Annotated in this window: 32 protein-coding genes and 3 pseudogenes (2 of these 35 running past the window's edge); 26 read left to right on the top strand and 9 right to left on the bottom strand. The window is 72.9% G+C overall.

From position 1 onward, the window contains the following. From AB0B50_RS37605 to AB0B50_RS37590, 4 genes are all read left to right on the top strand, one after another. Positions 1 to 21,089, top strand: the 3' portion of a protein-coding gene (locus AB0B50_RS37605; RefSeq protein ID WP_362340393.1) for an amino acid adenylation domain-containing protein. Its footprint begins 1,123 nt before the window's first position; 21,089 of the gene's 22,212 nt are visible here — the last part of the coding sequence; its start codon lies off the left edge, out of view; it ends in the stop codon at positions 21,087 to 21,089. Between the two features lie 26 nt (positions 21,090 to 21,115). After that, on the top strand, positions 21,116 to 24,340 hold the full coding sequence (gene fabD, locus AB0B50_RS37600; RefSeq protein WP_362340391.1) for an ACP S-malonyltransferase: 3,225 nt from the start codon (positions 21,116 to 21,118) through the stop codon (positions 24,338 to 24,340). Positions 24,341 to 24,511: 171 nt separating this feature from the next. Beyond that, positions 24,512 to 25,735: a cytochrome P450 gene (locus tag AB0B50_RS37595; RefSeq protein WP_362340389.1), complete on the top strand. Its 1,224-nt coding sequence runs from the start codon at positions 24,512 to 24,514 to the stop codon at positions 25,733 to 25,735. Between the two features lie 39 nt (positions 25,736 to 25,774). Next, positions 25,775 to 26,962 carry a cytochrome P450 gene (locus AB0B50_RS37590; protein WP_362340388.1) on the top strand — a complete coding sequence of 396 codons (1,188 nt, stop codon included), beginning with the start codon at positions 25,775 to 25,777 and terminating at the stop codon, positions 26,960 to 26,962. A gap of 53 nt (positions 26,963 to 27,015) precedes the next feature. On the opposite strand, the gene AB0B50_RS37585 is transcribed toward AB0B50_RS37590, so the two are convergent. Beyond that, positions 27,016 to 28,152: a glutamate--cysteine ligase gene (locus AB0B50_RS37585; protein WP_362340386.1), complete on the bottom strand. Its 1,137-nt coding sequence runs from the start codon at positions 28,150 to 28,152 to the stop codon at positions 27,016 to 27,018. Between the two features lie 158 nt (positions 28,153 to 28,310). Here AB0B50_RS37585 and AB0B50_RS37580 point away from each other — a divergent pair, with 158 nt between their 5' ends. Continuing rightward, a complete protein-coding gene (locus AB0B50_RS37580; protein ID WP_362340385.1) occupies positions 28,311 to 29,489 on the top strand; it encodes a 4-hydroxybenzoate 3-monooxygenase in 1,179 nt (392 codons plus the stop codon). A gap of 36 nt (positions 29,490 to 29,525) precedes the next feature. On the opposite strand, the gene AB0B50_RS37575 is transcribed toward AB0B50_RS37580, so the two are convergent. From AB0B50_RS37575 to AB0B50_RS37565, 3 genes are all read right to left on the bottom strand, one after another. After that, the gene (locus tag AB0B50_RS37575; protein ID WP_362340383.1) at positions 29,526 to 30,047 is read right to left on the bottom strand and encodes a DUF6328 family protein; all 522 of its coding nucleotides are present in this window, start codon (positions 30,045 to 30,047) and stop codon (positions 29,526 to 29,528) included. 5 nt (positions 30,048 to 30,052) lie between these two features. Next, positions 30,053 to 31,450 carry an NADP-dependent succinic semialdehyde dehydrogenase gene (locus tag AB0B50_RS37570; protein ID WP_362340382.1) on the bottom strand — a complete coding sequence of 466 codons (1,398 nt, stop codon included), beginning with the start codon at positions 31,448 to 31,450 and terminating at the stop codon, positions 30,053 to 30,055. A gap of 248 nt (positions 31,451 to 31,698) precedes the next feature. Further along, positions 31,699 to 32,172: a nuclear transport factor 2 family protein gene (locus AB0B50_RS37565; protein ID WP_362340380.1), complete on the bottom strand. Its 474-nt coding sequence runs from the start codon at positions 32,170 to 32,172 to the stop codon at positions 31,699 to 31,701. A 204-nt stretch (positions 32,173 to 32,376) separates the two neighbouring features. On the opposite strand from AB0B50_RS37565, the gene AB0B50_RS37560 reads away from it, so the two are divergent. Both AB0B50_RS37560 and AB0B50_RS37555 read left to right on the top strand, forming a co-directional pair. Next, the gene (locus AB0B50_RS37560; protein ID WP_362340378.1) at positions 32,377 to 32,928 is read left to right on the top strand and encodes a TetR/AcrR family transcriptional regulator; all 552 of its coding nucleotides are present in this window, start codon (positions 32,377 to 32,379) and stop codon (positions 32,926 to 32,928) included. 62 nt (positions 32,929 to 32,990) lie between these two features. Further along, positions 32,991 to 33,428, top strand: a complete 438-nt coding sequence (locus AB0B50_RS37555) for a nitroreductase/quinone reductase family protein (RefSeq protein WP_362340376.1) — start codon at positions 32,991 to 32,993, stop codon at positions 33,426 to 33,428. Between the two features lie 56 nt (positions 33,429 to 33,484). Here AB0B50_RS37555 and AB0B50_RS37550 read toward each other — a convergent pair whose 3' ends face one another. Further along, complete coding sequence (locus tag AB0B50_RS37550) at positions 33,485 to 34,375, bottom strand: glycoside hydrolase family 19 protein (RefSeq protein ID WP_362340374.1); 891 nt, start codon at positions 34,373 to 34,375, stop codon at positions 33,485 to 33,487. 351 nt (positions 34,376 to 34,726) lie between these two features. On the opposite strand from AB0B50_RS37550, the gene AB0B50_RS37545 reads away from it, so the two are divergent. The 5 genes from AB0B50_RS37545 (at position 34,727) to AB0B50_RS37525 (ending at position 41,253) form a co-directional block, all read left to right on the top strand. Next, entirely contained in the window at positions 34,727 to 35,452 is a 726-nt protein-coding gene (locus tag AB0B50_RS37545) for a FadR/GntR family transcriptional regulator (protein WP_362340372.1), read from the top strand. A gap of 331 nt (positions 35,453 to 35,783) precedes the next feature. Next, positions 35,784 to 36,971: an MFS transporter gene (locus tag AB0B50_RS37540; RefSeq protein WP_362340371.1), complete on the top strand. Its 1,188-nt coding sequence runs from the start codon at positions 35,784 to 35,786 to the stop codon at positions 36,969 to 36,971. A 71-nt stretch (positions 36,972 to 37,042) separates the two neighbouring features. Next, a complete protein-coding gene (locus AB0B50_RS37535; protein ID WP_362340369.1) occupies positions 37,043 to 37,900 on the top strand; it encodes a GNAT family N-acetyltransferase in 858 nt (285 codons plus the stop codon). A gap of 113 nt (positions 37,901 to 38,013) precedes the next feature. Further along, positions 38,014 to 39,933 (top strand): ABC transporter ATP-binding protein, encoded by a 1,920-nt coding sequence (locus tag AB0B50_RS37530; protein ID WP_362340367.1) that lies wholly within the window; start codon positions 38,014 to 38,016, stop codon positions 39,931 to 39,933. A 96-nt stretch (positions 39,934 to 40,029) separates the two neighbouring features. Beyond that, positions 40,030 to 41,253, top strand: a complete 1,224-nt coding sequence (locus AB0B50_RS37525; protein WP_362340366.1) for a metallophosphoesterase — start codon at positions 40,030 to 40,032, stop codon at positions 41,251 to 41,253. 12 nt (positions 41,254 to 41,265) lie between these two features. On the opposite strand, the gene gap is transcribed toward AB0B50_RS37525, so the two are convergent. Continuing rightward, complete coding sequence (gene gap / locus AB0B50_RS37520; RefSeq protein WP_362340365.1) at positions 41,266 to 42,270, bottom strand: type I glyceraldehyde-3-phosphate dehydrogenase; 1,005 nt, start codon at positions 42,268 to 42,270, stop codon at positions 41,266 to 41,268. Between the two features lie 164 nt (positions 42,271 to 42,434). On the opposite strand from gap, the gene panD reads away from it, so the two are divergent. The 6 genes and pseudogenes from panD (at position 42,435) to AB0B50_RS37490 (ending at position 46,652) form a co-directional block, all read left to right on the top strand. Next, the gene (gene panD / locus AB0B50_RS37515; protein WP_362340363.1) at positions 42,435 to 42,851 is read left to right on the top strand and encodes an aspartate 1-decarboxylase; all 417 of its coding nucleotides are present in this window, start codon (positions 42,435 to 42,437) and stop codon (positions 42,849 to 42,851) included. 126 nt (positions 42,852 to 42,977) lie between these two features. Continuing rightward, positions 42,978 to 43,127: pseudogene (locus tag AB0B50_RS37510) on the top strand (N-acetyltransferase); the annotation flags it as partial. After that, the gene (locus tag AB0B50_RS37505; protein ID WP_362340361.1) at positions 43,121 to 43,795 is read left to right on the top strand and encodes an aspartate/glutamate racemase family protein; all 675 of its coding nucleotides are present in this window, start codon (positions 43,121 to 43,123) and stop codon (positions 43,793 to 43,795) included. The pseudogene AB0B50_RS37510 and the gene AB0B50_RS37505, both read left to right, overlap by 7 nt. A gap of 139 nt (positions 43,796 to 43,934) precedes the next feature. Further along, positions 43,935 to 44,120, top strand: coding sequence for a hypothetical protein (locus AB0B50_RS37500; protein ID WP_362340359.1), 186 nt, complete (start codon positions 43,935 to 43,937; stop codon positions 44,118 to 44,120). 151 nt (positions 44,121 to 44,271) lie between these two features. Then, positions 44,272 to 45,252 (top strand): acetylxylan esterase, encoded by a 981-nt coding sequence (locus AB0B50_RS37495; protein ID WP_362340357.1) that lies wholly within the window; start codon positions 44,272 to 44,274, stop codon positions 45,250 to 45,252. A gap of 122 nt (positions 45,253 to 45,374) precedes the next feature. Continuing rightward, the gene (locus AB0B50_RS37490; protein ID WP_362340355.1) at positions 45,375 to 46,652 is read left to right on the top strand and encodes a transglycosylase family protein; all 1,278 of its coding nucleotides are present in this window, start codon (positions 45,375 to 45,377) and stop codon (positions 46,650 to 46,652) included. An 81-nt stretch (positions 46,653 to 46,733) separates the two neighbouring features. On the opposite strand, the gene AB0B50_RS37485 is transcribed toward AB0B50_RS37490, so the two are convergent. Continuing rightward, entirely contained in the window at positions 46,734 to 47,747 is a 1,014-nt protein-coding gene (locus tag AB0B50_RS37485; RefSeq protein ID WP_362340353.1) for a DMT family transporter, read from the bottom strand. Between the two features lie 246 nt (positions 47,748 to 47,993). Here AB0B50_RS37485 and AB0B50_RS37480 point away from each other — a divergent pair, with 246 nt between their 5' ends. The 3 genes from AB0B50_RS37480 to glgC are packed head-to-tail and all read left to right on the top strand — an operon-like array spanning position 47,994 to position 51,183. After that, positions 47,994 to 48,728, top strand: a complete 735-nt coding sequence (locus AB0B50_RS37480) for an IucA/IucC family C-terminal-domain containing protein (protein WP_362340351.1) — start codon at positions 47,994 to 47,996, stop codon at positions 48,726 to 48,728. A 47-nt stretch (positions 48,729 to 48,775) separates the two neighbouring features. Further along, on the top strand, positions 48,776 to 49,942 hold the full coding sequence (glgA, locus tag AB0B50_RS37475; protein WP_362340349.1) for a glycogen synthase: 1,167 nt from the start codon (positions 48,776 to 48,778) through the stop codon (positions 49,940 to 49,942). A gap of 20 nt (positions 49,943 to 49,962) precedes the next feature. Next, positions 49,963 to 51,183: a glucose-1-phosphate adenylyltransferase gene (gene glgC / locus AB0B50_RS37470; RefSeq protein WP_362340347.1), complete on the top strand. Its 1,221-nt coding sequence runs from the start codon at positions 49,963 to 49,965 to the stop codon at positions 51,181 to 51,183. Between the two features lie 36 nt (positions 51,184 to 51,219). Here the strand turns inward: glgC and AB0B50_RS37465 are convergent. Next, positions 51,220 to 52,043, bottom strand: a pseudogene (locus AB0B50_RS37465) (ABC transporter permease); the annotation flags it as partial. Position 52,044: 1 nt separating this feature from the next. On the opposite strand from AB0B50_RS37465, the pseudogene AB0B50_RS37460 reads away from it, so the two are divergent. The 3 genes and pseudogenes from AB0B50_RS37460 to AB0B50_RS37450 all read left to right on the top strand — a co-directional run. Further along, positions 52,045 to 52,467, top strand: a pseudogene (locus AB0B50_RS37460) (glycoside hydrolase family 2); the annotation flags it as partial. Positions 52,468 to 52,687: 220 nt separating this feature from the next. Next, on the top strand, positions 52,688 to 54,058 hold the full coding sequence (locus AB0B50_RS37455; protein WP_362340345.1) for a wax ester/triacylglycerol synthase family O-acyltransferase: 1,371 nt from the start codon (positions 52,688 to 52,690) through the stop codon (positions 54,056 to 54,058). Between the two features lie 70 nt (positions 54,059 to 54,128). Continuing rightward, the gene (locus tag AB0B50_RS37450) at positions 54,129 to 55,625 is read left to right on the top strand and encodes an SDR family NAD(P)-dependent oxidoreductase (protein ID WP_362340344.1); all 1,497 of its coding nucleotides are present in this window, start codon (positions 54,129 to 54,131) and stop codon (positions 55,623 to 55,625) included. A 60-nt stretch (positions 55,626 to 55,685) separates the two neighbouring features. Here the strand turns inward: AB0B50_RS37450 and AB0B50_RS37445 are convergent, their stop codons facing one another. Next, entirely contained in the window at positions 55,686 to 56,564 is an 879-nt protein-coding gene (locus tag AB0B50_RS37445) for an SDR family oxidoreductase (RefSeq protein ID WP_362340342.1), read from the bottom strand. Positions 56,565 to 56,780: 216 nt separating this feature from the next. Here AB0B50_RS37445 and AB0B50_RS37440 point away from each other — a divergent pair, with 216 nt between their 5' ends. Both AB0B50_RS37440 and AB0B50_RS37435 read left to right on the top strand, forming a co-directional pair. Next, entirely contained in the window at positions 56,781 to 56,954 is a 174-nt protein-coding gene (locus tag AB0B50_RS37440) for a hypothetical protein (protein ID WP_167355632.1), read from the top strand. A gap of 300 nt (positions 56,955 to 57,254) precedes the next feature. Further along, positions 57,255 to 57,671: the start of a family 20 glycosylhydrolase gene (locus AB0B50_RS37435; protein ID WP_362340340.1), read on the top strand. It continues 1,473 nt past the right edge of the window; 417 of the gene's 1,890 nt are visible here — the first part of the coding sequence; its start codon is at positions 57,255 to 57,257; its stop codon lies beyond the right edge, outside the window.

Genomic DNA, 57,671 nt, shown 5'->3' with positions numbered 1-57,671 from the left:
CGTTGAAGTCGAACATCGGTCATGCGCAGGCGGCTGCCGGTGTGGCCGGTGTGATCAAGACGGTGCTCGCGCTGCGGCACGGTGTGCTGCCGCGGACGCTGCACGTGGAGCGTCCCTCGCGGCACGTGGACTGGTCGTCGGGCGCGGTGGAGCTGCTGACCGAGCAGCGGGAGTGGCCGGAGACCGGCCGTCCCCGCCGGGCCGGTGTCTCGGCGTTCGGAGCCAGCGGCACCAACGCGCACGTGATCATCGAGCAGGCGCCCGTGGAAGAGACGGCGGCGCACGGTCCCGTGGAAGAGACGACGGCGCAGAGTCCCGCGGAAGAGACGACGGCGCAGCGTGCTGAGGACGGCGCCGCGCCCGAGGCCCGTACCCCGGCCGTGGTCCCGGTGGCCGTGTCGGGCAGCTCCGAAGCCGCGCTGCGCCGCCAGGCCGGCCGGCTGCGGGAGTGGCTTGAGGCCCGCCCCGGACTGAGCCCGGCCGACGTCGGGTTCTCCACCGTGACGACCCGTGCCGCGCTGAACCACCGCGGAGTCGTCGTCGCCGCGGACCGCACCGAACTCCTGGACGGGCTAGGCGCCTTGGCCGCCGGCGAATCGGCACCCGGAGTCGTGGAGGGCACCCTCGCCCCCGAGTCCGGCGTGGTGTGGGTCTTCCCCGGCCAGGGGTCCCAGTGGGCCGGGATGGCCCGCGGCCTGCGCGAGTCGTCCCCGGTGTTCGCCGCGCGGATGGACGCGTGCGAGCAGGCCCTGAGCGGCCTGGTCGACTGGTCGCTGCGGGACGTCCTCGACGACGCTTCGGCGCTGGAACGCGTCGACGTGGTGCAACCCGCGCTGTGGGCCGTCATGGTCTCGCTGGCCGAGGTCTGGCGCGCGGCAGGACTCGTGCCGTCCGCCGTCGTGGGCCACTCCCAGGGCGAGATCGCCGCCGCCTGCGCGGCCGGAGCCCTCTCGCTGGAGGACGGTGCCCGCGTGGTCGCCCTGCGCTCCCGTGCCCTCCTGGAGATCGCGGGCGAGGGCGGCATGGTGTCCCTCGCCCTGTCGCTGGACGCGACCCGCGCCCTGCTGGAGCCCTGGGACGGACGGGTCTTCGTCGCCGCCGTCAACGGAGCGCGCTCCACGGTGGTTTCGGGCGACGCCGCCGCCCTGGACGAGCTGCTCGCGCACTGCGCCGCCGAGGAGATACGGGCCCGTCGCGTCCCGGTCGACTACGCCTCGCACTCCGCGCACGTCGAGCGGCTCCGCGACCGGATCTTCGACGACCTGGCGGGCATCGGCCCGCGCCGGGGCGACGTCCCCTTCCACTCCACCGTCACCGGACAGGTCCTGGACACCGCGGGTCTCGACGCCGCGTACTGGTACGAGAACCTGCGCACCACCGTCCGCTTCGCCCCCGTCGTCGAGGACCTCCTCGCCGAGGGGCACCGCACGTTCGTCGAGTGCAGCCCGCACCCGGTCCTGGCGCTCGGCGTCGAGGAGACCGCGCAGGACGCCGACTGCCCGGCCCTGGTGGTCGGTTCGCTGCGCCGCGACGAGGACTCCACCCGGCAGATCCACCTGTCCCTGGCCCGTCTGCACGCCCACGGAGTGCCCGTGGACTGGCAACCCTCCTTCGAGGGCACCGGCGCCCGCGCCGTGGACCTGCCCACCTACGCCTTCGAGTCCACTTCCTACTGGCTGCAGCCGCCGCGGCCGCTCCTGGGCGGCCCCGTCGAGCTCGCGGACGGCGGCCAGACGGTCCTGACCGGCCGCCTCTCCCTGCGCACCCACCCGTGGCTGGCCGACCACCGCGTGCGGGGCCAGGTGGTCGTACCCGGCACCGCACTCCTCGAGATGGCGCTGCACGCCGGGGGAGCGGTGGACGAACTCACCTTCCAGGCGCCCCTGTTGATACCCGAGCGGGGCGAGGTCGAGGTCCAGGTCGTCGCGGGCCCGGCCGACGGCGGCATCCGGCCGCTGCGCCTGCACGCCCGCACCCCCGAGTCCGACTGGCAGCTGCACGCCACCGGTTCGCTTCTCGACGTCGAGCCGCGGGTCGGCGGCGCTGAGGACCCGGTGCCGTGGCCGCCTGTCGGCGCCGAGCGCGTGGACCTCTCCACCTGGTACGCCGACCTGGCCGAGCAAGGACTGGAGTACGGGCCCGGATTCCGGGGCCTGCGGTCCCTGTGGCGGCACGGCGACGAGCTGTACGCCGAGGTCTCCCTGCCCGAGCCGGTGCGGCCCGCCCTGCTGGACGCCGCCCTGCACTCCCTGGACCTCAAGACCACGCCCGCCATGCCGTTCTCCTTCACCGGCGTCCGCTGGCTCGACACGGACGCGGCGGCCGAACTGTCCGGCCTGCGGGCACGGATCACGCCCCTGGAGGGCGGCGCCGTCGCCCTGCGGATCTCCGATGGGACGGGCCGCGGCGTCCTGACGGCGGACTCCCTCACGCTGCGTCCGCTCGACGGCATGAGCCTCGACGCGGGCCGGAGCGCGCTGTTCGGCGTCGACTGGGTGCCCGTGCGCCTGGACGCCTCCCGCACGGGCGACGCCGCGCGGGCCACCGTGCTGCGCTGCCCCGCCGTCGACGGTGAACAGCCCGACAGAGTAAGGGAGATGACCTCCGCGGTCCTCGCCGAGCTGCAGGCCTGGCTCGCCGACGAGGACGGCGGCGAAGGCCGCCTGGTCGTGGTGACCCGCTCCGCCGTGGTGACCGGCACCGCAACCGCGGAGGAGCCGGACCCCGCCGCTGCCGCCGTGTGGGGCCTGGTGCGCTCGGCGCAGACCGAGAACCCGGACCGGATCGTGTTGGTAGACATCGACATCGACGAGGCGGGCGGCACGGCAGGCGCCGATGGTCTCTCCGGCCATCTCCCGGCCCTGCTGGCCACGGACGAGCCCCAACTCGCCCTGCGCGGCGGCGAGATGCTCGCCCCGAGGATGGTGCGCGCGAAGCAGGCCGGCAGTGCTGCCGCACCGGCGCTCCCCGCCGAAGGCACCGTACTGATCACCGGCGCGTCGGGCACCCTGGGCGGCCTCGTGGCACGCCACCTGGTCGCCGAACACGGCGTACGCCACCTGCTGCTCGTCAGCCGTCAGGGCGCCCCCGAGCTCGCCGGGGAACTGACCGCGCTCGGCGCGGAGGCGACGTCGGCGGCGTGCGACATCGGCGACCGCGACGCACTCGCCGAACTCCTCGCGGCCATCCCGCAGGACCGCCCGCTGCGGGTCGTCGTGCACGCCGCCGGCGCACTCGACGACGGAGTGATCGGCTCGCTGACGCCCGAGCGCCTGGACTCCGTCCTCGCGGCGAAGGCCGACGGCGCCTGGCACCTGCACGAGCTGACCCGCGGCCTGGAGCTCACCGCCTTCGTGCTGTTCTCCTCGGTCGCCGCCACCCTGGGCACCGCGGGACAGGGCAACTACGCCGCCGCCAACGCCTTCCTCGACGCGCTCGCGCAGCACCGCCGCGCCCAGGGCCTGCCCGCGCTCTCCCTCGGCTGGGGCCTGTGGGCGGAGCGCAGCGCCCTCACCGGCCGCCTCGACGAGGCCGACCTGGCGCGGCTCGGCGACGCCGGTGTCCTGCCGCTGGCCACCGACGAGGGCCTCGCCCTGTTCGACGCCGCGCTCGGCGCCGACCGGGCCCACCTCGTCCCCGTCCGCCTCGACCGCACGGCGGCGCGCTCCGCCGAGGGCACGCTGCCGCCGCTGCTGCGCGCACCGGCCCCGGCTCCGCGCCGCCCCCGGCCCACCGCGGGCGCACCGGCCGAGACCGCCACCGCGGGTGAGGGCGACGGGCTGCGGGCGGTCCCTGCGGCCGAGCGTGAGGACGTCGTCGCCGAGCTGGTGCGGCGCGAGGTCGCCGCCGCGCTCAAGTACGGATCGGCCGAAGAGATCGACCCCGACGCCGAGTTGCTGCGCCTGGGCTTCACCTCGCTGACCGCCCTGGAGCTGCGGAACAAGCTCAGCGCCCGCACCGGGCTGCGGCTGCCCGCGACCATGGTCTTCGAGCACCGCACGACCCGCGCCCTCGCCAAGTTCCTCACCGGCAAGCTGTCCGACGGCGAGGCCGCGCCCGCCGTCACCACAGGTGAGCCCGAGCCCGACGAGCGCGCGGACGACCGCATCGCCGTCGTCGGTGTCGCGGGGCGCTACCCGCTGGCCGGAACGGTCGGCGAGCTGTGGGACAACCTCGCCGCGGCCCGTCACTGCATCCGCGAGGTGCCCGCCGAACGCTGGGACGCGAGCGCCCACTTCGACCCCTCGGGGGCGACGGCCGCGTACAGCAAGTGGGCCGGATTCATCGACGACGTCGACGCGTTCGACCCGCTGTTCTTCCAGATCTCGCCTGCCGACGCCGAGGCGATGGACCCCCAGGAACGCCTGTTCCTGCAGACCGCGGCCGCGACCCTGGACGACGCCGGATACCCGGCCGCCACGCTCGCCGCCCGGGGCCCCGTCGGCGTGTTCGTCGGCGTGATGGGCAGCGACTACGAGTGGATGAGCGGCGCGGCGAACGCGCTCGGCGTGCCGACCGAGGCGCACTCCCGGCACTGGTCGATCGCCAACCGGGTCTCCCACTCCTTCGACTTCACAGGACCGAGCATGGCCGTGGACACGGCGTGCTCGTCGTCCCTGACCGCGCTCCACCTGGCCTGCCAGTCCATCGCCACAGGGGAGTGCTCCGCCGCCATCGCGGGCGGCGTCAACCTGATCCTGCACCCCAAGCACCTGCGCGGCCTCGCGCAGGCCGGGATGCTCTCCCACGACGACCGGCTCAAGGCGTTCGGCGCGGGCGCGGACGGCTTCGTCGACGGTGAGGGTGTGGGCGCCGTCCTGCTCAAGCCGCTGGCCGCGGCGGTCGCCGACGGGGACCGCGTCCTCGGCGTGATCCGCGGCTCCGCCGTCAACGCGGTCGGCGACGCGGGCGGTTACACCGTGCCGAGCGCCACCGCCCAGGCCGCCGTGGTCCGAGCGGCGCTGGACCGCGCGGGAGTGGCCGCCGACACCGTCGGCTACGTCGAGGCCCACGGCACCGGCACGCTGCTCGGCGACCCGATCGAGATCGCCGGACTCGTCGACGTCTTCGGCGGGCGGACCGACCCGGCGCGAGGCACGGACAGGGCAGCCGTCGCGGTCGGTTCGGTGAAGACCAACATCGGCCACCTGGAGGCGGCGGCCGGTATCGCGGGGCTGACGAAGGTCCTGCTCCAGCTGCGGCACCGTACCCTGGTGCCGTCGCTGCACTCCGCGGAGCGCAACCCGGAGATCGACTTCGACACCACGCCGTTCCAGGTGCAGCAGACCCGCGAGCCCTGGGAGCGGCGGGAGCGGCCCGGAGCGGACGGTTCGCCCCGCGAGCTGCCGCTGCGCGCCGTCATCAGCTCCTTCGGCGCGGGCGGCTCCAACGCCTGCGTGGTCGTGGAGGAGCACCTGCCGAGCGGCACGGGCGACGTACCGGAGCCCGTGCCGGACGACGGACAGGAGCAGTTGCTCCTCCTCTCCGCGAAGAACGAGGAGCGGCTGCGGGCGTACGCGGCCGACCTCGCCGCCTTCCTGACCGGCGGGGCCCCGCGAGTGCCGCTGGGGACGGCCGAGGCGCTGGGGACGGCCGAGGCGCTGGGGACGGCCGAGGCGCTGGGGACGGCCGAGGCGCTGGAGCCGCAGGAGGCGGTGGCGGCCGCCGGCCGCATCGGCCTGCGTCTCGCCGCCGATCTCGCCGGGGTGGCCGAGGGCACGTTCGACCTCGCGACCGACCTCGTGGACTGTGGCTTCGGAGTGACCGAACGCGCCCGCTACCATGCGCTGCTCGCCGAGGAGTTGGGCGTCGACCAGCTGCCCGAGGCGGCCGTGACGGCGGACACGATCGGGGCGGTCGCCGACGCGGTGGCCGATCTCGTGCCGAGCTCGGCGGTCGCCGTGGACACCGTTGCGGCAGATGCCGTCGCGGCGGGCCTCCGGCTCGCCGATGTCGCCCACACCCTCCAATCGGGCCGCACCGCCCACGAGTTCCGGCTCGCGCTGCCCGCGGCATCGGTCGCCGAGGCGGCCCGGCTGCTCGCCGCGTACGCGGCCGGCGAGGGCGCCGCGGACACCGTCACGACCGGCCGGGCCGCCCGTGCCGCGACGCGGCTCTCCGAGGACGAGGCCGCCGCGCTGCAACAGGCGCTGACGCGGCGCGACTTGTCGGCGGTAGCGGTGCGCTGGGTGGCGGGTGCGGCCGTCGACTGGTCGCGGATCACGCATCCGGCCGCGCGCAGGATCGAGCTGCCCGGTTACCCGTTCGCCCGCAAGCGTCTGTGGATCCCCCAGCCGCAGGCCGCCGCGGTCCCCGTACCGCAGGCCGCCGCGGTCCCCGTACCGCAGGCCGCCGCGGTCCCCGTACCGCAGGCCGCCGCGGTCCCCGTACCGCAGGTCCCCGCCGTCCCCGTGCGGCAGGCCGACACCACCGTGCCGCAAGCCACCGCCCCCGCGCGGCCCGTGCTCGAAGGGAACGTCGACATCGAACCCGCCATCGCCCAAGTCCTGACCGGATACGCCCGGTTGGACGCTGTCTCGGTCTCCGGACTGCTCGGCGTCTACCAGCGCATGGGCGCCTTCCGGCGCCCCGGCGACCGGCACCGGAGCGAGGACCTGCGTGCCGCCCTCGGCATCCGGGACAAGTTCCGCCGACTGCACGAGGCGATCCTCAACCTCCTTGCCGCCAAGGGGTTCCTGACTCGCGACGGCGAGTGGTTCACCGCCACCGGCGCGGTCGACGGGGCGGACGGAGCCACGGCCGCGGACCGCTGGGAGGCCGACTTCGAGGACGTCGCCACCCGCTACCCGGACATCGCGCCGACGGCCAGGCTCAACCGGCAGTTCCTGCGGTCGTACCCGAGGCTCCTGCGCGGCGAGGTGGTCGGGACCGAGGTCATGTTCCCCGACTCCTCGATGGAGCTGGTGCAGGACCTGTACAAGGGCAACCCGCTCACCGACTTCTTCAACGTGCTCGTCGCCGACACGGTCCGCGGCCATCTGGACACCTGCCTCCCGCAGTTGACGGACGGCGGCTCCTTCCAGGTCGTGGAGCTGGGCGCGGGAACCGGTGCCACCAGCGAGCGGGTGATCCCGGCCCTCGCCGGCCACCCGGACCGCGTGAGCTACACCTTCACGGACATCTCCCCGCGCTTCCTGGACCACGGCCGCGAGCGGTTCGCCGGGCAGCACCCGTTCGTACGCTTCCAGCTGCTCAACCTGGAACGCGGCCTCGCCGAACAGGACTTCCTGTCCGGCTCGGTCGACGTGGTCCTCGCCACCAACGTGGTCCACGCCACCAGGAACCTGCGGACCACTCTGCGCATGATGAAGGACCTGCTCAGGCCCGGTGGGCTCCTGGTGCTCAACGAACTGACCTCCATCCGCCCGTATCTGACCCTGGGCGGCGGCGTCATGGAGGGCTGGTGGGCCTTCCAGGACGGTGAACTCCGTATCCCCAACTCGCCGCTCGCCGCGCCGGACAGCTGGATCACGCTGCTTGAAGAAGAGGGCTACACGAACGTCAGGGCCCTGGGCGCCGACGGCGTCGAACTGGGCCAGCACGTGCTGGTCGCACAGAACCTGGGCGTACGCGGGGACGCGGCACCGGCGGCGACCGCACCCGCGGCCGTGACGGCCGTCGCGCAGCCGGACGTGCGGGACGCCGGGGGCGTGGTCACCGACCGCCTCGGTGAACTCCTGGAGCGCGTACTCAAGTTGGACGAGCGCATCGACCCGGAACGGCCTCTGGTCGACTACGGCTTCGACTCGCTCAGCGGCATGAAGATCGTGGCCGTGGTGGAGGACGCCTTCGGCGTCAACGTGCCCCTTGAGGAGTTCTTCGCGCGGCCGACGCTGGTCGAGCTCTCGGAGCACCTGAGGTCGGACTGGCTGGCCGAAGCGGTGTCGGAGGCGGCGGCCGAGACGATGGCGGAGACGGCGGCCGAGCCCGTGAGGGAGCCCGCCGGGACGTACGCGGCCGAGCCCGCCGCGCCCGGCTCCGCGACGAGCCGGACGCCGGAGCCGGTGCACGTGCCTGAGCCGGTGCACGTGCCTGAGCCGGTGCACGTGCCCGAGCCGGTTCGGGCGGCGGAGCCGGTGCCCACGGCAGAGTCGGTTCCCGCGGCGCGCTCCGCGGCCGAAGCGGTATCCGGGCAGACGGCCGAGCCCGCCGCGCCCGTCTCCATGACGAGCCGGACGCCGGAGCCTGTGCGTGCGCCCCAGCCGGTTCGCGCCGCGGCGCCGGTGCCCGCGGTCCAGCCGGTACGCGCCGTCGACGTGACGCCTGCCGTGCGCACCGCGGCCCAAGGCGTCCTGCGCCCCCGGCGCGACACCCACCTCACCGACCATCCGCTGTCGGAGGGGCAGCGCGCGCTGTGGGTGATCGAGCAGATCGCGCCCGGCAACCGCGCCTACAACCTGCCGCTCGCCTTCTGGCTCGACGACCACGTCGACGTGCTCACGCTGAGGGTCGTCCTGCAGGACCTGCTCGACCGGCACGAGGAACTGCGCGCGAGCGTTCGCGAGGGCGAGGACGGGCCGTTCGCCCGGATCGCCGCCGAGCCGGAACTGCCCTTCCGGCAGGTCTTCTTGACCTCCGTCGCGGACGGCGACCTGCGCGACCGGATCCACGCCGAGACGCGGGAGCCGTTCGACCTGGCCGAAGGGCCGCTCCTGCGCGCCACCCTCTACACCCTCGGCGACGGCCGCCAGGCGCTGCTGCTCACCGTGCACCACCTGGTGCTCGACGGCCTTTCCATCCCGCTGCTGCTCACCGAGGTCGAGCGCGGCTACCGCGCGCTGCGCGAGGGACGCCCCCTGCCCGCCGAGCGGCCCGCGCACACCTTCGCCGACTTCTGCGCCCAACAGCGCGAACTCCTCGCGGGACCGCGGGCGGAGCGCCTGCGCTCCTACTGGCTCGACCGGCTGCGGGACCGCCGCACCGCCGTGCCCCTGCCGCTGGACCGGCCGCGCCCGCCCGTGCCCACCTTCCGTGGCGCGAGCGTCGGCGGACGCGTCCCCGCGGACGTGACCGAGCAGGCCCGCGCGCTCGCCGCCGCGGCCCGCACCTCGCTGTCCAGCGTCATGCTCGCGACCTACTTCGCGCTGCTGCACCGCTACAGCGACCAGGAGGACATCGCCGTCGGCACCCCGACGGCCGGTCGCCCGGCCGACGGCTACGACGACGTGCTCGGCTACTTCATGAACATGGTGGTCCTGGCCGAGAAGGTCGACGGCACGGAGGCCTTCCGCGATCTGGTCCGCCGTATCCACCAGATGGTCCTCGGTGCCCTCGAACACAGCGCGTACCCACTGATCACGCTCGCCGACGAGCTGCGCAAGGAGAACCCGGGCGCCGCCGCCGACGCGCTGTTCAACACGGCCTTCTACTTCCACAACTGGGCGCGCGACATGCCGGAGGACGGCGTGGTGCGCGGCAGGGTCGAAGGGGTGCACCAAGAGGGCGAGTTCGACCTCACCCTCGACCTGGTCGACCACCCCGAAGGCTGCCGGTACACGCTCAAGTACAACCCGGACCTGTTCGACGCCGCCACGGTGGAGCGGCTCGGCGACCACTTCGTCACGCTCCTGGCGGCCGCGGTCGCCGCGCCCGGCTCCGCGGTCGGCGACCTGGACCTGCTGACCGCCGGCGAGCGCGCGCACCTCGCGCCGCCCGCCGCCGTCGACTACCCCGCCGACACCCTGGTCTGGGAGCTGGTACGCCGTCAGATCGAGGCAAGGCCGGAGGCGGTCGCGGTCCGCCACGGCGGAACGGAGATGACCTACCGCGGTCTCGGGGAGCGCGTGACGGCCCTGGCGGCCCGCCTCACCGCCGCGGGCGTCGGCCGCGGCCGCACCGTCGGCGTGCTGCTCCCGCGCGACGCCGACCTGCCGGTGGCGCTGCTCGCCGTGCAGGCCGCGGGCGGCACGTACGTCCCGTTCGACCCGGAGTACCCGCAGGAGCGCCTCGCCTACATGGCGGCGGATGCCGGACTCCACCTCATGCTCACGCACTCCGCCGTCGGCGCGGAGTGGGGCGCCTCGGCGCCCCGGCTCCTGATCGACGGCGGCCAGGAGCCGCCCGCGCTGCCCTCACCCGGACCCGCGGGACCGTCGGACGCCGCGTACGTCATCTACACCTCCGGATCGACCGGTCGCCCCAAGGGCGTCCGCGTCCCGCACCGCGCGCTGACCAACTTCCTCTGGTCGATGGCGCGTGAGCCCGGATTCGGGCCGGGGGACACGCTGCTGGCCCTGACCACCGTGTGCTTCGACATCTCCGGGCTCGAGCTCTATCTGCCGCTGATCACCGGTGGCACGGTGGACGTCCTGCCGACCGAGGTCGCCCAGGACGGACTGCGGCTGCGCGAGGCCGTCGAACGCTCCACCGCCACGGTCATGCAGGCCACCCCGGCGACCTGGAGCATGCTCCTGGCCGCCGGCTGGCAGGGCGACCCCGGACTCACGGTGCTGTGCGGCGGTGAGGCCCTGCCCGGCGACACCGCCGAGGCGCTGCTCGCGGGCAACCGCGCGGTGTGGAACCTCTACGGCCCCACCGAGACCACGATCTGGTCGGCGGTGAGCCGGCTGCGCCGGGGCGAGCGCGTCACCATCGGCGCCCCCATCGACAACACCTCGCTGTACGTCCTCGACGGCGCCCGCAGGCCGGTCCCGACCGGGGTGCCCGGTGAGCTGTACATCGGCGGGCACGGGGTGGCCGACGGCTACCTGGGCCGCCCCGAACTGACCGCCGAGCGCTTCCTGCCCGACCCGTTCGCGACCGGGGCCGACGCGCGGATGTACCGCACCGGCGACCTCGTGCGGCGGCAGGCCGACGGGCGCATCGACTACCTGGGCCGGATCGACTCCCAGGTGAAGGTGCGCGGCTTCCGGGTGGAGCTGGAGGAGATCGAGTCGACCCTGCGGCGCGTCGACGGCGTACGCGAGGCGGTCGTGGTGGCCCGTGGCCGGGGAGGCGGCGACCGTTCGCTGCTCGCCTGCTACGTCCTCGCCGACGGAGCCGCCGAGCCGACCGGGGAACAGCTGGCGGCCTGGCTGCCGGCCCACATGATCCCGGACGTGCTCGTCCGCGTGACCGGATTCCCGCACACGCTCAACGAAAAGGTCGACCGGACCACGCTGGCCACCCTTCCGCTGACCGAGCTGCGGTCCCGCTTCGGCGCCCGGGACACCGAGCGCCACGAACCCGTCGCGGTCGGCGGCGGTGCGGACGGGCGTGTCCAGGCCCTGACGGCCGAACTGGCCGAGGCGGTCGGCCGCCTGACCGGCCTGCGCCCCGAGGAGATCGGCCCGCACACCCCGCTCGGCGAGGTGGGCATGAACTCGGTGAGCTTCACCGCGCTCAGCGCCGAACTGCGCAGGACGTACGGCATCGAGGTCTACCCGACGCTGTTCTACCGCCGGGGCACGCTGGCCGCGCTGGCCGAGCACCTGTGGCAGGAGCACCCCGGCGAGCTGGCAGGCCGGTTCACGTCCGGCGCGGGCACGGTCGCTCCCGCCGCCGAGGCACGGCCCGTCGAGGCCGAGGCCGAGGCACCGGCCCCGGCCGAGCGCCCGCGCGGCGGCGACGTCGCGGTCATCGGGATGGCGGGGCGGCTGCCGGGATCGGCCGATCTCAAGGAGTTCTGGGACCACTTGACCGCCGGGGACGACCTGGTGACCGAGGTTCCCGAGGATCGCTGGGGCCCGCGCGAGGAGGGTGCCCGCAAGCGTTGGGGCGGCTTCCTCCCCGACGTGGACCGCTTCGACGCCGCCTTCTTCGGGATCTCCCCGCGCGAGGCGGAGCTGATGGACCCCCAGCAGCGACTGCTGCTCGAAGCGGTGTGGTCGGCCGTCGAGGACGCCGGCTACCGTCCCTCCGACCTCGCGGGCAAGAGGGTCGGCGTGTTCATCGGCGTCGCGGGCGCCGACTACCTCCAGGCGCAGCGCGACGCCGGGGTCGCCCCGCAGGGCCACACGGCGACCGGCGGCGCCCTGTCGGTCATCCCGAACCGGGTCTCGTACCTCCTCGACCTGCGCGGTCCCAGCATGGCCGTGGACACGGCCTGCTCCGGCTCGCTGACCGCCGTCCACCAGGCCGTCGGCGCGCTCCGCGACGGCACCTGCGACCTGGCCATCGCGGGCGGGGTCAACCTGATCCTCTCGCCGCGCGTGTACGACGTACTCGACCAGGGCGAGATGCTCAGCTCCGACGGCCGCTGCAAGACCTTCGACAGCCGCGCCGACGGCTATGTGCGCGGCGAGGGCGTCGGCGTGGTGCTGCTCAAGCCGGATGACCGGGCGGACCACGACGGCGACGCCGTCCACGCGGTGATCAAGGCGGCCACGGCCAACCACGGCGGCCGCACCACCTCGCTCACCGCGCCCAACCCGGACGCCCAGGCCGACCTGCTCGTCGAGGCCTACCGCGCCGCCGACGTGGCGCCGGAGACCGTCGGCTACATCGAGACGCACGGCACCGGCACCGCCCTCGGCGACCCGATCGAGACCACGGGTCTGAGCACCGCCTTCCGTAGGCTGCGCGCGGAGCGCGGCACGACCGCCGCGCCCGGCTGCGTGATCGGCTCCGTCAAGACCAACATCGGTCACCTGGAGGCGGCCGCGGGCATCGCGGGCCTGTTCAAGGCCGTCCTCGCGCTGCGGCACGGCACCATCCCCGCCGGACTGCACCTGCGGGAGCAGAACCCCTATCTGGAACTAGACGGGGGCCCGTTCGAGATCGCCACCACGGCACGGCCCTGGCCGCGGCCCCGCGACGGCGCGGGGAACGGCATGCCGCGCCGCGCCGGAGTCAGCTCCTTCGGCTTCGGCGGAGCCAACGCGCACATCGTCCTGGAGGAACCCCACATGCCGGACACCGGCGCCAAGGACACAGCGGCCGCCGAGCAGGTGTACGTGCTCTCCGCCCGCACCCCCGAGGCACTGCGGCACACCGCCGAGCGGCTGGCCGACCACCTGGCGGACCAGGACGTGCCCGCGGGTGACCTCGCGTACACCCTGCAGACGGGCCGCGACGCGATGACGCACCGGCTCGCCGTGGTGGCGCAAGGACCGGCCGCGCTCCGCGCCGAACTGGCCGCACACCTCGCGGGCCACCCGTCCGCGGTGCGCACCGGACAGGCCGAGCGGCGGCCCGCCCCGGCCACCGCGACCGGCGACCTGACCGCCCTCGCCGACGCGTGGCTCGCCGGAGCCGAGGTCGACTGGGTGGCTCTGCACCAGGGAACGCGGCGACGCCGGGTGCACCTGCCGACGTATCCGTTCGCCCGCACCAGGCACTGGTTCACCGCCCCGGAACCCGCCCCCGCGGCGGCCCCGGCGCAGGACGTCGCCCGGCTGCACCCGACCCTGCTCGACGCGCGCGACGCCACGGGCTCCGCGTCCGCAGGCACGGCGTACGCGAAGACGCTCACGGGGGAGGAGTTCTTCCTGCGTGACCACGTCGTCGGCGGTGACCTCGTCCTCGCGGGCGTCGCCTACCTCGAAATGGCCCGCCTGGCAGGGGAGTCGGCGTTCGGCGCGCCCGTCCGCGGGGTCGACGGGCTCGTCTGGGCGAGCCCGGTCCGCCTCCCGGCCACCGGAGGCGCGCACCGCCTCACGGTCGAGGTCACCGGCGACCGCACAGCACCGTCCTTCGAGATACGCACCGCGGGCGGCGGATCCCCCGCGCACGCCCGCGGCACCCTGCTGCTCGGCACGGTGGGCGACCGCCCCGCCCCGGTCGACCTGGCGGCGGCGCGCTCGCGCTCCCCGCGCGTCCTCGACGGCGCCGAGTGCTACGCGCTGTACTCCCGGTTCGGCTTCGACTACGGCCCGAGCTTCCAGGTGATCGAGCACATCGCCCTGGGAGAGCGCGAGGCGCTGGCATCGCTGCGGATTCCCGCGCGGCGCCGCGCGGACGCGGACAGCTACGTCTTCCACCCCTCGCTGTTCGACGCCGCTCTGCAGACGGCGAGCAGGCTCGCGGCGGACGGCACCGCCCACGAGCAGCCGCTCCCGTACCTGCCGTTCTCGCTGGGCGCCGTCCGGCTCTACGCCGAACTGCCGGAGCGGGTCCACGCGTACGCCACCCCGTCGGCCCGCCCCACCGCACCCGGAACGCTCGCCTTCGACATCGCGCTCCTGGACGGGAACGGCGAAGTCCTCGCCACGATCGACACGTTCACCCTCCGGGAGGTCCCCGGGAAGGGCACGGCGCGGACGTCGGCGCGGACCACGACCCCGGCCGCGGCGTCGGTGACCGACACGGTCTCCGCGTACGAACCGGTCTGGGAGCCCGCCCCGCGCACCCCGCGCGAGCCGGACGCCACCGTGCTGCTGCTGGACGCGGGCACCGAGGGGCACGCGCTGCTCACCGCCCTGACGGACGCGGGCGTCGACGCCCGGCGCATCGCCCTGGGCACCGGCTTCGGCGTCGACGAGGCGCTCGCCGCCGCCCGCGCCGCGGGCCCCGTCCACGTGGTGCACCTGGCCGGGCCCGACGCGGCGCCCGGCGGAGCGGTGGAGCACGGCTTCCACGCCGCGACGGCGTTCCTCCAGGCCTGGCAGCGGGAGCGGCGCGGCGCGCTGCGCTACCTCTACGCCCACCGCGACCCGGCCGCCTCACCGGCCCACCCGGCGATGGCCGCCTTCGCGCGCTCGGTGCGCAGGGAACTCCCCGCGGTCGACTTCGGCGTGCTGGCCGTCGCGGACGGCTGCTTCCTCGCCGACGCGGTGCTCGCCGAACTCGGAGCCGCGGGTGAAGCCGAGGTACGCGTCGACGCGGCGGGCCGGCACCGCCGCACCTGGCGCCAGGTCGGCCTGTCGGCAGCAGGGGCCCCGCTGTTCACCGGTCCGGGGGCGCATGTGATCACCGGCGGGACCGGTGCGCTCGGGCTGCTCGTGGCCGAGCACATCGCCGCCGCACGCCGCGCCGCCGGGCTGACCGCGGGCGGGATCGTCCTCGCCTCCCGGACCGCTCCGGGCCCCGAGGCCCTGGCGAGGATCGCGGCCGTGGGCGCGCACGTGGTGCGGGCCGACGTCGCCGACCCCGCCGGGGTGCGGGACCTGATCGACGAGGCCCGCGGGTTGCACGGCTCGGTGAGCGGCGTGCTGCACGCCGCCGGCGTCCTCAAGGACGGCCTGCTGCTCGGCAGGGACCGGTCGGACACGGAGGCCGTCCTCGCCGCGAAGGTGCGCGGCACGGTGCTCCTCGACGAGGCGACACGGCACGAACCCCTCGACTACTTCGTGGCGTTCTCCTCCGGGGCGGCCGCGTTCGGGAACGTCGGCCAGACCGACTACGCCTACGCCAACGCCTTCCTCGACCACTTCGCCGAGCAGCGCGAGCGCCGGCGCCTCCAGGGGGCGCGGCACGGCCGCACCCTCGCCGCCGCCTGGCCGGTCTGGGCCGACGGCGGCATGCGGGCCGACGTGGCGGGCACGGAGTACATGGTCCGGGAGCTGGGCATGCGCCCGCTGCGCACCGGACCGGCCCTCGACGCGCTCGACAGAGCCCTGGCGGGCACGGCGCCGCGTCTGCTCCTGGCGCCCGGCGACCCGGCGCGGGTGCTGGCCGAGCTCAACGGCGCACCGGCCCCGGCACCCGCGCAGGCCGCCCCCGCCGCACCCGCCGCCGCGACGCAGCCGGTCGGCGAGGACGCCTACGCCCGCGCCGAGCGCCTGGTGCTCCAGATCATGGCGGAGGAACTGAAGCTCCCGGAGGCGGAGATCGCCGTCACGGAGCCCCTCGACCACTACGGCGTGGACTCCCTGATCACGCTGAGCGTGACCCGGCGCCTGGAAGAGCACTGCGGACCGCTGTCGAAGACCCTGCTCTTCGAGTACGTGACCGTCGGCGAACTGGCGGACCATCTGGCCGCCGCGCACCCCGAGGCGTTCGCCGCGCCCGCCGCCGAGACCTCCGAGCCCGCGCGGCCCCAGGCGCTCGCCCCCGCCGCCGCGACCGACACGGCGGCGGCCCAGGCAGCCGTCCCGGCCGCCGAGGCAGGAGGCGACGACATCGCGATCATCGGTGTCGCGGGGCGCTACCCGCAGGCCGACGACGTGGACGAGTTCTGGCGCAACCTGCGCGCGGGACGCGACAGCATCGAGGAGATACCGGCCGACCGCTGGAACCACGACAGGTTCTACGACCCGGACAAGTCGGCCCCCGGCAAGACGTACGGCAAGTGGGGCGGCTTCGTACGGGGCGCCGACCGCTTCGATCCGCTGTTCTTCCGCATGTCGCAGATCGAGGCCGAACTCACCGACCCCCAGGAGCGGGTGTTCCTGGAGACGGTCTGGCACCTCATGGAGGACGCCGGCTACACCCGCGACCAGCTGCGGGCCTCCCGCACCGGTGTGTTCGTCGGCATGATGTACGGCCAGTACCAGCTGTACGGGGTCCAGGACGCGCTGCGCGGCGAAGGGCTGCCCCCGCATTCGTCGTTCGCCTCGGTCGCCAACCGGGTGTCGTACTTCTTCGACTTCTCGGGGCCCAGCGTCGCCGTGGACACCATGTGCTCCTCAGCCCTGGTCACCATCCACCAGGCCTGCCAGGCCATCCGCTCCGGTGACTGCGAGGTCGCGGTCGCGGGCGGCGTCAACATCTCCAGCCACCCGGCGAAGTATCTGCAGCTGGCCTGGCGCGGCTTCCTCGCCGAGGACGGCCGCTGCCGCAGCTTCGGCACCGGCGGCACGGGATACGTCCCCGCCGAGGGATCGGGCGCGGTGCTCCTCAAGCGCCTCGACGCCGCGGTGGCCGACGGCGACCGCATCCTCGCGGTGGTCAAGGCGTCCGCCGTCAACCACGGCGGAACGGGCCGCGGCTTCAACGTCCCCAACCCCAAGGCTCAGGGCGACCTGGTGCGCGCCGCGCTCGACCGGGCGGGGATGCGTCCCGCGGACCTGGACTACGTGGAGGCGCACGGCACCGGCACCGCGCTCGGTGACCCGGTGGAGATCAACGGCATGCTCCGGGCCTTCCAGGACGACATGCCGGAGCGGCTGCCGATCGGCTCGGTCAAGTCCGGCATCGGGCACGCCGAGTCGGCGGCCGGCATCGCGGCCGTCACCAAGGTGCTGCTGCAGATGCGCCACGGCGAGCTGGCTCCCTCGCTGCACGCGGACGAGCTCAACCCGAACGTCGACTTCGCGGCGACCCCGTTCGAGGTCCAGCGCGAACTGGCGCCGTGGCCGCGCCGCGTGCTCGCCGACGGGACCGAGCGGCCGAGGACCGCGGGCGTGAGCTCCTTCGGCGCGGGCGGGACCAACGCGCACGTCATCCTGCAGGAGTTCCCCGGGGCACCGCGGACATCGGCCGCCCCGGCCGGCGACCAACTCGCCGTGCTCTCCGCCCGCGAGGCGGACCGGCTCGTCGAGCAGGCGCGCAGGCTTGCCGAACATCTGCGTGCCGAGGGCGCCGGAGCTGCCCCGCAGGACGTCGCCTGGACGCTCCAGTCGGGGCGCGAGGCCATGGCGCACCGCCTTGCCGTCCGCTTCGACAGCCTCGCCGAACTGGCCGCGCGCCTCGACGAGTTCGCCGCAGGCGGTGTGCCCGTCGGCAGCTGGACCGGGGAGGTCGACCCGCGCAGGCCCGCTCCGGGCGGCGCCCCGTCGGCCGATCCGTCCGCCTGCGCGGTCGCCTGGACGTCGGGCCGACCGGTCGACTGGTCCGTCCTGCACGGGGGAGTGCCGCCCCGCCGGGTGCCGCTGCCGGGGTACCCCTTCGGGGGCGAGCGGGTCTGGCTCGCGGCGGCGGACAAGGAACTGGCGGCACTGGAGGGGGACGTGGCGCACGCGCCCGTTCTTGACGTTCCTCCCGCTGCCTCCGTCGAGGAGGGGCTGCTGCTGGCCACCCACTGGGTGCCCGCCCAACTGTCCGCGTCTGTCAGGCTGTTCGGGCCGACCGCCGTCCTCGCCGCGCCGGGGACCGAGGCGCTCGCCGCTCGCCTGGCGGCCACGCTGCCCGCCGCGGAGGTGCTCACCCCCGAGCGCCTTACCGCCGACCTCGCCGACCCCGGCACCCGCTGGGACCGCTTCGACGCGGTGATCGACCTGGCGGGCTGCACAGGGTCCGGTGGGTCCGGCGGGTCTGCTGCGGCCATGGACCGTTCGGCGCTGCGCACCTGGCTGGGCTGGCTGCAGCACACGGTCGACCGGAGCAGGCGCGGACTGACCGCCCTGCTGGTCTCCCGCGACACAGGAGCGGCGGTGCACGGCGGCGCGGCCCGCACGGGGCTCTACCGCATGCTGCAGAGCGAGTACCGCCATGTGACCTCGCGCCACGTGGCCATGGGCGCGTGCACGGACGACGAGCTGTGCCGGCGCGTGGCCGACGAGCTCGGCGGCGAGGCGGAGCCCGGTGAGATCGCGTACCGCGACGGCGTGCGGCACCGCGCGGTGCTGCGCGAGCTGCCCGGCGCACCGGAGCGCGCGGCGCGGTTCCCCGACGGCCATGTGCTGTGGGTGACCGGGGGCACGCGCGGGCTCGGCCTGCTGACCGCGCGGCACTTCGTCGAGCGGTACGGCGTCCGCAAACTGGTCCTCACGGGCCGCGAGGCGCTGCCGTCCCGGGACCGCTGGGCCGCGCACATCGCCGCGGACGACGCGCTGGGCCGCAAGCTGCGCCCGCTGGCCGAACTGGCCGACAGGGGCGTGGAGATCGAGGTCCTCGCCGTGCCGCTGGACGACAAGGAGGCCACCGCAGCGGCGGTGGCGGACGTCCGGCGCGGGCTCGGCCCGATCGGCGGAGTGGTCCACAGCGCCGGAGCCGTGGACACCGACAACCCCGCCTTCGTGCGCAAGCCGTGGAGCGGCGTCGAGCGGGTGGTCGGCCCCAAGGTCTTCGGCCTCGACACGCTCGTGGAGTGCTTCCGCGGCGAGCCGCTGAGCCTGTTCGTCGTGTACTCCTCCGTCGCCGCGTCCGTGCCGGCCCTCGCCGTCGGGCAGAGCGACTACGCCATGGCCAACGCCTACCTGGACACGGTCGCCGAGGCGCGCCCGTACGGGCTGCCGCTGGTCAGCGTGGCGTGGCCGAGCTGGCAGGACACCGGCATGGGTCCGGCGCGCAGCGCCGCGTACCAGTCGTCCGGCCTCGCGACGCTCGCGGACGAGCAGGGACTGCGCCTGCTCGACCGGGCGTTGGCGAGCGGCGCGCGGGCGGTCGTGCCCGCCGTGGTGCGGCCGGACGCGGACTGGCGCCCGGAGCGGCTGACCGACCGCCGCCTGACTCCGGAACCTACGACTCCGGAACCTGCGACTCCGGAACCTGCCACTCCGGAGTCCGTCACCGCTGAGGCCGCCGCCTTCGGGCCCGCCGCCACGGTGGTGTACGAGGCCTCGCCCTCCGCGGCCCCCGAAGCGCTCAAGGAGGCGGCCGACGCGGCGGCCTCCTGGCTCCTGGACCGGCTCGCGCTGGAGCTGCGCTTCGACCGGGCGCGGCTGGCCGGGAACGTACCGGTGCACGACTACGGCATCGACTCGATCCTGGTCACCCAGCTCGTCCAGACCCTCGGCAAGCAGCTCGACGTGTCCCTCGACCCGTCCGCGCTGTTCGAGCACCCGACCGCGGACGAGTTCGCCGCCTACCTCGCCGACGAGCACCCGGACGACCTGCTCGCCGCCTTCGGCACGGCCCCGTCCGACGCCCTCGCGCCCACGGCACCGCAGGCCCCCGAGGCCCCGGCCACCCGGGCCGTCGTCGTCGAAGCGGCGACCCCGGCCGTCGCGCAACCGGCGTCCACCGGCGGAGACATCGCGGTGGTCGGCCTGTCCTGCAGGTTCCCCGACGCCCCGTCCGGCGACGCCTACTGGGAGCTGCTGCGCCAGGGCCGTTCGGCGCTGCGTCCCGTACCGCGGGAGCGCTTCGGCAAGCCGGTGGGTCACCACGCGGGGCTGCTGCCCGACGTACTCCGCTTCGACCCGGACGCGTTCCTGCTGTCGGAAGGCGACGTCGCCGCGATGGATCCGCAGGCGCTGCTGCTCCTCGAAGAGGTGAACAGGGCCGTGCATCACGCCGGTTACCGCCCCGCCGAGCTGAAGGGCCGCAGGGTCGGCGTGTACGTCGGCGGCCGTGCGGCGCACATGCCGGACGAGGAGCGCCTCGCGCAGGCGCAGAACCCCGTGGTGATCACCGGTCAGAACTATCTGTCCGCGAACATCTCGCAGTTCTTCGACTTCCGCGGCCCGAGCCTGGTGATCGACACCGCCTGCTCATCGGCCCTGGTGGCGATGGACATGGCCGCGCGTGCGCTGCGCGCGGGCGACATCGAGTCGGCCGTCGTCGCGGGCGTGAGCCTGCTCGCCGACGACAAGCCGTACGACCTGTTCGGCCGGCGCGGACTGCTCAACCCGGGCGAGGAGTTCCACCTGTTCGACCGCAGGGCGGCCGGGCTGATCCTCGGCGAGGGCGTCGGCGTCGTCGTCCTCAAGCCGCTGGAGCGGGCGCAGGCCGACGGGGACCGGGTGCTCGCGGTCCTCAAGGGCATCGCGATCAACAACGACGGCAGGACCGCGGGCCCGGCCACCCCCAACCTCCAGGCACAGAAGGAGGTGATGGCCACGGCGCTCGCACAGAGCGGTGTCGGGACCGAGGGCGTCGGCTGGGTGGAGGCCAACGGCTCCGGCACGACCGTCACCGATCTGCTCGAACTCAAGGCGGTGCAGGCGGTCTACCGGACCGGTTCCACGCGCCCTGTGGCGCTCGGCTCGGTCAAGCCGAACATCGGCCACCCGCTGACGGCCGAGGGGATCGCGGCGTTCATCAAGGTGGTGCTGATGCTGCACCACCAGGAGCAGGTGCCGTTCCGCTCCGGGCAGGAGCCGCTCGACCACTTCGACGTGGCCGCCTCTCCGCTGTACTTCCCCCGGGCGTCCCGCCCCTGGCCCGGGGACGCGGGCGTCGCCGCGCTCAACTGCTTCGCCGACGGCGGGACCAACGCGCACCTGCTGCTCGCCCCCGCGCCCGGGGCCCCGCTTCCGACCAGGCGACCGCTGCCGGAACCCGAACTGAACCGGAGGACCGTCATCAGAGGCGCCGCCGAGCCCGCGGCCCCGGCCGGCGGCCTGTTCTGGGAGAGCTACCGATGAACGAGCTACCGATGAACGAGCGACCGATGAACGAGCCACTGAAGAGCGAGCCACTGAAGAGCGAGCCGCCGAAGAGTGCGGAGCCACGGCTTCCCGTGGTGTTCATGTTCTCCGGCCAGGGCTCCCAGTACTACGGCATGGGCAAGGAACTCTTCGACGCCAACGAGGTGTTCCGCACGGCGCTGCTGCGCCTGGACGCCGTGGTCCGCGAGCACCTGGGCGAGTCGGTCGTCGACCGCGTCTTCGACCCCGTCAAGCCCAGGAACCACCCGCTCGACGACACCCGGATCACCCACCCCGCGATCGTCATGATCGAGCTGGCCCTCGCACAGACCCTGCGCGCGGAGGGCATCGAGCCCGACTACGTGCTCGGCTCCAGCCTCGGCGAGTACGCGGCGGCCGTCGTCGCCGGCAGCCTGTCCGCGGACGACTGCCTGCGCGTGCTCGTCCGGCAGGCCGGCATCATGGCCGGCAGCCCCCGCGGCGGCATGCTCGCCGTGCTGGCCGGGCCCGAGGTCATGGACACGGTGCCCGAGCTCGGCGCCTTGGAGGTCGCGGCCCGCAACTACCCGGGCAACTTCGTGGTCGCGGGCGGGGAGGCCGAACTGGCCGCTGCCGAGGCGGCCTTGCGCGCGGCCGACGTGCTGCACCTGCGGCTGCCCGTCGAGTACGCCTTCCACTCCCGGCTCCTCGATCCGGTCGTCGGGGCGTGCCGCGACAGCTTCGACGGCGTGGCGCTCGCACGGCCGCGCATCCCCTGGGTCTCCTGCGCGAGCGGCGGATTCGTGGAGGACGTCACCCCGGAGCACTTCTGGCACGCCGCGCGGCGGACGATCGACTTCGAGCGCGCCATGGCCGGCCTGCGGGCCCGCGGGGACTTCCTCCACCTGGACCTCGGCCCGTCGGGCAGCCTGCACAACTTCGTCCGCGCCCTGCTGCCCGCGGGTTCGGGCGCCCGATCCCTGCCGCTGCTCAGCCAGTTCGCCAAGGACACCGACCTGCTGGCCGAGGTCCGCACGCACGCCGCCCCGACGACACCACGGAAGGCGCACGGAATGAAGGTCTACGGATTCCCGGGCCAGGGATCTCAACGCCGGGGCATGGGAAGGGAGTTGTTCGCGCGGTTCCCCGAACAGACGGCGATCGCCGACGAGGTGCTCGGCTACTCGATCGAGGAACTCTGCGTCAGTGACCCGCAACGACGGCTCGGCCGCACCGAGTTCACCCAGCCCGCCCTCTACGTCGTCGGCGCGCTGTCCTATCTGGAGCGGCTCGCCGACGACCCGGTGCCGCCGGACCACGTGATCGGGCACAGCCTCGGCGAGTACGTGGCGCTTTTCGCCGCGGGGGTCTTCGACTTCGCGACCGGACTGCGCCTGGTGCGGCGGCGCGGTGAGCTCATGGCCGCCGCGGGAGGCGGGGCGATGGCCGCGGTCGTCGGCGTCGACGAGGCGACCGTCACGCGCGTCCTCACCGAATCGGACCTCGCCGGGCTCGACCTGGCCAACTACAACGCCATGGACCAGTTCGTCGTCTCCGGCCCCGGCGAGCTGATCGACACGGCCTGCGCCGCCTTCGAGGCCGCCGGTGCCCGCACGGTCCGGCTGCACGTCAGCGCCCCGCTGCACTCGCGGTACATGCGCCCGGCGGCGGAGGAGTTCGGCCGGTTCCTCGACGGGGTCACCCTGCACCCGCCGAAGATCCCCGTCCTGGCCAACGTCGACGCCAGGCCGTACACGGCCGACACGGTCAGGGAGCGGCTGACGTCGCAGATCGCCTCGTCGGTCCGGTGGACCGACACGGTGCGCACCTTGATGGCGTACGGAGACTTCGAGTTCACGGAGCTGGGGCCGGGCAGGGTCCTGACGAAGCTGGTGACGCGCATCAGGGACGCCGCGGAACCGCTCATCCCGCCCACCGACCGGCCGACCGCACAGACGCAGGCCGCGGCCGGGGCGCCCACCGACGAGGGCGAACCGGCGGGGATCGACGCCGAATCGCTCGGCGCCCGCAGCTTCCGCGAACGGTACGGGCTGCGGCGCTCCTACGTCGTGGGGTCGATGTACGGCGGGGTGTCCGGGCGGGAGCTGGTGCGCGCGGCGTCGAAGGCGGGCCTGCTCGGCTTCCTCGGCATCGGCGGGCTCCAAAGCGACGAGGTGGAGCGGCAGTTGCACGGCCTGGCCGAGGACCTCGGCCCCCACGGCCACGGCGTGAACCTGCTCTACCCGCACCGGGCACCGGAGCGGGAGGCCCCGCTCGTCGACGCGCTGCTGCGGCACGGCGTCGGCCTGGTCGAGGCGTCCGGCTACCCCTTCGTCACCGAGGAGCTGGTCCGCTACCGGCTCAAGGGCGGCCGGATCCTCGCGAAGGTGTCCAGGACCGACCTCGCCGCGGCCTTCCTCGCGCCGCCGCCGCACCAGCACGTAACGATGCTGCTCGCCAAGGGATCGGTGACGGAACAGGAGGCCGCCGCCGCGGCCGGGCGCCCCATGGCGGACGACCTGTGCATCGAGGCGGACGGCGGCTGGCTGACCGGCACGGCGGGCCCGCTCTCCCTGCTCCCCGCGGTGCTGAGGCTCCGGGACGAGGCGGCACGGCCGGGACACCGGGTGCACGTGGGATGCGCGGGCGGCATCGGCACCCCGGAGGCGGCCGCCGCGGCGTTCCTGATGGGCGCCGACTTCGTGCTGACCGGCTCGGTCAACCAGTGCTCCGTGGAGGCGGCCACCAGCGCCGCCGTCAAGGACCTGCTGCAGGAGGCCCAGGAGTACGACGTGGACACCGCGCCCTGGAGCGAGCTGTTCGAGCACGGGGTCCAGGCCCGCTATTTGAAGCGCGGTCAGTTCTTCCCGGCCAGAGCGTCCAGGCTGCACGACCTGTGGCGCCGCCACGCGTCCCTCGCCGAACTCGACGCCCCCATCAGGAAGCAGGTCTTCGACCGCTACCTGGGTGGAGAGAACCCGGGGGCGACGGTGGCGGACACCGACCCCAAGGCGGAACTGGCCGATGTGTTCCGCGCCTACTTCCGGCGCGGCTTCCGCCTCGCGGTGACGGGCGACCGGCAGTCCACCGTGGACTACCTGGTGCACTGCGGACCGGCGATGGGCGCCTTCAACCAGGCGGTCGCAGGGACCAGCCTGCAGCCGTGGCGGGCCCGCACCGTCGAGGCAGTCGCCGACCACCTCATGGACGGCGCAGCCGCCCACGTCACGGCCCGGATGCGGGCCCTGCGACCGGCACAAAAGATCTAGAGAGACGGAGGAAGGAAAGCTACGATCAGCAACCGTCCCGGCGGGGCACCACCGGTGTCACCGCGCCGAACGGGACCACCTCCCCCCGCGCGCTGGACCTCTCGACCAGCACAACCCCCTTTCACCGGTACACAAATGCTGACGCCTGCGCGCTCGGCAGAGGAGTTCACCATGAGCACGGTGCCGCACAGCGAGCCCCTGATCTTCAACCCGTTCACGCCGGAATTCATGGCCGACCCGTACCCGCACTACGCGGAGCTGCGCCGAGAGGTCCCGGTGCACGAACACCCCGGCGGCTTCTGGATGCTGTCGCGCTATGCGGACGTGGACGCGCTGCTGCGTTCCAATCTCTCCGTCGAGCAGCGCCACGTCGCCCCCGGCCCGTTCCGCGACGCGTACACGAACGCGGGCGTCACGGACGAGCCGCGCCTGAAGGGCCTCGCCCTCCTCGACCGGGACGCGCCGGACCACACCCGGCTGCGCAAGCTGGTCTCCAAGGCGTTCACACCGCGCGCCATCTACGCCATGGAGCCACGGATCAAGGCCCTCGTCGACGAGGCGCTCGACGGCATCGCCGCGGCAGGCGGCGGCGACCTGGTCGAATCCCTGGCGTTCCCGCTGCCGTTCACCGTGATATCCCGGATGCTCGGGATGCCGCCGACCGACACCAAGCGCATGCGGTACCTCACCAACGTACTGATGCGCTCCGTCGAACCGACCACGGACCCCGAGGTGATGAGGGCCGTCGAGGCGGCCGACGCCGAGCTGTTCGGCCTGGTCGGCGAGGCCGTCGCCTGGAAGCGTGACAACCCCGGCGACGACCTGCTCAGCCAGCTCATCGCGGTCGAGGACGACGGCGACGTCCTCAGCCACGACGAGCTCGTCGCCCAGGTCACCATGCTCTACGTCGCGGGCCACGAGACGACCGTGAACCTCATCTCCGGCGGCACACTCGCCCTGCTGCGCAACCCCGACCAGCTGGACCTGCTGCGCGCCGAGCCGGAGCTGATCGAGAACGCCGTCGAGGAGATGCTCCGGTACGACGCCCCGGTGCACAACAGCCGGCGGATCAACCTGGAGCCGTACCACGTCGGCGGGTTCGAGATCCCGCCGGGCTCGTTCATCCTCGCCAACCTGGCCGGCGCCAACCGCGACGAGGAGTTCTTCGGCCCCGACGCGGAGGAACTGCGCCTGGACCGCGAGAACGCCCGCAAGCAGCTCTCCCTCGGCGGCGGCATCCACCACTGCCTGGGCGCGGCGCTGGCCCGCATCGAGGGCCGGGTGGCGATCGGCGGCCTGGTGGAGCGCTTCCCCGATCTGGCCCTGAACGGCGAGGTCGAGTGGAACGGCCTGCTCAGCCTGCGCGGTGCGGCCCGGCTGCCGATCAGCGTGTGAGCGACGAGACCACGGGTGTGTACGAAAGGACCAGTGAACATGACCAGCGTTGACCCTGGCACCGCATGTCGGGTGAAGGACCTCCCGGTGGCCGAGCGGCGCGACGACGCCTGGCGGATGCTCGCCGACAAGGGCGAGGTCGCGCCCATGGCGGACGGCCTCGCGGTGACCGGCCTCGCCGGCGTCAAGGAGATGCTCAGGGAGCCGAACCGGTTCTCGGCCAAGATGGTGTTCGACGGCGTGGAGAGCGGCTACCCCCTCATCCCGCTGGGCTACGACCCGCCCGAGCAGACCCGCTACCGCCGTATCCTGCAGCCGTTCTTCAGCCCGCGCCGGATCCGGCCGCTGGAGGAGTCCCTGCGCGCCCAGGCCGTCGACCTCATCGAGAGCGCCAAGGCCCGTGGCGGCTGCGAGTTCGTCGCGGACATCGCCGACCCCTTCCCGGCACAGGGCCTGCTGACCCTGCTGGGGCTGCCCCTCGAGGAGCGCGAGCAGTTCATCGCCTGCAAGACAGCGGCCCTCGCCCTCACCGCCGACGCCGCGGGCGAAGTCCCCCTCACCGACGAGGAACGGGCGGCCGCGACGGCGCGGACCATGGCCACCGCCGGATATCTGATGGAGCTGATCCGGACTCGCCGCGCGCAGCCCGGCGACGACATCCTCAGCGAGATCCTGGCCATCGACGGCGACGACCGGCTGTCCGACGCGGAGGCCATGGGCCTGTGCGTGATGCTGATCCTGGCCGGCCTGGAGACCGTCACCGACGCGCTGAGCATGGCCATGGAACGCCTGGCCACCGCCCCCGAGCGGCGCAAGGAACTGGCCGCCGACCCCTCCCTCGTACCGGCGGCGGTCGAGGAACTGCTGCGCCTGGATCCGCCCGCGCCGTTCCTGCCCCGGGTCACCACCGAGGACGTCGAGGTCGCGGGCTGCCCGGTGTCGGCGGGGACCCTGGTCAACGCCCATCTGACGACGGCCAACCGGGACGAGGCCACCTGGCCGAGCCCCCACGACATCGACTTCCACCGCTCGGAGAACCCGCACACCACCTTCGGCGTGGGCGTGCACCGATGCCTGGGCGCGCACCTGGCGCGCCTGGAGATGCAGATCCTCTTCGAGGAGTGGCACCGCCGGATCCCGGAGTACGCGATCGCCGAGGGCACCGCGCACCGGGCCAGGCTGGTGCGCGCGAACATCGGGATGGAGTCGCTGCACCTGACGTTCTGAGGCGTGGCGCGAGCCGCACGCCCGGTGATGGATCCCGGGCGTGCGGCGGGAGTTCACGTCTCCTGGGTGCGGCGCACGCACTCCGCGACCACCGCGCCCAGGCTGCCCGTGCGGTGCAGCACGTCACGCTGGAGGCGCGCGCCGTTGCCGTGCCTCAGCAGCCCCTCTGTGCCCTTGCGCACCAGGTCGAGGTCGCCGCTCGCGTCCAGCGCGTCACGGAGGTGGTCAAGCAGCGCCCGCACCACCTCAGGGGCCCGCGCCGGCCGCATGGTCAGGGGATGGACCAGGTCGTCGTCCAGACCGGACCGCGCCGCCCGCCACGCGGCAAGGCGCAGCAGACCGACGGCATGCCCCAGCGGCGCCACACCCGCCCGCCACTCGCGCGCGGCCGTCTCGACGAGCCCCCGGGTCAGCGCTGCCACGAGGACGGTCGACGTGGCCTGCAGGCACACGTCCGCGACCCGGATCTCGACCGTCGGATAGCGGTGCGAGAGCCGGGCGTCGAAATAGACCATGCCCCGGTCGCGGACCACACCGGTGGCGACCATGTCGTGGACCCGCTCCTCGTACCGGGCGGCGGAGCCGAAGATCTCCGTGGGGCCCGCCATCGGCCAGCGGCCCCACACCCTGCTGCGATAGCTGTTGTACCGGGTGTCGTTCCCCTGCCAGTACGGCGAGTTGGCGCTCAGCGCGACAAGGACCGAGAGCCAGGGCCGGATCCGGTCGAGGACGGCCACGCCCTCCTCGTTCGATTCGACCGCCACATGGACGTGACAGCCGCAGGTCAACTGCTCCTGGGTGGTCAGCCCGAACTGCTCCTCCATCCACTGGTAGCGGGTGCTCGTGTTGACCGAGGGGCTGGAGGGCAGCGGTGAGGTGGCGAGGGCGGCGACCGCGGCGCCCACGTCACCGGCGTGCCGTGCCGCGTCCGAGCGCCACCGGACGACCTCCTCCGCGAGGCTGTCCATGCCCGTCCGCGGCTGCGTGGCGAACTCGAGTTGATGGCCGTGGAGTTCCTTCTCGAACGCCTCGTCCTCGCGCTCGCGGTAGTCGTCGTCGTGCCGCTCCGTGCCTGAGTTCCCCCCGGTGTCCATGGCCGCCCGCGCCAGGACGGCCGAGGAGAGTGCCCGTGGTTCCCCGCTCTCGCGGTCGATCAGGAGGAGTTCCTCCTCCACTCCTACGGTGCGCACAGGACGCCGCCTCTCTGTCCGTGGCCGCGGACCCGCCCGATGATTCGGCCGGAGCCGTTCGGTGAACCGACCTCCTTCCACCATTTTCCGTGGCCCGACGCGCAGGGGAACTCCCCGGGCGAGCCCCGCGTCGGCCGAGCTCCGGCCATACTTTCCGGATGACCGTCGTCATCGTGGGGGCCGGACCTGCCGGGCTCACCGTTGCCAACATCCTGCGCGCCGCCTCCGTGGACTGCGTCGTGCTGGAGACGGAGAGCAGGCAGTTCATCGAACAGCGGCCCCGGGCGGGCTTCCTGGAGGAGTGGGCGGTGCGGGCCCTCGACGAGCGGGGGCTCGCCGGGCCGCTCCTGGAGCGCGCGCAGGCGCACGTCGAGTGCGAGTTCCGCGGCGAGGGCGAGCGCCACCGATTCCGCTACGCCGAACTGTCGGGGCAGCACCACTTCGTCTATCCCCAGCCCCTGCTGGTGACGGACCTGGTGCGGGCGTACGCCGACCGGGCGGGCGGCGACATCCGGTTCGGCGTACGCGACGTGGACCTGCACGGCATCGACACGGACCGGCCCGCGGTGTCGTACACCGACCCGATTTCCGGGGAGCGCGTACGCGTCGACTGCGTTGCCGTCGCCGGCTGCGACGGGGCACGCGGCGTGAGCCACGACCACCTCACCGCCCGGTACGCCACCGTCGCCCGGCACGACCACGGCGTCGGCTGGCTCGCCCTGCTCGCCGAGGCGCCGCCGTCATCGGACTGCGTCGTCTTCGGCCTCCACCCCCGCGGCCTCGCCGCCCACATGGCCCGCAGCCCGCAGATCACCCGCTACTACCTTCAGTGCCCGCCCGGCGACGACCCGGCGAACTGGCCGGACGACCGCGTCTGGACCGAGCTGCACGCCCGGCTCGCGGCGGACGGCGCGCCGCCGCTCACCGAGGGGCGACTCGTCGAGAAGCGCGTCCTCGACATGCACGACTACGTGGTGGAACCCATGGCGTACGGACGGCTCTACCTGGCCGGCGACGCCGCCCACCTCGTCGCGCCGATCGCCGCCAAGGGCATGAACCTCGCGCTGCACGACGCGCTGCTGCTCGGCGACGCCCTGGCCGCGTACGTCAAGGGCGGGGACGAGAGCGGGCTCGGCGGCTACTCGGCGGCCTGTCTGCCGAGGGTGTGGCAGTACCAGGAGTTCTCGCAGTGGTTCGGGCACCTGTTGCACGGCGCCTCCTCCGGCGATCCCTTCGCGGCGGGCACCGCGGCCGCCCGGCTGCGCAGGGTCCTCGGCTCACCCACCGCAGCGGCGGCCTTCGCCGAGCTGTACATCGGCAAGAACGCCGACAACTGACCCTATCCGGAACCGAGTTGTCCGTTCGTACGCCGGTCAGTCCGCCGTCGTGTGGCGGTACCGGGCCCAGGCGGGCAGCACGAACCAGCACAGCAGATACCAAGCGACGACACCGGCCACCAGCCAGGGCGCGACGGTGTTGTCGGTGGCGAGCCGGAGCACCAGCAGGAGTGCGGACGTCAGCGTGCCGAGCAGAAGGATCAGGCCCGCGAGGATCAGCCGGGACGCCCACACCACCGCCTGCGGCTTGATCCTGCGGCCCGACACGATGCGGTGGAAGGAGACCGGTGCGATGAGGGCGCCCGTCGCGGTCGAGCCGAGCAGCACGGTCACGATGTAGATGGTCCGGTCGGTATCGCTCAGATCTGTGAACCGCGGCGCGAAGACGACCGTGAGGAGGAAGCCGAACAGGATCTGGACGCCGGTCTGCGCCACCCGGACTTCCTGGATCAGCTCGTTCCAGCGGCGGTCGGCGCGCTCCTCCTCGGTCTCGCGGCGGCTGTGGTCCCGGGCGCCGGTACCGGGCCGTTCCTCGAATCTGCCGTTCGAAGCGTCCACGCTCTCTACCCCGCTGAGCCGTACCAGACCGTCGTGGCGTTGCAGAACTCACGGATGCCGTGGCCCGACAACTCCCTTCCGTAGCCGGAGCGTTTGACGCCGCCGAAGGGGAGGCCGGGGTGGGACGCGGTCATGCCGTTGAAGAAGACACCGCCGGCCTGGAGGTCCCGTACGCAGCGCGCGATCTCGGCGTCGTCACGGGTCCAGACGTTCGAACTCAGGCCGAACGGCGTGTCGTTGGCGAGCTCCAGGGCCTCGTCCAGGTCCTCGACGCGGTACAGCGTGGCCACCGGTCCGAACGTCTCCTCCCGGTGGATCCGCATCTGCGGGGTGACGTCCGTGAGGACGGTGGGGGAGTAGTACCAGCCCCGCTCCTGCTCCTTGGGGCGCTGTCCGCCGCACAGGGCGGTGGCGCCCCGGTTCAGCGCGTCCTCGACGAGCTCCTCCAGGTCGGCGCGGCCCCGCTCGCTGGAGAGCGGGCCGACGTCGGTGTCCTCGTTCATCGGGTCGCCGACGGTCAACTCCCGCATCCCGGCGACGAATCGGTCACGGAAGGCGTCGTACACGTCGGCGTGCACGATGAAGCGTTTGGCGGCGATGCAGGACTGTCCGTTGTTCTGCACGCGGGCGGTCACCGCGGTCTTCGCGGCCCGCTCGACGTCGGCGCTCGACAGGACGATGTAGGGGTCGCTGCCGCCGAGTTCGAGCACCGTCTTCTTGATCTCGTCGCCCGCGACGGACGCCACCGAGCGCCCGGCGGGCTCACTGCCGGTGAGGGTGGCGGCGGCCACCCGCCGGTCGCGCAGCACGGACTCGACGGCGTCCGAGCCGATCAGGAGGGTCTGGAAACAGCCCTCCGGGTATCCGGCGCGGCCGAACAGATCCTGGAGGTAGAGAGCCGTCCTCGGCACGTTCGACGCGTGCTTGAGCAGGGCCACGTTGCCCGCCATGAGGGCGGGGGCGGCGAACCGTACGACCTGCCAGAGCGGGAAGTTCCAGGGCATCACGGCGAGCACGACGCCGAGCGGGCGGTAGTGGACCGCCGCCCGTGCGGCGCCCGAGTCGGCGACGTCGGCCTGTGCGGGTCGCTCGTCCGCGAGCAGTTCCTCGGCGTGCCGTGCGTACCAGCGCATGGTCTTGACGCACTTGGCGGCCTCGGCCTCGGCCGCCTTGACGGGCTTGCCCATCTCCGTCGTCATCGTGCGGGCGATGTCCGGGGCGTCCTCCTCCAGGAGGTCGGCCGCCCGGTTCAGGAGCAGGGCACGCTCGGCGAAGCCGCTGGTGCGATAGCGGGCGCGGGCGGTGTCGGCCGCCGCCAGGCGTCGCTCGATCTCGGCCGGCGGCAGCGGTTCGAAGGTCTCCAGTGTCTCGCCGGTGGCGGGATCGACCGTGGCGATGGGCATGCGGTGCCTTCCTGGATTCTGCCGAGACGTCCAGCCTAGGTCGCCCTGCGGAACGGGGCACTCGGAGGCGTCGGAGCGCGGCGCTCGGCGTCGGCGGACGCGGCACCCGCAGTCAGGATGCCGCGTGCGGTGGTCATGTCGGCCTCCTTGCCCGTCGGTGGGGGCGTCGGAGACCGGGTGCCCCGCCCGCCGGGGCGTAACACCCGGGTGGCCGCGCCGCGTTCACCGATCAGGGCGTGTGAAGGGAGTCAGAGGCCGAGCTCGGTGAGGCCGGGGTGGTCGTCGGGGCGGCGGCCGAGCGGCCAGTGGTAGAGGCGGTCGGACTCCGCGATGGGGAGGTCGTTGATGCAGGCGTGGCGGGCGCGCATCAGGCCGTCGTCGTCGAACTCCCAGTTCTCGTTGCCGTAACTGCGGTACCACTGGCCGGAGTCGTCGTGCCACTCGTAGGCGAAGCGGACCGCGATGCGGTTGCCGTCGTGGGCCCACAGCTCCTTCACGAGCCGGTAGTCGAGCTCGCGGGCCCACTTGCGGGACAGGAAGGCGACGATGTCCTCGCGGCCGGTCACGAACTCGGCGCGGTTGCGCCAGCGCGAGTCCTCGCTGTAGGCGAGGGCCACCTTCTCGGGATCGCGGCTGTTCCAGCCGTCCTCGGCCAGGCGGACCTTCTCGATCGCGGTCTCACGGGTGAAGGGCGGGACGGGGGGTCGGGTACCGACGGGCATGGCGGTCTCCTCATGGGCGGTGTGGGCAGGGCGAGTGGTGCGGACGAGCGGTGCGGACGAGTGGTAGGGACGAGCGGAGAACGAACGTTCTCCGCCGAGATCCGCCACGATAGGAGAACGCTCGTTCTCGCGCAACGGTGCGACAGTCCTCGTACGCGTAGTAGCCTGAGAGAACGTACGTTCTCACTCCGGACGGGAGCCACCATGGACCACGCCGAGGCGGAGGTCAGACTCCTCGAAGCCGCCGAAGGGCTCTTCTACGAACGCGGCATCCAGGCCGTCGGCATGGACCAGGTCCGCACCGCGTCCGGCGTCTCGCTCAAGCGCCTCTACCAGGTCTTTCCTTCGAAGTCGGAGCTGGTCAAGGCCTGTCTGGAGCGCCGCGACCGACGCTGGCGCGAGCGCCTTGCCGCGTACGTGGACGAGCGTGAGGGTGGCGAGGAGCGGGTCCTCGCGGTCTTCGACTGGCTGCACGAGTGGTTCGCCGAGCCGGGTTTCCGCGGCTGTGCCTTCGTGAACTCCTTCGGCGAGCTCGGCGCGGTCGACCCGGCGGTGGCCGACACGGTCCGGGCGCACAAGAGCGCCTTCCGGGACTACATGGCGGGGCTCGTGGCCGACGCGGGCGGCCCGGAGCGGTCCGTCGGGCCGCTGGTCCTGCTCGCGGAGGGCGCCATGACGACCGCCGCGATCTCGGGGTCGCCCGAGGCCGCGCGCCAAGCCCGGTGCGGCGCCGCCCAGTTGCTGGCCGCGTCGTAAGCTCGACCGTTCGACGGCTCGGCCGGCCGGCGTGAGTCGGCTGTCCGGCATGAGGAGGGGCGATGGCCAAGACGTACCGCGTGCACTTCGGTACGCGCATGATCAACCGGATGTTCCACACGCTGACCGGGTTCGGTCTCGGCAACGCGTACCGGTACAACCTGAGTGTGCGGGGCAGGAAGTCGGGGCGCCTGTACTCCACCCCGGTCGACGTGATGTCGGCCGGTGGCGAGCGCTGGGTCGTCGCCGCCTACGGGGTGAGCGACTGGGTGCGCAACGCGCGCGTGGCCGGGCGGATCGGCCTCAGCCGGGGCGGCAGGTCTCAGAGCGTGGGCGTGGTCGAGCTCGGGCCCGAGGAGAGCGTGCCGGTGCTGCGGCAGTATCTGCGCGAAGTGCCCGTCACCCGGCCCTACTTCGATGTGACGGCCGAGTCGTCGGACGAGGAGTTCGCCGCGGAGGCGGCGCGGCATCCGGTGTTCCGGCTGGTGCCGCAGGCGTGACGTGAGGTGCCGGGCGGGCCCACTGCGGGGCCCGCCCGGCACCACCGGGGCACGTGTCAGCAGCTCAGGTTCGAGCCGGGCGTGGTGCCGAGGATCTGCGTGAAGGCCTTGTACCGGTCGATGCGGCTCTGGACCTGGGCGGGGTTGCCGCCGTTGCACTCCAGGGTGCCGTTGATGGCGCGGATCGTCTCGCCGAAGCCGGCGCCGTTGACCATGGCGTTGTGCGGGGTCATGGTGCCGGGGCCGCTCTGCGTGTTCCAGTACCACAGGCCCGTCTGCCAGGCGATGGCCGGGTTCTGCTCCACCAGGTAGGGGTTGCCCAGCAGGTCGATGCCGAGCGCGTCGCCCGCGGCCTTGTAGTTGAAGTTCCAGCTCAGCTGGATCGGACCGCGGCCGTAGTAGGCGGCCTGTCCGGCCGGACAGCCGTAGGGCTGGGTCTTGTCGCAGTAGTGCGGGTAGTTGTTCTGGTTCTGCTCCACGACGTACTTCAGGCCGCCCGTCTCATGGCTGACGTTGGCGAGGAATGCCGCCGCCTCCTGGCGCTTGACGGTGTCGCTGCCGGTGTTCGCGAAGCCGGGGTACGCCTTCAGGGCATCGGTCAGGCCCTTGTAGGTGTAGAAGGAATTCCGGCTCGGGAACATCTGGTTGAACTGCGCCTCGCTGACGACGAAGCCGGACGGGTCGGGATTGCCCGGGTCCGTGCCGCCGCCGCAGGCGCCCTGGTCCGTCCAGACGTCGGACCGGCCGGGGGTCTCGTTCTGGGTCCACCACTTGGCGGTCCAGTTGTGTCCGTTGTACGAGGCCGACTTGCCGCCCGTGTAGACGGACGAGGAGTTCCACGGCGCGGCGCACTCGGCGGCGGACGCCGTGGTGGCGGCCGGGCCGAGGACGATCATCGCGCCGAGCGCGGCCAGTGCGGCGGCGAAGCTGGTGATGCGTCTGATCATGCCAACTCTCCTTACGGGCGGGGCGGATGAGGGCCCGCGCCGCCATGGGGGTGCCGCGACTCAAGCGAAAATGGTCTGGACCTGTCAAGGTCTGGACCAGGTCGGACTGTGTACCGCCGGGGCCGTGTGCGAGGCGGGCCCGCCGCCTCGGGCGCGCCAATTGCGGCCCTCAACAGGTGTGATGCGTACGGGACTTCAGTCGGTCGGCGGTCCGCGCGCGAGGGCCTTCAAAGGTAAAACCTCCGGGCCGTCCAGCATGCGGACCGCCGGTGCGGCTTTGACAGGGCGAAACATGGGATGTTCCCATGTCTGCCATCGGGAGTGGGAGAACAAGAGAGAAGGTGGCGACCGATGCCGTTGCGCAGTGCCGCGCGGACCAACCTCGTCGACCTGGTCATCGCCCAGATGGAGAGCCTCATCTCCGACGGCGAGTGGCAGGTGGGCGAGAAGATCCCTGCCGAGCCGCTGCTCGTGGAGCAGCTCGCGGTGGGCCGCAACACCGTGCGGGAGGCGGTGCGCGCGCTGGTGCACACCGGCATGCTGGAGCCCCGCCAGGGCGACGGCACATATGTGCGGGCGAGCAGCGACTTCGGCGCGGCGGTGCAGCGCAGGCTGCGCAGGGCGGGGGTCCTTGAGGCGTACGAGGTGCGTGCCTCCCTGGAGCGCGACGCCGCGCGCCACGCGGCGGAGCGCCGCACGGACGAGGACCTCGCCGCGCTGCGGACGGCGCTCGCCGAGCGCGGGCGGGCCTGGAGCGGCGGGGACACGGCGGCGTTCATCGACGCGGACGTGGCCTTCCACCGCACGGTCGCCGAAGCAGCGCACAACAGCGTCCTCGCCGAGCTGTACGGACACCTCAGCGACGCCCTGCGCGAAACGCTGCAGTCGGTCGTCGGCGCGCCCGTTCCGGACTCGGTGCGTCACCAGCTGGACGCCCATGAGGCGATCGTCGACGCCATCGAGGCGCGGGACGCCGAGGCGGCGGAAAAGGCGGTCCTCGCCCACCTCGCCGAGGGCATGGCGGCACTGCGGGACCAGGACGCCGACGCGGACATCTCGGAGGCGAACCATGGCTGAGGGGTCACGAACCGTTCCGGGGGCGACAGCCGCCGGTGGGACGGCGGCCGCCGCTGTCGAATCGCAGCGGGCTGCGGAGGCGGTCGGTGGCCCTGCCCGCGTCGGTGGTCGCGGTGGTGTCGAGGCGGCCGGTGGTCGTGGGCCGGTCGGTGGTCGCGGTGGTGTCGAGGCGGCCGGTGGTCGTGGGCCGGTCGGTGGTCGCGGTGGTGTCGAGGCGGCCGGTGGTCCCGAGCCGGTCGGTGGCCGCGTTGGTGTCGAGGCGGCCGGTGGTCCCGAGCCGGTCGGTGGCCGCGTTGGTGTCGTCGCGGGTGGCAGTCCCGCTGGCGGCGGCGTGCCCGCTGGGCGGCGGGCCCTCTATCTCGCCCTCGGCGTCGTCCTGCTCGCGCTCAACCTGCGGCCCGCCCTCGTCGCCGTTTCCCCGCTTGCCGACACCATCCGTGACGACAGCGGCATGTCCGCCGCCGCCACCAGCCTGCTCACCGCGCTTCCCCTCCTCTGCTTCGGGCTGCTCGCGCCCGTCGCGCCGCGGCTCGGGCGGTCGTTCGGGATGGAGCGGTCGCTGCTCGGCACCATGGCGTTGATCTGCGCGGGCACGGCCCTGCGCATGGTCGACTCCGTCGTCGCGCTCTTCGCCGGAACCGTCGTCATCGGCGCGGGCATCGCCGTCGCCAACGTCCTGCTGCCGGGCCTGATCAAGCGGGACTTCCCGGCCAAGGCCGGGCTGATGACGGGGCTCTATTCGATGTCGCTGTTCGGCGGCGCCGCCCTCGCGGCGGGTGTCACCCTGCCCGTCCAGCAGGCCACCGGCATGAACTGGCGTACCACGCTGGCCTGTTGGGGTGCCCTCGCCGTCGTCGCGCTGCTCGTGTGGCTGCCGCAGATCCGGTCCCGTACGCGCGTGACCGCGGACGCGGCGCGCCAGGCGGCCCACCCCGTACGCGGCCTGTGGCGCTCCCCGCTGGCCTGGCAGGTCACCGCGTACATGGGCCTGCAGTCCCTCAACTACTACGCGGCCGCCGCCTGGCTGCCCACCGTGTTCCAGGACGCGGGAATGGCCGCGGGCGACGCGGGCTGGATGCTCTCCTTCTCCTCGCTGCTCGGCATCGCGGGCTCCTTCCTCGCCCCGGTGATCGTCGGCCGGCGCCTGCGCTCGGGCACCCTCGCGGCCCTCGGCGCCGTCCTCTGCGCCCTCGGCTACGCGGGCCTGCTCGCCGCCCCGGTCGGCGGTGCCTACCTGTGGATGACCCTGCTCGGCCTCGGCCAGGGCGCGGCCATCAGCCTGGCGCTCCTGTTCATCGTGCAGCGGGCGCCCGACGCCCGGCACGCCGCGCAGCTCTCCAGCATGTCCCAGTGCTTCGGCTACATCCTCGCCGCCACCGGGCCGACCGTCCTCGGCGCCGTCCACGACGCCTCGCACAGCTGGACCGCGCCGCTCGTCCTCCTCCTCGTCCTGCTCGTGCCGCAGGTCGCGGTCGGTCTCGGCGCCGCACGGGACCGGCACGTGGCGGGCATCGGCTGAGCCCCGCTCGGGCAGGATGCACCCGGTGCGTTTCTCCACGGCGCACCACAACGGAGGAGAAGGGTGCAGTGATGACCGATTCGGCTCCCGGGCGGTTCGCGATCTCGCGGGCGACGCTCGACGACTGGCGTGTGGTGACGGGATGGGCGGGGGACGAGGGCTGGAACCCGGGCCTCGGCGACGCCCCCTCGTTCTTCGCGCAGGACCCCGAGGGGTTCTTCATCGGGCGCCTGGACGACGATCCTGTCTCCGCGATCTCGGTGGTCAACTACGGGGACAGCTACGCCTTTCTCGGGTTCTACCTCGTCCGCCCCGACCAGCGCGGCCACGGCTTCGGCCTCGCCACCTGGCAGGCCGCGCTCGCCCATGCCGACGGCAGGACCGTCGGCCTGGACGGTGTCCCCGCCCAGCAGGGCAACTACCGCCGCTCCGGCTTCACCTGGAAGCACGGCACCCAGCGCTTCGTCGGCCCGCTGCCCTCGAACGGCGTGCCCGACCGGCACGTGCGCCCCGTCGAGGCCGCGGGCCTGCGCGCGCTCATGGCGTACGACAGCGCGTGCCTGCCCGCCGACCGGCCGCGCTTCCTGGAGTCCTGGCTCGCCGCCCCCGGCCACCGGGCCCTCGCCCGCATCGTCGACGGCAGGCTCACCGGGTACGGAGTGATCCGGCCCGGCCGCGACGCCCCGCGCGTCGGGCCGCTCTTCGCGGACACCCGCGCCGACGCCGAGGCCCTCCTGGACGCACTGGCCGCGGAGGCGGACGGCACGCCCGTCGCGATGGACGTGCCCGAGACCAACACGGAGGCCGTCGCGCTCGCCGAGGCACGCGGCATGAAGCCCACGTTCGACACGGCCCGCATGTACACGGGCCCGATCAGGGCGTACGCCGAGGAGCGTGTCTTCGGCGTCACGTCACTGGAACTCGGCTGAGCGACAGGGCACCGCCCTCTCTCTACCGCACGCCCGCAGCTGCTTTCCCGCGCCCCTCAAAGGCGCGGGAAAGTGTTGACCTCAAGTTTGCTCGAGGTCCTAACGTTCCTCGCATGAGCATGGAAACCACCGCATGGACCCAGCTGCACAGCGTCATGAACGCACAGCAGGACCGCCGTCCCTTCGCCCGCGCCACACTGCGCCGCATCGGCGCCTTCGCGAGGCCCCACCGCAGACGCATCTGGCAGTTCGTGCTGCTCAGCATCGTCACCGCACTGCTCGCCGTGGCGACCCCCGTCCTCGCAGGGAACGTCGTCGACGCCATCGTCAACGGCCGTGACTCCTCCATCGTCGTGCGGTACGCCCTGCTCATCGCCGTCATCGCCCTGGCGGAGGCCGGACTCGGGCTGCTGAGCCGCTGGCTGTCGGCGAACCTCGGCGAAGGCCTGATCCTCGATCTGCGCACCGCCGTCTTCGACCACGTACAGCGCATGCCCGTCGCCTTCTTCACCCGCACCCGCACGGGCGCCCTCGTCAGCCGCCTCAACAACGACGTGATCGGCGCGCAGCGGGCGTTCAGCAACACGCTGTCCGGCGTGGTCGGGAACGTGGTCACGCTGGTCCTGACCCTCGCCGTCATGCTCACTCTTTCGTGGCAAATCACCCTGCTCGCCCTGGTGTTGCTCCCCGTCTTCATCGTGCCCGCGCGCCGCATGGGCTCGCGGATGGCCAAGCTCCAGCGCGAGGCCGCCCACCACAACGCCGCCATGGGCACCCGGATGACCGAGCGCTTCTCCGCGCCCGGCGCCACCCTCATCAAGCTCTTCGGCAGGCCCGGCGACGAGTCCGCGGAGTTCGCCGCACGAGCCCACCGGGTGCGGGACATCGGCGTACGCACCGCCATGGCGCAGTCCACGTTCATCACCGCCCTCACGCTGGTGTCGGCCCTCGCGCTCGCGCTGGTCTACGGCCTGGGCGGGTACTTCGCGCTGGAGGGAACGCTGGAGGCGGGGGCCGTCGTCTCGCTGGCGCTGCTGCTCACCCGGCTGTACGCGCCGCTGACGTCCCTGGCCGGGGCGCGCGTGGAGGTCATGAGCGCACTCGTCAGCTTCGAGCGGGTCTTCGAGGTGCTCGACCTGAAGCCGCTCATCGACGAGAAGGACGACGCGGTGCCCGTGCCCGAGGGGCCCGTCGCCGTCGAGTTCGACGACGTGCGGTTCGGCTACCCCGCCGCCGACAAGGTCTCCCTCGCCTCCCTCGAAGAGGTCGCCTCGCTCGACACCCGCGGCGGCGAAGAGGTCCTGCACGGCCTGTCGTTCCGCGCCGAGCCCGGACAGACCGTCGCGCTCGTCGGGTCCTCCGGCGCGGGCAAGTCGACCATCGCACAGCTGCTGCCGCGCCTGTACGACGCCGACGGGGGCACCGTGCGCATCGGCGGTGTCGACGTACGCGACCTGTCCGCCGAGTCGATGCGGGCCACCCTGGGGATGGTCACGCAGGACGGTCACCTCTTCCACGAGTCCGTCCGCGCGAACCTGCTCCTCGCGAGGCCCGACGCGAGCGAGGCCGACCTGTGGGACGTGCTGCGGCGGGCCCGGCTCGAAGACCTCGTACGGTCTCTGCCCGACGGTCTGGACACCGTGGTCGGTGAGCGCGGGTACCGGCTCTCCGGCGGCGAGCGGCAGCGGATGACCATCGCGCGGCTGCTCCTTGCCCGGCAGCGGGTCGTCATCCTCGACGAGGCCACGGCCCACCTCGACAACACCTCGGAGGCGGCCGTCCAGGAGGCGCTCGGCGAGGCCCTCGAAGGCCGCACCGCCGTGGTGATCGCCCACCGGCTCTCCACGGTGCGGTCCGCCGACCAGATCCTCGTCGTCGAGGCGGGGCGCATCGTGGAACGCGGCACGCACGAGGAACTCCTCGAACTGGGCGGGCGGTATGCGGAGTTGTACCGGACGCAGTTCGCCAAGGGGACGGATGGACCGGCGGCCGGGGGCGCGGTCGGCGAGGCGGAGGCCGTGCCGGTGGGCTGAGGGGAATCCCTCGTACCGCAAGCCGTGGCCAGACATCCACCAGGAGTTCATCGGTTCCCCACCAACCGCACCCCCACCCATGAGAGAAACCCCCTCATGTGCGACGACGAGTTGATACCGCCGAGCGCGGACATGACGGAGGAACAGTGGCTGCGGGCGGACCCGCAGCTCGCCGAGGGACCGGTGGGGGAGCGGGTCCGGCAGATGCGGGCCGTGCGGAGGCGGTCCGTGCTCGGCGGTGTGGTGGCGGGCGCCGCGGCGCTGACGGTCCTGCCGGGGACGCAGTCGCCCGCGGCGGCGACCGGGCGCGGGAGCGACGGCAAGTTCCCCCTGCCGACCGCCCCGAACAGGGCCGGTGAGTACGCGGTCCTCCTCACCGGCGACGCGGGCACCGGCGAGGAGGCGCAGCACGCGGTGGCGGCCGCGGCCCGCGAGGTGTGCCGCGCGGAGGGCGTCTCCGTGGCGGTCGGCCTCGGCGACAACATCTACGAGAACGGCCCCGAGTCGGACCACGACTCGGAGTTCCGCACCAAGTTCGAGGACCCCAACTCCGGCCTGGACATGCCCTGGTTGATGGTCCTCGGCAACCACGACTGCTCCGGTCTGATACCGGGCAGCGGCGGCGACCCCTCGCGCGGCGACCGAGAGGTGTCGTACGCGAAGGGGTCGCGGCGCTGGTACATGCCGAGCCGCTACTACAACGTGGCACTGCCGTCCGCGGCGGACACCAAGGACAACAGGCAGGGCGATCCGCTCGTGGAGTTCTTCGCGATGGACACCAACCCCGTCACTTCGTACGTCGTCCAGATGGACCCGCACTACTGGTGGAACGGCCCGTACATGCGCGATCAGCGCGCCTGGCTCGACGGCGCGCTCAAGGCGTCGCGGGCCCGCTGGAAGATCGTGCTCGGCCACCACCCGTACCTGAACAACGGCAAGCACGGCAGCGCCGGTTCGTACGACGGCTTCGTGATCGGCAACTACACCAGCGGCATCCACCTCAAGGAGATCTACGAGGAGGTGGTGTGCGGCCGCGCCGACCTGATCCTCTCCGGTCACGACCACACCCTGCAGATCCTGGAGCCCACCTCCCGCAGCGGCGGCACCCGGCAGATCGTGTGCGGCGCCGCGGGCAAGGCGGGCGACGGCAAGGCCCACTTCGACCACCCGGCGACCTGGCAGAACTTCTCGGACCACGGCTTCATGATCCTGAAGGTGTCCGAGCGGGCGATGACGGTGGACGCGTACACGGTGGACGTCGCCACGCGCCGGGCCCGCCGGGTGCACCGCATGCGTACGGCGACGCCGCTGGGCCGCTAGAGCGTCAGAGCCTCAGAGCGACGCGCCGACGAGCAGAGCGAGGTCGACGAGGCGGTTCGAGTAACCCCACTCGTTGTCGTACCAGCCGACGACCTTGACCTGCCCCTCGGTCACGCGGGTGAGTCCGGCGTCGAAGACGCAGGAGGCGGGGTCGTTGACGATGTCGCTGCTGACCAGGGGTGCCTCGGTGTAGGAGAGGAGTCCCTTGTACCGCCCGGCCGCGGCCGCCGCGTACGCCTCCTTCACCTCTTGCACCGTGGTGCCGCGGCTCGGCGTGATCGTCAGATCGGTGACGGAGCCGGTGGGGACGGGCACCCGCAGGGCGAACGCGTCCATGCGTCCGGCCAGTTCGGGCATGACCAGGCCGATGGCCTTGGCCGCTCCGCTGGAGGTCGGGACGATGTTGAGGCCGGCGGCGCGGGCGCGGCGCAGGTCCTTGTGGGGCGCGTCCTGGAGGTTCTGGTCCTGGGTGTAGGCGTGAACGGTGGTCATCATGCCCGCCTCGATGCCCACCGCGTCGTGCAGCACCTTGGCCAGCACGGCCAGGCAGTTGGTGGTGCAGGAGGCGTTGGAGATGATCGTGTGGCGCCCGGGGTCGTACGCGTCCTCGTTGACGCCCAGCACGACGGTGATGTCCTCGCCGCTGGCCGGGGCGGCGATGATGACCTTCTTCGCGCCGCCCTCGACGTGCGCCCGCGCCCGTGCGGCGTCGGTGAAGACGCCGGTGGACTCGATCACGACGTCCACGCCCAGGTCGCCCCACGGCAGGTCGCCGGGGTCGCGCTCGGCAAGGACCTTGATCGTCTCGTCGCCCACCCGGATCGCACCGGGCTCGGCGGTGACCTCCTCGGGGAAGCGGCCCAGGATCGAGTCATGGGCCAGGAGGTGGGCCATCGTGGGGACGTCGCCGAGGTCGTTGACGGCGACGACCTCCAGCCCCGAATCCCGCGCGGCCGCCGCCCGGAAGACGTTGCGTCCGATACGCCCGAAGCCGTTGATGCCGATACGCACAGTCATGGATGTGTCCCTCGTGTGGCGCCAGATTCATCACGAGCTTACATAAGCAAGTGATGTACTTCCAGAGTGGCCGCTGTCGGGGCCGAACGGTGGGGCGTAAGGTGTGCGGGCAGCACTTGACCTGCAACAGCGCAGGCAGGTAGCCGACTTCTGGGAGTAACTCGATGTTGCGAACCATGTTCAAATCGAAGATCCATCGCGCCACGGTCACCCAGGCCGACCTGCACTACGTGGGATCCGTGACCATCGACGCCGACCTGCTCGACGCGGCCGATCTGCTGCCCGGCGAGCTCGTCCACATCGTCGACATCACCAATGGCGCCCGCCTGGAGACGTACACGATCGAGGGCGAGCGCGGCAGCGGCGTCATCGGCATCAACGGCGCGGCCGCGCACCTCGTCCACCCCGGGGACAGGGTGATCATCATCAGCTACGCCCAGGTCGAGGACGCCGAGGCGCGGGCTCTGCGGCCACGGGTCGTGCATGTCGACGAGGCCAATCGCGTCGTGGCCCTCGGTGACGATCCGGCGGAGGCCGTGCCCGGGGATCCGGAGATGGCGCGGAGTCCCCTGAGCCTGTAGGTCCTTGAGCCTGCAGGTCCCTTGAGTCTGCAGGTCCCTTGAGTCTGCAGGTCTCGTGAGCCCGTAGGAGGAGCGATGAGTGGGATCGAGATCCGGGACGATCGTGGTCGGAGTGTCCTCGAGGCGCTCGCCGCGCGGGAAGGTCTCGCCGTCGCGCCCCTGTGCCCCTACGTCGTGAAGTGGGCCGAGCGGCATCCCGGGCAGGCGCCCGCCGCCTCGGACGAGCTGATGCGGGCCGCGCTGGACAAGGCCAGGACGGATCCTTCGGCATGGTGACGCTGGGCCTGCTGCATACGTCCGCCGTGCACGTGCCGGTGTTCGACGGCCTGCGGGACGAGGGGCATCCCGGGGTCGAGCTGCGGCATCACGTGGTGGAGGAACTGCTGGAGCGGGCCCGCGTGGTGGGGGCGGAGGCAGTCGCTCCCGATGTGCGGGACGCCTTGGTCCGGGTCGTCGGTGGTGGGGCCGAGGGCGGCTCCGGCGGCGGGGTCGGTGCCGTGCTGTGCACCTGCTCCACCATCGGGGGTGTCGCCGAGGCGCTGGGGGGCGACCTGGGGGTTCCCGTGCTGCGGGTCGATCGGCCCATGGCCGCGGCCGCCGTCGCCTCGGGGCCTCGCGTCGTCGTGCTCGCCACGGTCGAGTCCACGGTGGGGCCGACCGTGGCCCTGGTCGAGGAAGAGGCGGTGCGGGCCGGTCGTGCGGCGTCCGTGCGGGCCGAGTTGGTGGGCGGGGCGTGGGAGCTGTTCCTGGCGGGGGACTCCGCGGGGTACGCGGAGGCCGTGGCTCGGGCGGTGCGAGGGGTGCGGGGCGCGGACGTGATCGTGCTGGCACAGGCATCGATGGCGGGCGGCGCGGAGCTGGATCCGGAGGGCGAGGCACGGGTTCCGGTGCTGTCCAGCCCGCGGGTGGGGCTTGCGGCGGCGGTGGGGGCGGCCGGGGGGTAGTGGATACCCTCCGGCCGCAGATGAACCGGGCCAGGCCCCCGCGGGGATTCGCGGAGGTCGGTCAGGCGTGGAAGGCTTGGGTGCGGGGGTCTCGGGTATGCGGGGGTGAAGCCGACGTATCGCTGGCTGGAGGACCGCAATGACTCAACCGTTCCCCGATCCCACGCCGCCCGCCCCGTTCCCGGAGCCCGAGCGGCCCTTCCCGGATCCGGACCCCGTACCGCGCCCCGAGCCCCGGCCGTCACCGGAGCCCTCCCCGTCGCCGATCCCCAAGCCGCCGGGTCCCGACCCCGTGCCCGAGCCGCAGCCGGGGCCGGTGTCCTGACGGGACAGATGTTCTGGCGGGTCAGGTGTCCTGACGGGTCAGGTGTCCTGACGCGACGGGTGTCCTGACCGGAGGAGAAACGCACCTGCCCGGCTCGGGGTTGCTGGCATAGCGTGACTTTCAGACGTCGCCGTCCGAAGGAGACACGCCCGTGCCGCAATTCGACCTGCCCCTCGAAGAACTGCGTCGCTACCGGCCCGAGTTGCCCGAACCGGACGACTTCGACGCCTTCTGGGAGAAGACGCTGCTGGAGGCGCGGCAGCATGAACTCGACGCCCGTTTCGAGCCGGTGGAGCTGCCGCTGACGGGCGTGCGGGTCTTCGACGTCACGTATGCCGGGTTCGGCGGGCATCCCGTGAAGGGGTGGCTCGTTCTGCCCGCAGGGGCGGAGGGCGGTGCGCCGTTGCCCGCCGTCGTGGAGTACATCGGCTACGGCGGCGGGCGCGGGCTGCCCCATATGCATCTGCTCTGGGCCGCGGCCGGCTTCGCGCACTTCGTGATGGACACCAGGGGGCAGGGCAGCGGAGGCTGGGCGCAGGGCGACACCCCCGATCCCGTGGGGAGCGGGCCCGCGTACCCCGGGTTCCTGACCCGCGGCATCGAGGACCCGCACGACTACTACTACCGGCGCCTGTACGTGGACGCGGTGCGGGCCGTCGAGGCCGTTCGAGCCCATCCCCTCGTGAATGCCTCGCGCGTCGCCGTGCTCGGGACCAGTCAGGGGGGCGGGCTCGCTCTCGCTGTCGGTGGTCTTGTCGCGGATCTGGCTGCTGTCGCGCCTGATGTTCCGTTCCTGTGTGACTTTCCCCGTGCGGCCACCCTCACCGATCGGCACCCCTACAAGGAGATCGGCTTGTACTTGAAGGCTCGGCGTGACGGTCGCGAGCGGGTCTTCGAGACGTTGTCCTATTTCGACTGCGTGCACTTCGCCGCGCGTGGGCGTGCGCCCGCCCTCTTCTCCGCCGCTCTGGAGGATCAGACCTGTCCGCCCTCCACGGTCTTTGCCGCCTTCAATTCGTATGCGGGGAGCGAGCGTTCCATGGAGGTGTACGCCTTCAACGACCACGAGGGCGGTGGTCCGTATCAGCAAGGCGTGCAACTGCGGTGGCTGGGAGGGTATTTGAGGGAGTGACTCGTTCAAGAGCCCCTTGGTGCCCGGCTCTTGTCACGGATTGGTCCAACCGGCTAGCTTGCGGGCTTGTTGTGTGACCGCTGTGCGCAATCCGTGATGACGTGTGTCTGAGGGGGCTCCCAATGGCCGTACGGGGTCGGCACCGCCGGTATCAGCCGAACCGCATCAACCGCGCGTCGCTCACCGTCACGGCGGGCGGCGCGGGCATGGCGCTCCCGCTGACCGTCGCGGGGACCGCGAGCGCCGCGGACGTCGACACCTGGAACAAGGTCGCGGCCTGCGAGTCGAGCAACAACTGGAGCATCAACACCGGCAACGGCTACTACGGCGGACTCCAGTTCAAGCAGTCCACCTGGGAGGCGTACGGCGGCACCGCCTATGCCCCGCGCGCCGACCGCGCCACCAAGGACCAGCAGATAGCCGTCGCCGAGAAGGTCCTCGACGCGCAGGGGCCCGGCGCCTGGCCGGTGTGCTCCGCGAAGGCAGGCCTCGCCCGGGGCGGCTCCTCGCCCGACGTCACCCCCAAGCGCGCCGTGAAGGACGTCAGGCCCGAGGTGACCCCGCAGTCCGCCGCGGGCAGCGCCGAGATGTACACCGTGGTCCGCGGCGACACCCTCTCCGGCATCGCCGACGAGCGCAAGGTCCGTGGCGGCTGGCGGCAGTTGTACGACGCCAACCGGCGTGTGATCGGCGGCGACCCGGATCTGATCACGCCGGGTCAGCGGCTCTCGGTGCACGGGACGGGCAAGGGCAAGGGGCAGGAACCGGTCAAGGAGCGGGCCCGGGAACGCGCCCAGGACCAGGCCGATGCCCGCGCCCGGCAGAAGGCCGCCGACAAGCGGGCCGCCGACAAGCGGGCCGCGGAGAAGAAGGCCGCCGAGCGTAAGGCGGCTGAGCGCAAGGCGGCCGAGCGGAAAGCCGCCGAGCGCAAGGCCGCCGAGAAGAAGCGCGAAACGCCGCGTTCCTCCGAGGCCTCCGCCCCGCGCGCCCGGCAGGCCGGGGCCGTCGCCCCTGTCGCCGCCTCGCCCAGCACTCCCTACCGCGCGGCGGGCGGATCCTGGTCGAAGGGCTATCACACGGGCGTCGACTTCCCCGTGGCCACCGGGACGTCCGTGAAGGCCGTCGCCGCGGGGCGGGTCGTCTCGGCGGGCTGGGGCGGCAGCTACGGCTACCAGGTCGTCATCCGTCACGCCGACGGCAAGTACAGCCAGTACGGGCACCTGTCCGCGCTCTCCGTGAAGGCCGGGCAACAGGTCGGCGCCGGGCAGCGCATCGCACGGTCCGGGTCCACCGGGAACAGCACGGGCCCGCATCTGCACTTCGAGGTGCGGACGGGGCCCGGCTTCGGTTCCGACATCGACCCCCTCGCCTATCTGCGGGCCCGTGGCGTACGGATCTGAGCTGGGGCCGAGAAGGGCCTGAAATCCGAGAGAAGGGGCCGAGAAGGACCTGTAATCCAGAAGGGCTCCGAAGGCTCCGAATCAGGACACGATGCGCTCGCGCCGCCCATGGTGGCGCGAGCGCGTCCTGCGGTGCACCGGCGTGATCGTGGTCTGGGTCGGCACCGCGCGCAGCGGCTCCGCGACGAGGGGCCGCGGCTCCGGCGGGGCCTCGGACGCGCCGTCCCGCGCCGCGGGGCACTCCACGGGCGCGGTCGACGTCTCCCGTGCGATCCGCTCCGTGGTGAGCAGGATCAGACCGCCCGCGGCGACGACTCCGCAGCCAAGGGCCAGGGCGGTGCCCGTGGCGCCGTAGCGGAAGGATTCTCCGAGCAGCGTCAGGCCGACCGCCGCCGCGACCACCGGGTTCACGACCGTCACCGTCGACAGGGGCGCCGCGAGGCCCGCGCCCCGGTACGAGGCCTGCGAGATCAGTACACCGGCCGAGGCCAGGGCCGCGATCACGGCGACGCTCGGCACCTGCTCGACGAGCGGAACGTTCCGGCTCCACTCCACCGCCACCGTCTTGGTGAAGACCGAGGCGATGCCGAAGGCCGCGCCCGCCGCGCAGGCGAGGATCACGCTGCGCACCACCGGGTGGCGGTGCACGGCGTGCGCCGTCAGCATCAGGGCGATCACACCACCGCCCGTGGCAAGGGCCAGCATGAGGTGCTCCGTGCCGCCCAGGGACTGCGAGTCGGACGACGAGGTGAGCGAGAGGAGCCCGGCGAGGCCCACCGTCGCCATGATCGCGCCGCGCCACGCGGTGGCCCCGGCCCTGCGCCGCACGAACACGGCGGCCATCGGCAGGGCGAAGACGATCGTCAGCGCGCCCAGCGGCTGGACGAGGCTGAGCGGGCCGTAGGCGAGAGCCACCACGTGCAGCAGCGCGCCGAGGCCGTTCAGGGCGACCGCGGTCCGCCAGGCACCGCGGCGCAGCGGGGCGTACCGCCGCTCCGGCGTCGTCGCGGCCACGCGCTCCTGCAGGATCGCCCCGCCGGCGTAGGCCACGGCGGAGACGAGGGAGAGCAGCACGGCCAGCGCGAGGGCACTCATGACGTGCTCCGCGGCGCGCGGTGGGTCCGGTGAACCCGGGCGGACGAGCGGTCGGCTTCCATGGATACAACGATGACGCGGGAAAGCCTCCGCGTCGTCGTACCTGAGCAGGCATTCGCTCCTACTGCCGATGGAGTACGGACTTCTTGTGTCCTCCCCAAGGTGGGCTACCCCCTAGGGGGACGGGAGGACGAGGGGCGACCCCCCGAGGATGGACGCGCCGACGGCGCTTGCTCTACTGCTGTCGTGAGCACCCACATCGACCTGGCAGAACTCGGATCCGTCGGCGGCTTCTTCGCCCTGCGCGCGGGCCCTGCGGACAGCGGTGCCGCGGTGCCGCTCGCCGAGGTGTACGGAGCGCCCCCGGAGGCCGCCGATCCGCTCGCCTTCCGCGTCGCGAAGGTCGCGCGACGGCTCGGCGCCCCCGAGGACCGCATCGCGGTGTCCGTGGCCCAGCTGGGGCTCGCCGCCCGGCTCTGGTCCGTGGCGCTCGGCTCCGCGGCCCTGTACGGGGCCGTGCCCGACCTCGATTCCGCACGGCTGCACTGGGACGCCGACGGCACCTCTCCCGACGACCTGTGGCTGACCGACGTACGCCTGCTGCCGGGCGACGCCGCTTCCGTACGCGATGTCGTGCAGCACGGCCACCTGGCGCCGCTCGCCGACGCCCTGCGCGCCCGCCACCGGATCTCCGCGGGGCTGCTGTGGGGCAACGCGGGCTCCGCGCTCGCGGGCGCCGTGCGCGAGCTGCACGGCTGGGCGGTGCGGGAGGGGCGGCCCGAGGCGGGGGAGCGGGCCCTGAGCCTTGCCGCCGAACTCTTCGACCACCCCGACCTGCGCGGCACCGGCACCCTGGAGGGCACCGCCTTCCGGCGCCGCAGCTGCTGTCTCTACTACCGCTGTCCCAGCGGCGGCCTGTGCGGCGACTGCTGCTTCGACCGGCCGCCGCAGCGGTCTTCCCCCGGGGCCGCGTCTGGGTGACCATGAGAAGGCGCGGCCGACATCGGGCGGACGACGGAGGGTTCTACGTGAAAGTGGGACTGCTCACCCGGGAGTATCCACCGGACGTCTACGGCGGAGCCGGCGTCCATGTCGAGTTCCTCGCGCGGGAGTTGCGCTCCCTCGTCGACCTCGACGTGCACTGCTGGGGCGAGGGAGGCGCGGACGGACTCCTGCGCCACCGGGCGTGGCCCGCGCTCGACGGAGCCAACGACGCCCTGCGCACCTTCTCCGTGGACCTGTCGATGGCCGCGGCGCTCGCCGGGCGCGACGTGGTCCACTCCCACACCTGGTACGCCCATCTCGCGGGCCACATCGGCAAGCTCCTGCACGGCATCCCGCACGTGATGACCTCGCACTCCCTGGAGCCCCTGCGCCCCTGGAAGGCCGAGCAACTCGGCGGCGGATACGCCCTGTCGAGCTGGGCCGAGCGCACCGCCGCCGAGACCGCCGACGCGGTGATCGCCGTGTCCGGCGCGATGCGCGAGGACATCCTGGCCTGCTACCCGGCGATCGACCCGGTGAAGGTCCACGGCGTCCACAACGGCATCGACACCGAGCTGTACCGTCCCGACCACGACACGGACGTCCTGGAGCGGCTCGGCATCGACCCCCGGCGCCCGTACGTCCTGTTCGTCGGCCGCATCACCCGGCAGAAGGGCGTGCCCCATCTGCTGCGCGCCGCACGGCGGTTGGACCGCGACGTCCAGCTCGTCCTGTGCGCGGGAGCCCCCGACACTCCGGAGATCGACGCCGAGTTCCGCACGCTCTTCGAGGAGCTGAGCCGGACCCGCGCGGGCGTCCAGTGGATCCCCGAGATGCTGCCGCGCCCCCAGATCGTCCAACTCCTCACCCATGCCGCGGTGTTCGCCTGCCCCTCGGTGTACGAGCCGCTGGGCATCGTCAACCTGGAGGCCATGGCGTGCGGCGCGGCCGTCGTCGCGTCGGACGTCGGCGGCATCCCCGAGGTCGTGGCGGACGGGACGACGGGCCTCCTCGTCCCGTACGAGGAGAAGGAACCCGATCGCTTCGAGCACGACCTCGGACTGCTCCTGAACAGGCTGGCCACCGACCCGGAGCGGGCGGCGGCGATGGGCACGGCCGGACGCTACCGCGCGCAGCGGGAATTCGGCTGGGGCACGGTCGCCCGTCGCACGGTCGAGGTGTACGAGGAGATCCTGCACGCCGACAGATAGCCGACAAGTAGGGGGCTGAGATGCGCGGTGGACCTTCGGTGCTCGGAATCGTGCTCGCCGGCGGAGAGGGAAAGCGCCTGCAGCCGCTCACGGCCGACCGGGCCAAACCCGCGGTCGTGTTCGGCGGGACGTATCGCCTCGTCGACTTCGTGCTCTCCAATCTCGTCAACGGCGACATCCTGCGCATCTGCGTCCTCACCCAGTACAAGTCGCATTCCCTGGACCGGCACGTGACGAAGACCTGGCGCATGTCGAGCCTGCTCGGCAACTACGTCACGCCCGTGCCCGCACAGCAACGCCTGGGACCGCGCTGGTACTTGGGCAGCGCGGACGCCATCCTGCAGTCCCTCAACCTCGTCCACGACGAACAGCCCGACTACATCGCGGTGTTCGGCGCCGACCACGTCTACCGCATGGACCCGCGCCAGATGCTCAAGCAGCACATCGACAACGGCGCCGCGGTGACCGTCGCGGGCATCAGGGTGCCGCGCGCCGAGGCGTCGTCGTTCGGCGTCATCACGCCCGCGCGGGACGGGACGCGGGTGGAGCGCTTCCTGGAGAAGCCCACCGACCCGCCGGGCCTGCCGGGCTCCCCGAACCAGGTCTTCGCCTCGATGGGCAACTACGTCTTCACCACCAAGACGCTCGTCGACACCCTCCAACAGGACGCGGAGAACGAGGAGTCGGTGCACGACATGGGCGGCTCGATCCTGCCCATGCTGACCGAGCGCGGCCTTGCCCAGGTGTACGACTTCGACGGCAACCACGTCCCCGGAGAGACCGCGCGCGACCACGGATACTGGCGCGACGTCGGCACGCTGGACTCGTACTACGAAGCGCACATGGATCTGATCTCCGACCACCCCGTCTTCAACCTGGACAACCGCCGCTGGCCCATCTACACCCACTCCGGCGGTCTGCCGCCCGCCAAGTTCTGCGCGGGCGGCATCGCGGGCGAGTCGATCGTCAGCCCCGGCTGCGTCATCCGCGGCCAGGTCACCCGCTCCGTCCTCTCGCCCGGCGTGACCGTCGAGGAGGGCGCGGTGGTGCAGGGCTCCGTGCTGCACGACAACGTCCGCGTCGGGCGGGGCGCGGTGGTGCGCGGCGCCGTCCTGGACAAGAACGTCGACGTACCGCCGGGCGCGACGATCGGGGTCAACCCGGAGCGGGACGAGGAGTTGTACACGGTCTCGAAGGGCGGGGTGATCGCGCTGGGGAAGGGGCAGGCGGTGCCGATGTGACGGTCCCTCCGGTCCCTCCGCGCAGGCGAACGGCGCTCACAGCGCCCGGCGCCCGCGCCCCAGCCACGTCTGCGCGATCACCACAAGCGCCAGGAAGGCGCCGCTGACGACCTGTTGGTAGGCGGAGTCGAGCGAACCGATCTGGTTGATGACGTTCTGGATCACCTTCAGGAGCAGCACGCCCACCAACGACCCGCTGATGAAGCCGGATCCGCCGCTGAGCAGCGTGCCGCCGATGACGACCGCGGAGATCGCCTCCAGCTCCATGCCGGAGCCGAGGATCGTCACGCCGGAGACCAGCCAGGCCGCGTTGAGCGCCCGGCGAGCCCGGCGCAGAGCCCCGACAGCGTATAGACGGCGATCTTCGTACGGGCCACGGGCGCGTCCATCAGCGCCGCCGCGTCCTCGTTGCCGCCGACCGCGTACACGTACTGGCCGAAGCGGGTGCGGCGCAGCACGACCGCGCCCGCGACGAACAAGGCGACCGTGATCCAGACCGGTGCACCGACGCCGAGCGGCTTGCCCTGGCCGAGCGCGGCGAAGAAGGTGTCCTTGTCGACCAGGTAGGTCGTGGACCCCTCGTCGGTGATCGACAGGAGGATGCCGTGTGCCCCCAGCATCGCGGCGAGCGTCACGATGAACGTCGCGAGCCGGGAGCGGGCGATCAGCAGGCCGTTGACCAGGCCGATCAGCCCGCACACGGCGAGCGGGAGCAGCAGCGCCACGGCCGTGCCGTACCGCGAACCCCAGGCGGCGAGGACACCGCCCAGGGCGAACAGCGAGCCGACCGACAGGTCGATGCCCCCGGTGACGATGACGAACGTCATGCCGAGCGCGACCACCGCGAGGAACGCGGAGGACTCGGGGCTCAATCTGGGGGCCGACGGAAACGCCGGCGACATCATGGACGAGCACAGCTATCCCAGCCCGGCCCCGCCGCCGCGCCCGGACGGCCAACGGGCCCTGGTGAGCGGCGAGTACGGCGGCCTCGGACTCGCGGTGCCCGGCCCCGCCTGGGCCGTGCAGCAGAGTTACGTCGACGTGGATCCAGCGACGTACACGGACGACTACATCGCCAAGCTGGACGAGGTGCGCGCGCTGGTCCGCAAGGGAAACAGCGGCGCGGTGCACACCCAGATCACCGATGTCGAGGGCGAGTTGAACGGCCTGCTCACCTACGACCGCAAGGTCGTCAAGCCGGACGTGCGGCGGGTGAGGGCGGCGCACGAAGCGCTGATCCGCGACGCGTCGCAGGCGACGGTGCCGGGCTGCCCGCGCTCTTGAGGCCGCCTCCGGCGGATTCCCGCCGGGCAGGTCGCGGTTCCTGAAGCGGGAAGTTCACATCTGCACCACATGGGCCACATCAGGCCCGCCTCTCCCAGAGAGGCGGGCCTTAATCTGTTGTTAACTCAGCGTAGCTTGATCGTACTTGACCGTAGTCGCTCGCGGCGGTTGACTTCTCGTTCGTCATCCCCCGCATCGTCCTCGACGCGAGAGCGATCCCTTGACTACATCGCCTGCAGAGACCTCTGACCTGCTCACACCCCTGGACCTGGCCTTCTGGAACATCGAGACCGCCGAGCACCCCATGCACCTCGGGGCACTCGGTGTCTTCGAGGCCGACGGGCCCGGCGCGGCGGAGCGCGCCGCCGAGCTCCTCGCGGACCGCGCGGCGGCCGTGCCGGGGCTTCGCATGCGCATACGTTCCGTCTGGCTCCCCGTCGGCGGCGCGACGCGCGTGCCCGTGCCCGCCTTCGACCCGCTGGAGCACGTCAGGCTCTCGGCCCCCGCGGCGGACTTCCACGCCGCGGCGGGGGAGCTCATGCAGCGGCAGCTGGAGCGCGAGCGGCCGCCCTGGGAGGCCCATGTGCTGCCCGGCGCCGACGGCACGTCCTTCGCGGTCCTTTTCAAGTTCCACCACGCCCTCGCCGACGGGCTGCGCGCGCTCACGCTCGGCGCGGCCCTCCTCGACCCCGTCGACCTGCCCGCCTCCCGGCCGCGCCCGCAGGCCCCCGCGGCATCCCGGTGGTCCGTCCCCGACCCGCGCAGACTGCCCGGTCTCGTCCGCGGCACCGTCGCGGAGGTCGGCCAGGCCCTCGGCATCGGCTCCTCCGTGGCGCGCGCGACCCTGGGGATGCGCTCCTGCGCCGCCCTCACCTCGTCCGCCACGGGCACCCGCCGCACCGCCGGGGTCGTCCTCGACCTGGACGACGTGCACCAGGTGCGCAAGGCCGTGGGCGGCACCGTCAACGACGTGGTGATCGCCGTGGTCGCCGGAGCCCTGCGCCGCTGGCTCGACGAGCGCGGCGACTGCAGCGAGGGCGTCGAGCCGCGCGCCCTGGTCCCCGTCTCGCGGCGCCGCCCGCGCACCGCGCAGCCGCCGGGCAACCGGCTCTCCGGCTATCTCGTACGGCTGCCGGTCAGCGACGAGGACCCACTGGTCAGGCTGCGCAGCGTGCGCACCGCCATGGACCGCAACAAGGAGGCGGGGCCGGAGCGGGGCGCGGGGGCCGTGGCGCTGCTCGCCGAGCACGTGCATCCGCTGGGGCACAGGATCGGCGGGCCCGTCGTCGCGCAGGCCGCCCGGCTGCTCTTCGACATCCTCGTCACCAGCGTCCCGCTGCCGGGGATCGGGCTGCGGCTCGGCGGCTGCCCGCTGGCCGAGGTGTATCCCTTCGCGCCGCTCGCCCGGGGGCAGTCCCTGGCCGTCGCCGTCTCCACGTACCGGGGCAGGGTGCACTACGGCCTGATCGCCGATGCCGCCGCCGTGCCCGATCTGGAGCTCCTCGCGCAGAGCGTGCGGGACGAGATCGACGGCCTCGTGGCGGTGTGTGCCCGGGGCGCGGGTTTGGTGACGGGGCCCGCCGCTACGTAAAGTTGCGCTTTTGGAGCTTCCGCGGACGACCAGATGCGCCGCGGCACGGAATGACGCGAGGACAGCGGCGATGACGGTGACAGACGAAAGCCAGGAGGGCCCTGTCGTGTACGGGCCCGGCATCGACCCGGACCGCCTCGCCGTCTGCCTCGCCGTGCTCGACGAGCTGGACAAGCTGGACGTGGACCACCCGGACGCGATCGCCGTGCGCCGGGCCACGGCCGGGATCTACCGGACGGTGAAGCAGCGCCGCCGCCAGGAGCGCCGCGCCGCCAAGACCGCCCACGACAAGGCCGTCACGGAGGCCACCGCCACCGGCTCCGCGCAGCGCATCGACGACGAGACCGAGGGCCTGCTGCCGTCCTCGCAGACCGAGGAGGGCCGGATCGCGGGGATACTCCAGCGCCCGCGCTCCTGCTACACCTGCAAGACCAGGTACGTGGAAGTCGACTACTTCTACCACCAGCTCTGTCCGGACTGCGCCCGTCTGAACCGGTCCAGGCGCGACGCCCGCGCCGACCTCACCGGCAAGCGCGCCCTGCTCACCGGCGGCCGCGCCAAGATCGGCATGTACATCGCGCTGCGCCTGCTGCGTGACGGTGCCCACACCACCATCACGACGCGGTTCCCCAAGGACGCCATCCGCCGCTTCAAGGCGATGGACGACTCGGCGGACTGGCTGCACCGCCTGGAGGTCGTCGGCATCGACCTGCGCGACCCGGCCCAGTCCGTCGCGCTCGCCGAGCGGGTCACCGAGGCCGGGCCGCTGGACATCCTGATCAACAACGCGACGCAGACCGTGCGCCGGCTCCCCTCCGCGTACGCCGCCCTGGTCGACGGCGAGAGCGCGCCGCTGCCCGCCGGGGAGCTGCCCGCCCACTCCGTCATCGGCGCCTTCAACTCCGGCGCCGTCGGTGCTCTCGGCGGATCGGCCGCGCTGCCCGTCGGCACCAGCGGTCTGGACGCCCAGAAGGTCGCCGACCTCGCGCTCGTCGCGGGCAACGCCAGCGTCGCCCGGCACCTGGACGGCACCGCGATCGACGCGGGCGGCCTGGTCCCGGACGTCGTCGACAGCAACACCTGGGTGCAGACCATCGAGCAGATCTCTCCCGTGGAGCTGCTCGAAACCCAGCTGTGCAACTACACCTCGCCGTTCATCCTGATCAGCGCGCTGCGCTCGGCCATGGCCGACGCGGCGAAGAAGGCGGCGAGCGGCCGTGCCTACGTCGTGAACGTCTCCGCGATGGAGGGCGTCTTCGGCCGCGGCTACAAGGGCGCGGGCCACCCGAACACGAACGCCGCGAAGGCCGCGATGAACATGGTCACGCGGACCAGCGCCCAGGAGATGTTCCAGACCGACGGCATCCTCATGACCTCGGTCGACACCGGCTGGATCACCGATGAGCGCCCGCACTACGACAAGCTGCGCCTGGCCGAGGAGGGCTTCCACGCCCCGCTCGACCTGATCGACGGCGCCGCCCGCGTCTACGACCCGGTCGTGCGCGGCGAGGCGGGCGAGGACCTGTACGGCGTCTTCCTGAAGGACTACGCGCCCGGCAAGTGGTAGCGGCGGGGGCCGCGGGTCCTCGACGGGGGACGGTGGGTCCTCAACGGGGGCGTCAGGCCCTCAGCGGGTGTCGGGGCCCGTCGTGCGCAGGCGCTCGTGCACCGCGTACGACGGGCCCTTTCCCGTGAGCGACGTGCCGCTTCCCGCATGTGATGTGCCGTTTCCCGTCCAGGCCGCGCGCACCCGCGTGCCGCCGTCCACGACCAGGTCCGTCCCCGTGACCCAGGCGGCCGCGTCCGAGACCAGCCACAGCACGGCCCGCGCCACGTCCTCGGGCTCCCCGATGCGTCCGAGCGGGAGCCCGGCCGCGAGCTCCTGCTCCGCCCGTGCCCAGACGAAGCGGGCCATCTCGGTGCGGACCAGGCCGGGCGAGACGGAGTTGACCCGGACCGAGGGGGCGAGCTCGCCGGCCAGCTGACGCGTGAGGTGGAGCAGGGCCGCCTTGCTCGTGCCGTAGGCGCCGACGTTCGGGCCGACGTGCTCGGCGCCCTCCGTGCCTACGTTGACGACGGCGCCGCCGTGCTCCGACATCCAGGCCCGCCAGGCGAGTTGGGTCAGGCGCAGGGCGGCGTCGACGTTCACGGCGAAGGCCGTGCGCCAGGCGGCGGGGTCGGCGTCCATCAGCGAGCCGTAGGGCGCGTTCGTCGCGGCGTTGTTGACGAGGACGTCCAGCCGCCCGAACTCGCGCATGGCGAGATCCACGCAGGTTTCGAGGTGCGCGGGGTCGGCGACGTCGCCCGTCAGGCCGACCGCTTTCGCGCCAGTCGCACGCAGTGCGTCCACCGCGGCCCGTACTCCGTCGGCGTCACGCGCGGTGACGACGAGCCGGTGGTGGGCCTGCGCGAGGGCCCCGGCGACGGCGAACCCGATCCCGCGGGAGCCGCCGGTCACCAACGCCACTCCTGGCGTAGCCGTCTCCTGCCCTGCCTGGTCCGTCATTGTCCGGAATCAACCCCTATCTTTCGAGCCCCATCGAGCGCGGGTCCGCTCATTTGGTTAACCTAAGGCGAACGGGTAGCCATCAGGGAGCCACAAGCCTCCCTCGGCCGCCCCGGGACAGGCCGGCACCACGGCCGCGGTCCCGCCAGAGACGGCGCCACCGCGACCGAACTGCCCTGACTTGTCCCTCCGTTACGCGACACAAAGGAGTGCGCGGTGACACCAGATCTGACGAAGCACGAAAAGCGACCGGCGGAACGCGGCGGCGAACGGGCCGGCCGGCCCCAGAAGCTCCGCAACCTGGAGGCGTGGGCCAAGGCGGCCCCGATCCGCCTGGCCGGCTACGAGGACGACCTCGCCGAGCCGCACATCCTCCCCGGCATCGACTGAGGGGACTCCGCCCCGCTCCGATCGGGCACCACACCGATCCGCTTCGCCACGCGCCCCCGCCCTGCGACGGCCGGGGGCGCAGGTGTGAGCGCACCCCTCTCAAGGCCCCACGCCCGGCATGCGCGGGCCCGGACTCGTCGATCTTCCCGGGAACGCCCGTCTCGTCGCCTCGCTGGATTCATCCGATGGATTGACATCGGTCCGGGCGAGGGTCGGTGGGGTGAGGCCGCAAGAATGTCCAAGTCCCCGTGGCGCGTGATGCATTGACACCTTCGTGGGACGCTTGAATCATCGGACCTCATGACCGAACTGCGTTCGCTCTTTCCGTCCCGCCCCCGGTTGCCGCGCGTCGTCGGTGCGGTCGCGGCGCTCGTCCTGCTCGTGGCGCCGGTTCCGGGTGTCGCCGTTGCCGAGGAAGCCCCGCCGGGTGTGCCGCGTACCGTTCCCGCTCTCGCCGACTGGACGCCCGCCGACGGGAGTTACCACTACGGGGCCGGTACCCGTCTCGTCGCGCGCGATCCCGAGGCGCGGCGCGTCGCCGCCACGCTCGCCGATGATCTGGAGGCCGCGGGCAAAGGGCGCGTGCCCGTGGCGCGCGGTGCCGCGCGTGACGGGGACATCGTGATCGACGTCGACCGTGCCCGGAAGGCGCTGGGCTCCGAGGGGTACCAGCTGCACGCGGGTGGGCGGCTCGAGATCACCGGGGCCCGCGAGGCC

The sequence above is a fragment of the Streptomyces sp. NPDC041068 genome (genome assembly GCF_040647455.1).
In the GTDB taxonomy this organism is placed as follows: domain Bacteria; phylum Actinomycetota; class Actinomycetes; order Streptomycetales; family Streptomycetaceae; genus Streptomyces.
Note: the sequence above shows the minus strand (reverse complement) of the source record. Positions and strands in the feature narration are given on the sequence as shown.

Bases quoted from the DNA above. Each gene is read 5' to 3' on its own strand.
- AB0B50_RS37500 (WP_362340359.1), top strand. From the start codon at position 43,935: ATGACTCAACCGTTCCCCGATCCCACGCCGCCCGCCCCGTTCCCGGAG.
- fabD (WP_362340391.1), top strand. From the start codon at position 21,116: ATGAACGAGCCACTGAAGAGCGAGCCACTGAAGAGCGAGCCGCCGAAG.
- AB0B50_RS37450 (WP_362340344.1), top strand. From the start codon at position 54,129: ATGACGGTGACAGACGAAAGCCAGGAGGGCCCTGTCGTGTACGGGCCC.
- gap (WP_362340365.1), bottom strand. From the start codon at position 42,270: ATGACTGTGCGTATCGGCATCAACGGCTTCGGGCGTATCGGACGCAAC.
- AB0B50_RS37565 (WP_362340380.1), bottom strand. From the start codon at position 32,172: ATGCCCGTCGGTACCCGACCCCCCGTCCCGCCCTTCACCCGTGAGACC.
- AB0B50_RS37535 (WP_362340369.1), top strand. From the start codon at position 37,043: ATGACCGATTCGGCTCCCGGGCGGTTCGCGATCTCGCGGGCGACGCTC.
- AB0B50_RS37590 (WP_362340388.1), top strand. From the start codon at position 25,775: ATGACCAGCGTTGACCCTGGCACCGCATGTCGGGTGAAGGACCTCCCG.
- AB0B50_RS37595 (WP_362340389.1), top strand. From the start codon at position 24,512: ATGAGCACGGTGCCGCACAGCGAGCCCCTGATCTTCAACCCGTTCACG.
- AB0B50_RS37530 (WP_362340367.1), top strand. From the start codon at position 38,014: ATGAGCATGGAAACCACCGCATGGACCCAGCTGCACAGCGTCATGAAC.
- AB0B50_RS37505 (WP_362340361.1), top strand. From the start codon at position 43,121: ATGGTGACGCTGGGCCTGCTGCATACGTCCGCCGTGCACGTGCCGGTG.
- AB0B50_RS37485 (WP_362340353.1), bottom strand. From the start codon at position 47,747: ATGAGTGCCCTCGCGCTGGCCGTGCTGCTCTCCCTCGTCTCCGCCGTG.
- AB0B50_RS37550 (WP_362340374.1), bottom strand. From the start codon at position 34,375: ATGATCAGACGCATCACCAGCTTCGCCGCCGCACTGGCCGCGCTCGGC.
- AB0B50_RS37555 (WP_362340376.1), top strand. From the start codon at position 32,991: ATGGCCAAGACGTACCGCGTGCACTTCGGTACGCGCATGATCAACCGG.
- panD (WP_362340363.1), top strand. From the start codon at position 42,435: ATGTTGCGAACCATGTTCAAATCGAAGATCCATCGCGCCACGGTCACC.
- AB0B50_RS37490 (WP_362340355.1), top strand. From the start codon at position 45,375: ATGGCCGTACGGGGTCGGCACCGCCGGTATCAGCCGAACCGCATCAAC.
- glgC (WP_362340347.1), top strand. From the start codon at position 49,963: ATGCGCGGTGGACCTTCGGTGCTCGGAATCGTGCTCGCCGGCGGAGAG.
- AB0B50_RS37445 (WP_362340342.1), bottom strand. From the start codon at position 56,564: ATGACGGACCAGGCAGGGCAGGAGACGGCTACGCCAGGAGTGGCGTTG.
- AB0B50_RS37525 (WP_362340366.1), top strand. From the start codon at position 40,030: ATGTGCGACGACGAGTTGATACCGCCGAGCGCGGACATGACGGAGGAA.
- AB0B50_RS37580 (WP_362340385.1), top strand. From the start codon at position 28,311: ATGACCGTCGTCATCGTGGGGGCCGGACCTGCCGGGCTCACCGTTGCC.
- AB0B50_RS37570 (WP_362340382.1), bottom strand. From the start codon at position 31,450: ATGCCCATCGCCACGGTCGATCCCGCCACCGGCGAGACACTGGAGACC.
- AB0B50_RS37545 (WP_362340372.1), top strand. From the start codon at position 34,727: ATGCCGTTGCGCAGTGCCGCGCGGACCAACCTCGTCGACCTGGTCATC.
- AB0B50_RS37560 (WP_362340378.1), top strand. From the start codon at position 32,377: ATGGACCACGCCGAGGCGGAGGTCAGACTCCTCGAAGCCGCCGAAGGG.